The 57,671-nt window shown below is 38.7% G+C and carries 54 protein-coding genes, 1 tRNA gene, 4 pseudogenes and 1 riboswitch (1 of these 60 running past the window's edge); of the genes and pseudogenes, 14 read left to right on the top strand and 45 right to left on the bottom strand.

Annotation, left to right across the window (positions count from 1 at the left end):
- Positions 1-14, bottom strand: a riboswitch (yybP-ykoY riboswitch); it reaches 182 nt to the left of the window's first position.
- Between the two features lie 61 nt (positions 15-75).
- Positions 76-1,269: an MFS transporter gene (locus HMPREF0014_RS09310; protein WP_004887936.1), complete on the bottom strand. Its 1,194-nt coding sequence runs from the start codon at positions 1,267-1,269 to the stop codon at positions 76-78.
- 102 nt (positions 1,270-1,371) lie between these two features.
- Here HMPREF0014_RS09310 and HMPREF0014_RS09305 point away from each other — a divergent pair, with 102 nt between their 5' ends.
- On the top strand, positions 1,372-2,283 hold the full coding sequence (locus tag HMPREF0014_RS09305; protein ID WP_004887938.1) for a LysR family transcriptional regulator: 912 nt from the start codon (positions 1,372-1,374) through the stop codon (positions 2,281-2,283).
- A 156-nt stretch (positions 2,284-2,439) separates the two neighbouring features.
- Here HMPREF0014_RS09305 and HMPREF0014_RS09300 read toward each other — a convergent pair.
- The 5 genes and pseudogenes from HMPREF0014_RS09300 to HMPREF0014_RS09280 form a co-directional block, all read right to left on the bottom strand.
- A pseudogene (locus HMPREF0014_RS09300) lies at positions 2,440-4,262 on the bottom strand (acyl-CoA dehydrogenase).
- A 13-nt stretch (positions 4,263-4,275) separates the two neighbouring features.
- Positions 4,276-4,731, bottom strand: a complete 456-nt coding sequence (locus HMPREF0014_RS09295) for a MaoC family dehydratase (RefSeq protein WP_004709686.1) — start codon at positions 4,729-4,731, stop codon at positions 4,276-4,278.
- A gap of 1 nt (position 4,732) precedes the next feature.
- Positions 4,733-5,641, bottom strand: a complete 909-nt coding sequence (locus HMPREF0014_RS09290) for an SDR family NAD(P)-dependent oxidoreductase (RefSeq protein WP_004887943.1) — start codon at positions 5,639-5,641, stop codon at positions 4,733-4,735.
- Between the two features lie 47 nt (positions 5,642-5,688).
- Positions 5,689-6,444: a glucose 1-dehydrogenase gene (locus HMPREF0014_RS09285; protein WP_004887945.1), complete on the bottom strand. Its 756-nt coding sequence runs from the start codon at positions 6,442-6,444 to the stop codon at positions 5,689-5,691.
- 12 nt (positions 6,445-6,456) lie between these two features.
- Positions 6,457-7,221 carry an SDR family oxidoreductase gene (locus HMPREF0014_RS09280; protein WP_006580611.1) on the bottom strand — a complete coding sequence of 255 codons (765 nt, stop codon included), beginning with the start codon at positions 7,219-7,221 and terminating at the stop codon, positions 6,457-6,459.
- Between the two features lie 500 nt (positions 7,222-7,721).
- Between HMPREF0014_RS09280 and mutS the strand changes: the two genes are divergently transcribed.
- From mutS to HMPREF0014_RS09255, 5 genes are all read left to right on the top strand, one after another.
- Positions 7,722-10,367: a DNA mismatch repair protein MutS gene (gene mutS / locus HMPREF0014_RS09275; protein WP_004887948.1), complete on the top strand. Its 2,646-nt coding sequence runs from the start codon at positions 7,722-7,724 to the stop codon at positions 10,365-10,367.
- Between the two features lie 64 nt (positions 10,368-10,431).
- Positions 10,432-10,962 (top strand): GNAT family N-acetyltransferase, encoded by a 531-nt coding sequence (locus HMPREF0014_RS09270; protein ID WP_079377141.1) that lies wholly within the window; start codon positions 10,432-10,434, stop codon positions 10,960-10,962.
- A 345-nt stretch (positions 10,963-11,307) separates the two neighbouring features.
- On the top strand, positions 11,308-11,631 hold the full coding sequence (gene fdxA, locus HMPREF0014_RS09265; protein ID WP_002051033.1) for a ferredoxin FdxA: 324 nt from the start codon (positions 11,308-11,310) through the stop codon (positions 11,629-11,631).
- Positions 11,632-11,763: 132 nt separating this feature from the next.
- Complete coding sequence (locus HMPREF0014_RS09260; protein ID WP_006580609.1) at positions 11,764-12,483, top strand: D-Ala-D-Ala carboxypeptidase family metallohydrolase; 720 nt, start codon at positions 11,764-11,766, stop codon at positions 12,481-12,483.
- A 139-nt stretch (positions 12,484-12,622) separates the two neighbouring features.
- A complete protein-coding gene (locus HMPREF0014_RS09255; protein WP_006580608.1) occupies positions 12,623-13,291 on the top strand; it encodes an O-methyltransferase in 669 nt (222 codons plus the stop codon).
- Between the two features lie 116 nt (positions 13,292-13,407).
- On the opposite strand, the gene HMPREF0014_RS09250 is transcribed toward HMPREF0014_RS09255, so the two are convergent.
- From HMPREF0014_RS09250 to HMPREF0014_RS09200, 11 genes and pseudogenes are all read right to left on the bottom strand, one after another.
- Entirely contained in the window at positions 13,408-14,250 is an 843-nt protein-coding gene (locus tag HMPREF0014_RS09250) for a universal stress protein (RefSeq protein WP_004887954.1), read from the bottom strand.
- A gap of 155 nt (positions 14,251-14,405) precedes the next feature.
- Positions 14,406-15,017 (bottom strand): chloramphenicol acetyltransferase CAT, encoded by a 612-nt coding sequence (locus HMPREF0014_RS09245; protein ID WP_004887956.1) that lies wholly within the window; start codon positions 15,015-15,017, stop codon positions 14,406-14,408.
- Positions 15,010-15,609: a YigZ family protein gene (locus HMPREF0014_RS09240; protein ID WP_004887958.1), complete on the bottom strand. Its 600-nt coding sequence runs from the start codon at positions 15,607-15,609 to the stop codon at positions 15,010-15,012. Before HMPREF0014_RS09240 ends, HMPREF0014_RS09245 begins: the two co-directional genes overlap by 8 nt.
- 93 nt (positions 15,610-15,702) lie before the next feature.
- A pseudogene (locus HMPREF0014_RS09235) lies at positions 15,703-16,894 on the bottom strand (HlyD family type I secretion periplasmic adaptor subunit).
- A gap of 3 nt (positions 16,895-16,897) precedes the next feature.
- Positions 16,898-19,033 (bottom strand): type I secretion system permease/ATPase, encoded by a 2,136-nt coding sequence (locus tag HMPREF0014_RS09230; protein ID WP_006580606.1) that lies wholly within the window; start codon positions 19,031-19,033, stop codon positions 16,898-16,900.
- Positions 19,030-20,496, bottom strand: coding sequence for a TolC family protein (locus HMPREF0014_RS09225; RefSeq protein ID WP_009498825.1), 1,467 nt, complete (start codon positions 20,494-20,496; stop codon positions 19,030-19,032). The genes HMPREF0014_RS09230 and HMPREF0014_RS09225 overlap by 4 nt, the downstream gene beginning before the upstream one ends.
- A 336-nt stretch (positions 20,497-20,832) precedes the next feature.
- Positions 20,833-21,579, bottom strand: a complete 747-nt coding sequence (gene lptB, locus HMPREF0014_RS09220) for an LPS export ABC transporter ATP-binding protein (protein ID WP_002051056.1) — start codon at positions 21,577-21,579, stop codon at positions 20,833-20,835.
- Positions 21,579-22,127, bottom strand: coding sequence for a lipopolysaccharide transport periplasmic protein LptA (gene lptA / locus HMPREF0014_RS09215; protein WP_002051027.1), 549 nt, complete (start codon positions 22,125-22,127; stop codon positions 21,579-21,581). Before lptA ends, lptB begins: the two co-directional genes overlap by 1 nt.
- Positions 22,111-22,659 (bottom strand): LPS export ABC transporter periplasmic protein LptC, encoded by a 549-nt coding sequence (gene lptC / locus HMPREF0014_RS09210; RefSeq protein WP_002051045.1) that lies wholly within the window; start codon positions 22,657-22,659, stop codon positions 22,111-22,113. Before lptC ends, lptA begins: the two co-directional genes overlap by 17 nt.
- 37 nt (positions 22,660-22,696) lie before the next feature.
- The gene (locus HMPREF0014_RS09205; RefSeq protein WP_004709751.1) at positions 22,697-23,236 is read right to left on the bottom strand and encodes an HAD-IIIA family hydrolase; all 540 of its coding nucleotides are present in this window, start codon (positions 23,234-23,236) and stop codon (positions 22,697-22,699) included.
- 3 nt (positions 23,237-23,239) lie between these two features.
- Positions 23,240-24,217, bottom strand: a complete 978-nt coding sequence (locus tag HMPREF0014_RS09200) for a KpsF/GutQ family sugar-phosphate isomerase (protein WP_002051059.1) — start codon at positions 24,215-24,217, stop codon at positions 23,240-23,242.
- Positions 24,218-24,431: 214 nt separating this feature from the next.
- On the opposite strand from HMPREF0014_RS09200, the gene cysS reads away from it, so the two are divergent.
- The 3 genes from cysS (at position 24,432) to HMPREF0014_RS09185 (ending at position 27,220) form a co-directional block, all read left to right on the top strand.
- The gene (gene cysS / locus HMPREF0014_RS09195) at positions 24,432-25,853 is read left to right on the top strand and encodes a cysteine--tRNA ligase (RefSeq protein WP_004887966.1); all 1,422 of its coding nucleotides are present in this window, start codon (positions 24,432-24,434) and stop codon (positions 25,851-25,853) included.
- 63 nt (positions 25,854-25,916) lie between these two features.
- A tRNA-Gly gene (locus HMPREF0014_RS09190) sits at positions 25,917-25,992 on the top strand.
- Between the two features lie 214 nt (positions 25,993-26,206).
- Positions 26,207-27,220, top strand: coding sequence for a site-specific integrase (locus HMPREF0014_RS09185; RefSeq protein ID WP_001171608.1), 1,014 nt, complete (start codon positions 26,207-26,209; stop codon positions 27,218-27,220).
- Positions 27,221-27,248: 28 nt separating this feature from the next.
- On the opposite strand, the gene HMPREF0014_RS09180 is transcribed toward HMPREF0014_RS09185, so the two are convergent.
- The 17 genes from HMPREF0014_RS09180 to HMPREF0014_RS09100 form a co-directional block, all read right to left on the bottom strand.
- Entirely contained in the window at positions 27,249-27,446 is a 198-nt protein-coding gene (locus HMPREF0014_RS09180; RefSeq protein ID WP_000079897.1) for a hypothetical protein, read from the bottom strand.
- Between the two features lie 137 nt (positions 27,447-27,583).
- Entirely contained in the window at positions 27,584-28,201 is a 618-nt protein-coding gene (locus HMPREF0014_RS09175) for a lysozyme (protein ID WP_000109885.1), read from the bottom strand.
- Between the two features lie 10 nt (positions 28,202-28,211).
- Positions 28,212-28,583, bottom strand: coding sequence for a hypothetical protein (locus tag HMPREF0014_RS09170; RefSeq protein WP_000999570.1), 372 nt, complete (start codon positions 28,581-28,583; stop codon positions 28,212-28,214).
- Between the two features lie 105 nt (positions 28,584-28,688).
- Entirely contained in the window at positions 28,689-28,913 is a 225-nt protein-coding gene (locus HMPREF0014_RS09165) for a hypothetical protein (protein ID WP_001104859.1), read from the bottom strand.
- A gap of 1 nt (position 28,914) precedes the next feature.
- Entirely contained in the window at positions 28,915-31,239 is a 2,325-nt protein-coding gene (locus HMPREF0014_RS09160) for a hypothetical protein (RefSeq protein WP_006580604.1), read from the bottom strand.
- A 54-nt stretch (positions 31,240-31,293) separates the two neighbouring features.
- Complete coding sequence (locus HMPREF0014_RS09155) at positions 31,294-38,112, bottom strand: N-acetyltransferase (RefSeq protein WP_006580603.1); 6,819 nt, start codon at positions 38,110-38,112, stop codon at positions 31,294-31,296.
- Positions 38,113-38,194: 82 nt separating this feature from the next.
- Complete coding sequence (locus HMPREF0014_RS09150) at positions 38,195-38,647, bottom strand: hypothetical protein (protein ID WP_020992199.1); 453 nt, start codon at positions 38,645-38,647, stop codon at positions 38,195-38,197.
- A gap of 32 nt (positions 38,648-38,679) precedes the next feature.
- Entirely contained in the window at positions 38,680-39,369 is a 690-nt protein-coding gene (locus tag HMPREF0014_RS09145; protein WP_006580601.1) for a hypothetical protein, read from the bottom strand.
- A complete protein-coding gene (locus HMPREF0014_RS09140; protein ID WP_006580600.1) occupies positions 39,369-41,621 on the bottom strand; it encodes a transglycosylase SLT domain-containing protein in 2,253 nt (750 codons plus the stop codon). Before HMPREF0014_RS09140 ends, HMPREF0014_RS09145 begins: the two co-directional genes overlap by 1 nt.
- Complete coding sequence (locus HMPREF0014_RS09135) at positions 41,621-42,244, bottom strand: hypothetical protein (protein ID WP_006580599.1); 624 nt, start codon at positions 42,242-42,244, stop codon at positions 41,621-41,623. Before HMPREF0014_RS09135 ends, HMPREF0014_RS09140 begins: the two co-directional genes overlap by 1 nt.
- Entirely contained in the window at positions 42,241-42,711 is a 471-nt protein-coding gene (locus HMPREF0014_RS09130) for a phage protein Gp13 family protein (protein ID WP_006580598.1), read from the bottom strand. Before HMPREF0014_RS09130 ends, HMPREF0014_RS09135 begins: the two co-directional genes overlap by 4 nt.
- Complete coding sequence (locus HMPREF0014_RS09125; RefSeq protein ID WP_006580597.1) at positions 42,708-44,744, bottom strand: hypothetical protein; 2,037 nt, start codon at positions 44,742-44,744, stop codon at positions 42,708-42,710. Before HMPREF0014_RS09125 ends, HMPREF0014_RS09130 begins: the two co-directional genes overlap by 4 nt.
- Positions 44,744-45,298, bottom strand: coding sequence for a hypothetical protein (locus HMPREF0014_RS09120; protein ID WP_006580596.1), 555 nt, complete (start codon positions 45,296-45,298; stop codon positions 44,744-44,746). The genes HMPREF0014_RS09125 and HMPREF0014_RS09120 overlap by 1 nt, the downstream gene beginning before the upstream one ends.
- Positions 45,299-45,313: 15 nt before the next feature.
- Complete coding sequence (locus HMPREF0014_RS09115) at positions 45,314-45,679, bottom strand: Gp49 family protein (protein ID WP_020992198.1); 366 nt, start codon at positions 45,677-45,679, stop codon at positions 45,314-45,316.
- A 68-nt stretch (positions 45,680-45,747) separates the two neighbouring features.
- Positions 45,748-46,008, bottom strand: a complete 261-nt coding sequence (locus tag HMPREF0014_RS09110; protein ID WP_006580594.1) for a hypothetical protein — start codon at positions 46,006-46,008, stop codon at positions 45,748-45,750.
- Positions 46,008-46,412 carry a Bbp16 family capsid cement protein gene (locus HMPREF0014_RS09105; RefSeq protein ID WP_006580593.1) on the bottom strand — a complete coding sequence of 135 codons (405 nt, stop codon included), beginning with the start codon at positions 46,410-46,412 and terminating at the stop codon, positions 46,008-46,010. Before HMPREF0014_RS09105 ends, HMPREF0014_RS09110 begins: the two co-directional genes overlap by 1 nt.
- Before the next feature lie 14 nt (positions 46,413-46,426).
- Positions 46,427-46,672: a phage major capsid protein gene (locus tag HMPREF0014_RS09100; protein ID WP_006580592.1), complete on the bottom strand. Its 246-nt coding sequence runs from the start codon at positions 46,670-46,672 to the stop codon at positions 46,427-46,429.
- On the opposite strand from HMPREF0014_RS09100, the pseudogene HMPREF0014_RS09095 reads away from it, so the two are divergent.
- Both HMPREF0014_RS09095 and HMPREF0014_RS09090 read left to right on the top strand, forming a co-directional pair.
- Positions 46,664-46,924: pseudogene (locus tag HMPREF0014_RS09095) on the top strand (ATP-dependent helicase); the annotation flags it as partial. The gene HMPREF0014_RS09100 and the pseudogene HMPREF0014_RS09095 overlap by 9 nt on opposite strands.
- Positions 46,925-46,985: 61 nt before the next feature.
- Complete coding sequence (locus tag HMPREF0014_RS09090) at positions 46,986-47,282, top strand: hypothetical protein (protein ID WP_000521590.1); 297 nt, start codon at positions 46,986-46,988, stop codon at positions 47,280-47,282.
- A 25-nt stretch (positions 47,283-47,307) separates the two neighbouring features.
- Here HMPREF0014_RS09090 and HMPREF0014_RS09085 read toward each other — a convergent pair whose 3' ends face one another.
- The gene (locus HMPREF0014_RS09085; RefSeq protein ID WP_002036151.1) at positions 47,308-47,619 is read right to left on the bottom strand and encodes a hypothetical protein; all 312 of its coding nucleotides are present in this window, start codon (positions 47,617-47,619) and stop codon (positions 47,308-47,310) included.
- Between the two features lie 328 nt (positions 47,620-47,947).
- On the opposite strand from HMPREF0014_RS09085, the pseudogene HMPREF0014_RS25875 reads away from it, so the two are divergent.
- A pseudogene (locus HMPREF0014_RS25875) lies at positions 47,948-48,215 on the top strand (site-specific integrase); the annotation flags it as partial.
- Positions 48,216-48,259: 44 nt separating this feature from the next.
- Here HMPREF0014_RS25875 and HMPREF0014_RS25275 read toward each other — a convergent pair.
- The 6 genes from HMPREF0014_RS25275 to HMPREF0014_RS09045 form a co-directional block, all read right to left on the bottom strand.
- A protein-coding gene (locus HMPREF0014_RS25275; RefSeq protein ID WP_076611894.1) for an IS5-like element ISAba27 family transposase occupies positions 48,260-49,082 on the bottom strand; the annotation gives its coding sequence in 2 pieces (ribosomal slippage) (positions 48,260-48,700 and positions 48,702-49,082; 822 coding nt in all).
- A 249-nt stretch (positions 49,083-49,331) separates the two neighbouring features.
- Positions 49,332-50,093: a membrane protein gene (locus HMPREF0014_RS09065; RefSeq protein WP_004709759.1), complete on the bottom strand. Its 762-nt coding sequence runs from the start codon at positions 50,091-50,093 to the stop codon at positions 49,332-49,334.
- Between the two features lie 345 nt (positions 50,094-50,438).
- The gene (locus tag HMPREF0014_RS09060) at positions 50,439-50,762 is read right to left on the bottom strand and encodes a hypothetical protein (RefSeq protein ID WP_004887969.1); all 324 of its coding nucleotides are present in this window, start codon (positions 50,760-50,762) and stop codon (positions 50,439-50,441) included.
- A gap of 48 nt (positions 50,763-50,810) precedes the next feature.
- Positions 50,811-51,917, bottom strand: coding sequence for a minor capsid protein (locus tag HMPREF0014_RS09055; protein WP_004887970.1), 1,107 nt, complete (start codon positions 51,915-51,917; stop codon positions 50,811-50,813).
- An 85-nt stretch (positions 51,918-52,002) separates the two neighbouring features.
- Positions 52,003-52,347 carry a hypothetical protein gene (locus HMPREF0014_RS09050; RefSeq protein ID WP_002048765.1) on the bottom strand — a complete coding sequence of 115 codons (345 nt, stop codon included), beginning with the start codon at positions 52,345-52,347 and terminating at the stop codon, positions 52,003-52,005.
- Positions 52,348-52,638: 291 nt separating this feature from the next.
- Positions 52,639-53,097 carry a hypothetical protein gene (locus HMPREF0014_RS09045; RefSeq protein ID WP_004887971.1) on the bottom strand — a complete coding sequence of 153 codons (459 nt, stop codon included), beginning with the start codon at positions 53,095-53,097 and terminating at the stop codon, positions 52,639-52,641.
- Between the two features lie 487 nt (positions 53,098-53,584).
- On the opposite strand from HMPREF0014_RS09045, the gene HMPREF0014_RS25270 reads away from it, so the two are divergent.
- Entirely contained in the window at positions 53,585-53,704 is a 120-nt protein-coding gene (locus HMPREF0014_RS25270; RefSeq protein ID WP_002048755.1) for a hypothetical protein, read from the top strand.
- A gap of 65 nt (positions 53,705-53,769) precedes the next feature.
- Here the strand turns inward: HMPREF0014_RS25270 and HMPREF0014_RS09040 are convergent, their stop codons facing one another.
- The 3 genes from HMPREF0014_RS09040 to HMPREF0014_RS09030 all read right to left on the bottom strand — a co-directional run bounded on the left by HMPREF0014_RS09040 (position 53,770) and on the right by HMPREF0014_RS09030 (position 55,518).
- Positions 53,770-54,594, bottom strand: a complete 825-nt coding sequence (locus tag HMPREF0014_RS09040) for a pyrroline-5-carboxylate reductase dimerization domain-containing protein (RefSeq protein WP_004887972.1) — start codon at positions 54,592-54,594, stop codon at positions 53,770-53,772.
- A 271-nt stretch (positions 54,595-54,865) separates the two neighbouring features.
- Positions 54,866-55,099: a hypothetical protein gene (locus HMPREF0014_RS09035; protein ID WP_002048783.1), complete on the bottom strand. Its 234-nt coding sequence runs from the start codon at positions 55,097-55,099 to the stop codon at positions 54,866-54,868.
- A gap of 203 nt (positions 55,100-55,302) precedes the next feature.
- Positions 55,303-55,518 carry a cold-shock protein gene (locus HMPREF0014_RS09030; RefSeq protein WP_002048761.1) on the bottom strand — a complete coding sequence of 72 codons (216 nt, stop codon included), beginning with the start codon at positions 55,516-55,518 and terminating at the stop codon, positions 55,303-55,305.
- A gap of 514 nt (positions 55,519-56,032) precedes the next feature.
- On the opposite strand from HMPREF0014_RS09030, the gene HMPREF0014_RS09025 reads away from it, so the two are divergent.
- Positions 56,033-56,659, top strand: coding sequence for a LysE family translocator (locus tag HMPREF0014_RS09025; RefSeq protein WP_020992197.1), 627 nt, complete (start codon positions 56,033-56,035; stop codon positions 56,657-56,659).
- A 37-nt stretch (positions 56,660-56,696) separates the two neighbouring features.
- On the opposite strand, the gene HMPREF0014_RS09020 is transcribed toward HMPREF0014_RS09025, so the two are convergent.
- Complete coding sequence (locus HMPREF0014_RS09020; RefSeq protein WP_004812228.1) at positions 56,697-57,629, bottom strand: IS5-like element ISAha3 family transposase; 933 nt, start codon at positions 57,627-57,629, stop codon at positions 56,697-56,699.
- Between the last annotated feature and the right edge of the window lie 42 nt (positions 57,630-57,671).

Raw genomic sequence — 57,671 nt, 5'->3', positions numbered from 1 at the left:
CCAATGACAATGGGTGAAGTTTACCAGTGATTTAAACGTAACTCTACAGAGATAGTCAGACAAAACCAGAAGAGCTTATAAAAAGACATGAAAACGTTTAGCCAGTTTCTTTTGCAGAACAATCACAAGAACTGGGAACCCTGCTGCTGAAATTGCACATATCGCTAGTAACGTATTTACACTTTGTGGCGTCATACCCTGATCAGGCAATAAAAAAGCAGATAAGAAAAATGCAACGGTTGTCATTAAATACATGATGGATGTCTGTAATGAAGAAAATCCAGCTCGTTGTTGGTTGTTAGGAAACTGAATCGTAAGCACTGAACATGACACCAAACGGCTGTAAGATGCACCGAGAAATAAACCAATAAATAACGCTGCATGCTGATAGCCTAGTATTGGTATTAGCAAACTCAGTATAAAAACAATGGTTGAACCTGTACCCAGCACTAAAACAGAAAAACGAGAGGTTAACGCCCCTGTAATTTTTGTAGATAGGTAACCTATAACACCTCCACTGAAGAAGAGCCAAGGCAATAGATTTTGTGAAGCACCCAACTGCTGAATCATTAAGGGTGCCAAAATAGGAATGACGAGCATAGGACTAAACTGTACGAGTGCATTAGCAGAGGCGAACAATAATGTGTTCATATCCAGAGGCAGCGCACGAAGCATATCTAAATAGACTTGGTCTTTGGGTATAATGGATACAATTAATGGCAATGCCAACACACACAATGCACTTATGAGCCACAAAGCCACATGCCAACCATAGTGAGTGCATAGAAATAATATGGTAGGCATTCCGACAATATTTACTATTGAAAATGATGCAATCACCGTCGCTAACATTTTTCCTCGTAAATTAGGCGGAGCGTTGTTTATTAATATACTTATACCCACACCCATTGTAGTGCCGCCGACCAACCCTGCACAAAATCGAAGTGCAAGTAGCAGACTAAAACTGGATGTGCAGGTAGTCCAAAGTGTGAGTAGACCTAGTAGCGCCATATTGATAGTTAAAAACCGCTTTTTATTGAAATGATCAATCCAGTAAAAAGCAATAATTCCCGAAAGAACGGCGCCAAGCGTATACATCCCTGAAACATAACCTGAGAATGATACTGGCACTGCGAAATCTGTCGCCATAAAAACAAAAATAGGATTGAACACCATATATTTCAGTGCATTCGTGAACTGAACGAAAGCAATTACAGTGGCTATCCGCATGAGGACTTTATAATTAAACGTCTGTGTGGCTAGGGACATCGCAGTAACCTATAGATAAAAGATGTCCGAGTTTAACTGCTATCAATAGTATTGATTATATGGTAGAAATGGCTTTTATTATTATCAAATATGGGACAATTGATGCGTCCGGCTCTGGATTTTAATACCCTGAAAGTATTCATTGCTGTGGTTGAAAAAGAAAGTTTTGTGGGTGCATCGAAACTGCTTGAAATGCCAACATCAAACGTGAGTCGCTGCATTTCTCAGTTAGAAGAAAAACTCGATCTTCAGCTCATTGAGCGTAGTACTCGACATATGAAACTCACTCAGGCAGGGCAACTACTCTATACCAGAGCAAAGCCATTACTCGAAGCGCTTGAGCAAACGGAGACAGAATTAACGTTGCGTCAAATGCAGCTTAAAGGTCCATTACGAATTTGTATTCCAAATGAAATAGGCCCTGCACTGCTAGGTTCTGTGATTGCAGAATTCGCCTGTCAGTATCCAGACTTAGAAATCAGCTGTGTCACAAATTTGTCGGGTTTTGAATCTCTACGAGATGATCTGGATTTAGCGATTATCATTAGCCGCGGTCAGATGGATAACAGTGACTACATCGCTCGTCATCTGGTGACTATCCCATGCACGATTGTTGCAGCCCCTTCTCTCATTCAGCGTTATGGCACCCCTACTCGTATCGAGCAATTTGAAGAGTTACCCTGTATTACAACAGTCAGTGCACTCAAAGGTGCTCCTTGGCAATTTGTCAATAAAAAGGGGGAATTCGAGGCCATTAAGGTTAAAGGACATTATCGAGTAAACAGCGGAGAGATGGCAGGACAAGCTGCTGTAGCAGGTATCGGTTTTGCAATTCTATCAAAACAAACTTGCCAACCCTACATTAGCGACGGACGGCTAGTCGAGATTGAATTTGAACAAAAGGCAGCCCCTTTGCAGTTATTCGCACTGTATTCAAATCGTCGTTACTTACCCGCTAAAACAAGAGCGCTCATTGACTTCATACATCAAAAATTGAGTCATATTTCTTTATAAAATTGGGCTTTCCACAAACAAGTCCAAACCAATATATTTCACTATATGGCTTTGAGTTTGTTTATCTAATACTGTTATACCAAAGTTATTAAAAATCATAACTTCATTACGCTTATGGTCAGCGTAATGAAGTATAAATGAGATTAATTTTGGTGATTAAAACCAAGCTTCCTGCATATTTAATGGCGTAGTTTCAATTGGATCAAGAACAGCGAGCCAACTGTAAATTTTAGGCATTTCCCAACCAAAAAAATAATCACAGGCAGCTAACTTGCCATTTAAAAAATCTGTTGCTGATGAAGTGGCTAGATTTTCATGAAGGGTTATTGCCTGATCTAGCCATAACCAACCAACCACTAAATGTCCAAATGCTTCTAAATAATTGGCAGCGTTTGCCAATTGCATATCCATATCCTTAATAGCATGTAATGCTGCCGTTACCTCCTGAACCCGTTGCCATGTCTGAGCAAGAGTATTGGCATGGCGCTGTAATGCTGCTATTGACTGAGCTTGAGCAATTGTTCCTGTGATTTTTTCATTCAAAACGTGCATCGCCAGACCATCATTGATCCGTGTTTTGCGTCCGAGTAAATCCATCGCCTGAATGCCAAATGTACCTTCATGAATTGGATTGAGTCGGTTGTCCCGATAGAACTGCTCTACATTGTATTCACGGGTATAGCCATATCCCCCATGTACTTGAATGGCTAAATCATTGGCCACGAGTCCCCATTCTGATGACCAGCTTTTTACCACAGGGGTAAGTAAATCGAGGAGTAGTTGTGCCTTTTTCTGTTGCTCGCTATCTTCAAGAGAGTGAATATCATCTGTTAATTTTGCAGCATACAAACAAAGTGCAAGTGCTCCAGAGGCATATGATTTTTGTGCCAAAAGCATACGGCGCACATCTGCATGTTGGATAATTGGAATTTGTGGAGAACTCGGATCACGTTCACTACGAGAGCGGCCTTGTAAACGGTTTTTTGCATAGTCCAGTGCATGCAAATAACCTGTATATCCCAAGGCGGCTGCGCCCAGACCAACTGAAATTCGGGCCTCATTCATCATATGGAACATATAAGAAAGCCCTTTGCCAGCTTCGCCCACCAGCTCACCAATAGCGCCTGGTTCTCCTTCTGGTGTATAACGACCTTCACCAAAATTTAATACACAGTTGACGGTGCCACGGTAGCCCATTTTATGGTTGATTCCGGCCAAAGCGACATCATTGCGCTCACCTATATTTCCCTGCTCATCAACTAATTTTCGAGGTACGGTAAATAGCGAAATGCCTTGAACGCCAGCAGGTAACTTCCCTTGTTCATCTGGAATTTTGGCTAGAACCAAATGCACAATATTGCCTGAAATATCGTGCTCACCACCTGAAATCCACATTTTATTGCCAAATAAACGATAACGTCCGTCGGCTGTTGGCACTGCACGTGTCCGAATATCTCCCAAACTAGATCCGGCCTGTGGTTCAGATAAGCACATCGTACCAAAGCAGTCACCTGCAATCATGGCATCAATATATGGCTTTACTTTTTTAGGGTCTCCATGGGCCATCAATAAATTTGCATTACCAATCGTTAAAAAAGCGTAGCCTGTCGTACCCGGATTTGCACCCATCAGGTAAGCCATACCTGCTCGTTCAATGGTATTGGGTAAACTCATTCCGTTCCATTCAGTAGAAAAAGCTGTGCTCATCAAACCTGCATCTGCAAAGGCTTTTAAGGCGACACTTACCTCTGGATTAACAGTTACACGCTCACCATCAAAGCTAGGTTCATGGCTATCATTTTTTTATTGTGGGGCGCAAAAAGATCAGTTGCCAAGTCTTCATATACATTCAATACTGCCGCATAATCACTACGCTCTTGCCCTGCAAAACGAGGACGCTGATTGAGTACTTCAATGTTAAGCCAATCAAACAGTAAGAAATCGACATCCTGTCGAGAAAGAATCATTTCATTATTCACACGGTTCTCCCAATTAAAAATTCATCAGCGTTAACCATTCGGCAACGAGCGCTGGTTTGGGGTGGTTTTCAATTTCAACTGTCACACCTAAGGTCAGCTGATAGCTTCCCGCTCTTTTTTCTATGATTTGTTTTAAGGTAAATCTTCCCCGTACACGATGTCCGCTCGGCACAGGACTTAGAAAGCGTAAATTATTCATGCCATAGTTTACCGATGAGGTTTGTCCCTCTACAGAGGGCAATACTTCGGCCGCCATAGCCGATAGTAAAGATAAAGTCAAAAAACCATGAGCAATCGTGCCACCAAATGGAGTTTGTTTAGCTTTTTCGGTATCAATATGGATGAATTGCCAATCTCGCGTAACATCCGCAAAAGCATTAATCATGGCTTGGTCAATGGTCAACCAATCAGAGACACCTAGTTCTTTATCTTGCAAGTCAAACAGTTGCTCAATCGTCACTATACTCATGTTAGTCCCCGCTTAAACCCGCTTTTTGCAACTCTAAATTGCCTTGCGCTGCGCCCATCGTAGGAACGATTTCATTGGTACGATCAGTAAGCTCACTTAAATGCTGTACCAAGTTATGCACTACCTCATCGCCAGTTCCTAAATGAATGCCTTGGGTCAAGGTAATATGTGCAGCTTCAAAACTTCCGGCCCCTGCACAAATAATCATTTTATTAGGGGCTTCTTCGCTGACTAATACAGCAATCGCTGGACTAACTGCACTTGGTGCAAGTGCTTTGAGTGAGGTTTCTGGTAACAAGCCTTCCAACATTCGGGTTGCTGCTGTTGGGGCAATACAATTGACTCGAATGTTATATTTTTCGCCTTCTAAGCCTAATGTTTGCATTAAACCTACTAAAGCCATTTTTGCAGCACTATAGTTAGACTGACCAAAGTTTCCGTATAAACCCGAGGATGACGTGGTCATGACAATACGACCATATTTCTGCTCGCGCATGATTTCCCAAACTGCTTTAGTGCAGTTCACGGCACCCATCAAATGCACATCGATCACTAGCCGAAAATCTTCTAATGTCATTTTGCTAAAGGTTTTATCACGCAAAATGCCCGCATTATTGACTAAAATATCAATGCGTCCCCAACGAGCCATAGTGTCATCGACCATACGCTGGACTTGCTCCGCATCGGTGACGGAAGCACCATTGGCGATCGCCTCACCACCGGCTGCAATGATTTCATCAACCACTTTCTGTGCAGCTGAAGTTGATCCGCCATTGCCATGTACATCACTGCCTAAATCATTGACTACAACTTTTGCGCCTAAACGAGCCAGTAATAGCGCATGCTCACGTCCTAAGCCTGCACCGGCACCTGTAACAATTGCAACACGGTTGGTTAAATTGATTGTCATAGTTTTTTCCTAAATAGATTTATTAATATTTTGTTCTTAATAAGTATTTAATAAGCCGTAACACCACCATCAATTGCAATGGCCTGACCTGTGAGATATGAATTTTCTCTAGCACACATCATCAGCATCATTGCAACAACTTCACTCGGATGGGCAAGACGCTTCATCGGAGAAGCCTGTGCCAGAAAGTCTTGTTTCGCGTTCAGTTCACTGTCGAGCACCATCGGTGTAGTGGTATAAAATGGACAAATTGCATTAACCCGAATCCCTTTATTTGCATATTCCACTGCTGCTGTTTTGGTTAAACCCACCACTGCATGTTTTGCTGCCGAATAAGCTGCCAGTTTTGGAGCTGCTCCTAAACCTGCAATAGAAGCAACATTTAGAATAACGCCACCACCTTGTTGTAGCATTTGTCGAATTTGATGCTTCATTCCAAAAAATACGCCTTTGGCATTTACAGCAAAACTCAAGTCCAGATCTGCCTCATTGGTATCAATAAAGCTTTTCATTGGCGGACTCATACCCGCATTATTTATACTGACATCAATTCTACCGAAATGATCCACCGCACTTTGTACCAATGCCTGTACTTCTGCTTCAAGACTAACATCACAAGCCTGCGCAACTACTTGTATACCCGCTTGTTGTAATGGTTCAACCACTGCATTCAGCCCTGCGATATTGCGGTCTCCCAAGACTAATTTTGCTCCATGTTCTGCCAATTGCTGGGCCAGCAGTGCACCAAATCCACTCGCCGCACCTGTGATTGAGACCACTTGATCTGAATACTGATCGTACATTGCTACCCGTCCTTAAATGGTTAAACCACCATCAACCACAATACATTCACCATTGGTATAACTTGCTGCATCAGAGACAAGATATAAAACCGTTCCAGCCATTTCACGTTGCTCCGCATGACGGCGTAATGGGATTTCTTGCAACCAACGGTTATATACCTCTTCATTGCTAAATAGGGCGCCAGCAAATTTGGTTTTTGTTAGACCTGGGAGTATGGCATTAACACGAATCCCTAAAGGGCCGCATTCTTTGGCAAACGCTTTCGTCATATTCACCACGGCTGCTTTGGTAATTGAATAAATAGCTTGGCGGTCGCCTGGTTGTAATGCATTCACAGAAGCGGTGTTGACAATCGCACCGCTGCCTTGAGCTCGCATCAGTTTTCCAGCTTCAATCGACATAAAGAAATAACCACGAATATTGACCTCAACCGTTTTGTTATATGCCGCAAGGTCTGTATCGAGAATATGGCCATAATAAGGGTTTGCTGCAGCATTATTGACTAGAATATCCAAACGCCCATGCTTAGAACGGATATGATCAAAAATAGCCGTAATATCCTCCATTGAACCCACATGACATGCAAACGCTTCTGCCTTGCCACCTGCCTGAATAATTTGATCGGCAACCGCTTGGCAATCATCAATTTTTCTACTCGAAACAATGACATGTGCGCCATACTCAGCTAAAAGTTTTGCAATTTCTTCACCAATCCCACGACTTGCACCAGTTATTAATGCGACTTTCCCTGTTAAATCAAACAAATTGGTTGGCATATTTTTACTCCTGAGCTTGGTCTATTTTACTGTTGGGCTTTTAAATTCTTGTGTTTGCCTATCAGTTTTGGAAACGAGTTTTTATTTGCTATCGAACATATAACATCGCTGGTACGATGCTTATAAACATACCCAACCTATAACAATGAATAAAATGAATTATTTGAATATTCAACTATGCATAAAATTAATATGTATGTTTCTTTTCTCTTATACAGTTAAGCTTCTACTCAAGAAAATCGTTTTTAAGCTTAAGTTCTTTTTCAATACATCTTTACACTGTTCAAGTACTTCAATAATTCACTACTCTTTTTTTCAATAACTCAAATTTGTTACCATTGCACCGCTGGAATGGTCTGAAAACACTTTATACTAGGGATGCTGGTTCTAAGGTTCATCCAGTTATTGTACTTTTCTTGAATTACATTCATTTTTTAAAAACTTGAAATTGGTTCATTAACCAAAAGTAAATTTTTCGTTTTTTTAAGGGTTTTTTACGCATGAATAGCGCTGAAATCATGGCTGATCTCTCCAACCACACTCCAATGATGCAGCAATATCTCAAAGTCAAAAAAGACTATCAACATGCGTTGCTGTTTTATCGTATGGGCGACTTTTACGAACTGTTCTTTGAAGACGCGCATTTAGCAGCCAAACTTTTAGGCATTACTTTAACCCATCGTGGTAAAGCAAATGGCAACCCGATTCCAATGGCAGGCGTTCCCTACCATTCAGCCGAAGGTTATTTGGCGCGTTTAGTAAAAGCAGGCCGCACTGTAGCCATTTGTGAACAAGTGGGTGAAGTCACCGGCAAAGGTCCTGTTGAGCGTAAAGTTGTTCGTATTCTTACCCCTGGTACATTAACCGACGATGCATTACTCACAAGTTATCAGTCCTCTAATCTTGTTGCGTTATGTATCCATCAAAACCAGATCGGTTTTGCTTTACTCGACTTAAGTGCAGGTATTTTTAAAGTTCAACAACAAGACTACAAACCGGAACAACTTCCAATTGAACTGGCACGCCTCATGCCAAGTGAAATTTTAATTGATGAAGATCTTGTCGATCAAAATATTATCGAACAAATCAAAAAGCATTTAGATTGCCCTGTAACCAAGCGCCCAAATGTAGACTTCAATTTAAACAATGCACAAAAAACCTTATGTGACCAGTTCTCTGTATCAACGCTTTCTGGTTTTGGTTTAGATCCGCTACCTTTGGCTAAAGCTGCTGCTGCTGCTCTAATTCACTATGCCAAAGAAACCCAGAAAACGGCGTTACCACATATTCGTTCAATTCTTTTAGAACAAAGCACTGACTTTATTGCGCTCGACCCAATCACGCGCCGTAACTTAGAAATTATTGAACCTTTGTTTGAACACGGCACATCATTATTCCAACTGGTGAACGACTGCCAAACTGCAATGGGTGGACGTTTACTTAGCCGAACACTCATGCAACCTGTCCGTGATACCGCATTACTTGATGCACGTTTAGATGCAATTGAACAGTTAATTCAGGGCTACCATGAAAGTCCGGTTCGTTTAGTGCTTAAAGAAATTGGGGATATTGAACGTGTACTTAGTCGTGTGGCGCTGGGTAGTGCGCGACCACGCGATTTAGTTCAGCTTCGTCATGCTTGCGCGCAAATTCCATTTTTACGAAATGCATTAGCACCTGTTGTACAAGCAAAGAAATCCAAGTTATTAGGACAGCTCGATCAAGAATTGGGTGACTTTAAATCGCTTCATCAACATTTAATGGCTGCGATTGTTGAAAACCCACCGGTATTACTTCGTGATGGCAATGTAATTGCAGAAGGCTATGATGCTGAACTCGACGAATTACGCCAAATTCGTGATCATGCAGGCCAATTCCTCATTGATTTAGAAATAAAAGAGCGTGAACGTACTGGCATTAGCACCTTAAAAATCGGTTATAACCGTGTAAGTGGTTACTATATTGAACTGACTCGCTCTCAAGCCGAACAAGCCCCTGCCGACTATATTCGTCGTCAGACCTTAAAAAATGCCGAGCGCTACATTACGCCTGAGCTAAAAAGTTTTGAGGATAAAGTTTTATCAAGTGAGTCTCGTGCATTAGCACGTGAAAAAGCGTTATTTGAAGCTTTACTTGAAAACCTTCGTGAAAATATTGCTCATCTACAAATGATGAGTTCAGCAATCGCACAAATTGATGTAATTGCAAACTTTGCTCATCAAGCGCGTTTAAACAACTGGGCACGCCCTGAATTTACACCAGAAACAGGTATTAAGATTCAAGGTGGCCGTCATCCTGTAGTTGAAGCGTTAAGTAAAGCGCCATTTACACCAAATGATACTTTCCTTGATGCCCAGCACCGTATGGCAATTATTACCGGTCCAAACATGGGCGGTAAGTCTACTTTTATGCGCCAAACAGCATTAATTAGTTTGCTTGCTTACTGCGGTAGTTACGTTCCGGCACGAGCTGCCAAACTTGGCCCAATCGACCGTATTTTTACCCGTATTGGCTCAGCCGATGACTTATCGACAGGCAAATCGACCTTTATGGTTGAGATGACTGAAACTTCACAAATCTTGCACCATGCGACGAATCAATCGCTTGTGTTAATGGACGAAGTTGGTCGCGGAACCAGTACCTATGATGGACTTTCTTTAGCGTGGGCTTGTGTGGTTGATTTAACCAAACGCATTAAATGTCTTTGCTTGTTTGCGACTCACTATTTTGAATTAACAGAGTTGGGCAGCGAACCTGGTATTGATAACTATCATGTCACTGCTCAAGAGTTAAACGGTAATCTGATCTTATTGCATAAAGTCCAACAAGGGCCAGCAAGCCAAAGCCATGGTTTACAGGTTGCAAAATTAGCTGGTATTCCAGCTAACGTGATTAAAGAAGCTCAGAAGCGTTTACGTATTTTAGAGAAGCAACAACAGCAGCACTTACAAACTAGTGTTCAAAGTGATTTGTTTGCAACTTTAGATTCAGAAGTTACACCAAGTACTCAAGTCATAGAGAAAGTGATTGAAGTTGAAGTCTCTTCACCTGCCCTCGATTTACTTAAGCAAATCGAAGTAGACAACCTGACCCCTCGTCAGGCACTTGAACAGCTTTATGAGCTAAAAGCAGCGCTTAATTCATAATCACTCATTGAGCAAACATGTGTATAGGCATGTTTGCTCTTACTTTAAGGAGAATAAAATTTCTATTTTCTTAAGGCCACTACAATACAAAGAGATCGATTTAATTTGGCAACACATTAGTCGACGTGAACTGATTACCCAACTCTACATACAAAAACAAGATCAACTCGAATTAATAGATTGTTTTTATGATGTTAAAAATTGGGATGCCTATCATTTAGAAAATGACCCACCAAAATTAAAAGAACTCTATCAACAAGGTGCTTCATTTGTAGGTGCTTTTAATACGGCTGAACAGCTAGTGGGCATTAGTGTCGTATCTAACCAACACATTGGTGATTATCCTGCTGCTAAATTACTGCAATATTTTTATGTCGATGCCAATCAACAAGGCCAAGGTATTGGCGCAAAGCTGATGCAAGCAGCCAAAGAGTCGACCAAGCAATTGGGCGTTCATCAACTTTATATTTCAGCTACGCCAAGTAAACGTACAGTCGACTTTTATATGAAGTATGGTGCGGCAGTATTGAAACATCCAGATCGGGAATTATGGGAGTTAGAACCAGAAGACATTCATTTGCTCTGTATGCTTTAAGACCCATAATTTAAGGATTTTTTAGCTATAAATGCAGCATAAAAGCAGCATTTAAGCGCAAGAGTCGGATTTAAGGTATCTAATCAAATAGATACCTTGACCCAAATGACATTTAAACCCATCAGAAAAAATTTATTTAACCTTTTGTTTTTAAAAATATATTTTTATCTCAATTTTACAATCTGACCAATCTTAAGGCCAGAACATTCCTTTGAATATCAAAGTTTTAACTTATCTTCATATGTATAAATAAACAATATCAATAAAAGCAATTGTTTGTTTACCCCTTTTTTGCCTAAAATAAGCTATTCGAAATGAAACCATATTTTTTAGGTAGCTGTCGCCATGACCTTTGTTGTCACTGAAAATTGTATTAAATGTAAATACCAAGATTGCGTAGAAGTTTGTCCTGTAGACTGTTTTTACGAAGGTCCGAATTTCCTAGTGATTAATCCGGATGAATGTATTGACTGCGCATTATGTGAACCAGAATGCCCTGCAAATGCAATTTTCTCTGAAGATGAGTTACCAGAAGGTCAGGAAGTATTTATTGAGTTAAATGCTGAACTTTCTCAAAAATGGCCTAACATTACTCAAATTGGCGATCAACCTGCTGACCGTGAAGAATGGAACGGCAAACCAGATAAGTTACAGTATCTAGAAAAATAATTTCAAAAAAAGATCAGCAACCGCTGATCTTTTTTATACCCTATTCAAACATTTCATTGCAAATTCCTCGTAATTTGTGCACTGTTTTGCATTAAAATAGGCGCAATATTTATTAAGCTTTTGATTTTTCTTATGCGGAAGTTTTTGCAGAGTCTGCTGCCCCTATGCATAATCCCTGCGGTTATGGTAGGTTGCGCCAGCTCTCCCCAACACACAACAACAGGCAAAACCTCTCCAAGTAAACGCATCTTTATTCCTCAAGAACGCGTTATTATCGAACGTCCAATTCCACCTAAAGTTGAGCCTGCTTCTTATCGTGCTTGGTTAAATACTGGCGATCATTATGAACGTGTACGCGAATACGAAAAATTTCTAGCGCGTCATGATGTTGCTGGCATCGTACCAAGTTTTGAATTATTAAGATCAGCTCGCGATTGGCAAAAATGTGGCAGTTCAGAATATGCTGTTCCAAACCGTGAACTTTGGAATAACTCTTTATCGACCTTACGCGTCTTTAAATATTTAATTGCTGCAAAAGTTTTAACCGACTTTGAAGTGACTTCGGTTTATCGTGACTTACCTTTAAACCAATGTGCTGGTGGTGCAAGTTCTTCTAAACATTTGTTTAACTCTGCCATCGATTTCCGTATTGGACCAGAAGTTCCACAACCGCAAGACTATGCGTTTATTGAAAATACCAAGTTTAAATTGTGTCAGTTCTGGGCCCAACATGGTCAAAGTTTAAACTTAGGTATTGGTTTATATAGTTCAGGACAAATCCATATTGATACTCAAGGCTATCGTACTTGGGGACCTGACCTAACCCGTAATACTTCCATGTGTAATTTCTAAAATATAAATCCCCTTGTGCGCTTCAGTTTAAGGGGATTTGCTCATTCTATAATCAACCAAAATTTCTTAATCCGAAGATTTTTGCACTCTAGTCATAAACGTTTAAAATACGCCTATCAATATACAGGTAAATTTGACTATGCAGCAGTTGTGGACAGACATTGACGAATATATCGACTCACATTTAATTCCCGAAGATCCCCGACTCGACTTTGCATTAAAAAATACCGACGAACACGGCTCTTCAAATCATCTTGCAGTTGCTCCAAACCAAGGCATGTTTTTACAAATGCTTATTCAGATGAATAAGTGTAAGCGAGTTTTAGAAATTGGAACTTTTGCTGCCTACAGTACAATTTGGCTAGGACGTGCCCTGCCTGAAGATGGCTATTTGCTTACCATTGAAGGTCGCGATACACATGCAGAAATGGCCAAAAAAAATATCGACCATGCGAATCTTCCTGTAAAAGTTGAACTAAAAGCTGGCCGTGCTGCCGATATACTTTCAGCGATAGATCCACAGTCGATTGAGCCTTTCGATTTTATTTTCATTGATGCAGATAAACAGGGTTATCCGGAATATTTAGAACTCAGCCTTAAGTTCTCAAAATCAGGTACGATTATCGTGCTAGACAACGTCATCCGTGCGGGCGATATTTTGAATCCTGAAAACAAAAAACCGAGTATTGAAGGTATTCGTGAAACCTTTAAAGCTTTAGAAAACCATCCGCAAATTCTGTCTTGTACAGCTTTACAAACGGTTGGCTCAAAAGGTCATGACGGCTTCGCGATTGCAATTGTTAAATAGTGATCAAAAAATCATCTTTTCTATTTTATTATTTATAATCAAATAATTACTTTTATTACCCTTGCTTTTCCATATAGTTATCCACAAGATTTGCGGATAACTATATGCTGATCTCATCATTTAGCCACAAGTAATGGCACAGTCGCGTTTCGGAATATGGTCGTTGCAATACTTCCCAAGAAGAACTGATGAATTTTGCTATGGCTAAAAGCACCGAGCACAATAATCTGAATACCGTGTTCTTGTTGGTACTCAAGAATATTCTGGGCAACATCACCATATCGGTAAACAGTGACGACATCTAGGCCGGCTTCTTTAAGGAAATGTTCTGGTTCATTCAATATTTCAGGATGATCGCCCACATACACTAAATGGCACTGTAAAGTCCGTAATAAATCACTTTGTGCAATACGGCGCATCATTTTTTGACACGTAGGAGAGTATTCATAAGCAAATATAAAACGTGTCGGTACTTTGAAGTTTTCACCAATAGTCAGAACCGTGCAATTTGCGCCTCGAATGAAGTTTTCGACATTGCTACCAATTGGTTTATGCTTTTCGGCAGCCCTTTCGCCCACTCGCCCTAAAATAACAATATCATTTTCATGCAAGAGATTGAAACTTTGCTCTAGAAAATCCCCTTTTTCCTGAATTTTGGAGCATGTAATTCCGTGTTTTTCTTTAATTAGATCAGAGATATGTTTGAGTAAGTTATTGCTGTAATCTAAAGCGAGTTCACTTTGTTTTTGCTCTAATTCAGCCAACTCTTTAAGCAACATTGCATTGCTTTCAAAGCCGATTACACCACTTATTTCACCTAAGTGATAACTTGCTGGGTAGTAATCTAAAATTTGTAATAACACAAGCTCTCGTCCAGTTGCTTTCGCAACCCAAGCCGCTGCATCTGCAATAGCATTAATACAAGGTGATGAATCAATACACGCAATAACACGGTTCATTTTTGCCTCTCTTCTTCAGGTCTATTTGCCTTGGAGATTTTTCTATAACTTAGCTTTAACTTAACATAGATAAAAATCCGTATGTTAAGGTTTATGTATTAAAATCCACTTTTTTGTTTAAAGATCAAACATTTTATTACATTCTTAAGACTGTATTATTCTCTTAAACGGATAAATTTTGCTGGGTTTCCACCCACTATATGGTACGGCTCCACATCTTTTGTCACCATACTATTCATACCAACTACAGCGTGTTTACCAATTTTAATTCCGTCTTTAACTCCAACATGCGCGCCTAACCAAACATCTTTTTCAATTTCGATTCCCTGCGAACGAACAGGCTGTTGATAAAGCGGACGGTCTAGTTGCATACCATGATCAAAGGCATATAGATGACAATAAGCAGCAATACGAACTTGATCGTGTAGTTTTATAGCAGCTCGACCACCATCTAAAATACAGTGGTGGTTAATAGCGACTTCGTTACCAATCTCAAGCGGTCCATGTAAACTACAATCTGCCGCAATAAAACAATTGTCACCAATCTTAATTTTCCTACCCGGCTCGGCAAAAATATGGGCTAACGGTGAAATAAAACAGTTCTCCCCGATCTCGACTGTTTCCATATCCATTAAATAAGCCTGATATTCTTTTTGCCATTCTTCTGCCCAGGCACGGTGTTTGGGCTTTAAAGTCCAATATAGCCATGGCATATAATTTAAACGGTGCTTATGTTGATCACGGTATTTGAGTAAGGAATCAGTCATCTGCTAACTCCTCCTCAACTTTTAATTCTTCTCGGCCACGAGTGACATCACGGAGCTTTAAAGCAAGTGGCTCAATCTGGTGGATTTGTAATCTAGCTTCAATATCTACCCCTATTGCAGTATAGGTTTCCTGAAAATCAATTTGCTGCTGCGTAAGCTCATATTGAAAAATAGCCCATTCATTAAAATGACAAGAAAAGTGAATGGTCTTCTTTTCAATAAGTTCAATTCGCTCAGCTAACAATAAGGATTGCCCAGCACAACCGCCATAGGCCCGTACTAAACCACCAGTTCCCAGTTTTATACCCCCATACCAGCGGTTCACCATGACGATAATATTAGTTAAGTCGTTGCCTTCAATAGTTGCCAGAATTGGACGCCCTGCTGTACCAGATGGCTCACCATCATCATTAAAGCGAACGTTATGCCCAATTTTCCACGCCCAACATTGATGGGTAGTCGATATATCTTTATTTAATTCTAAAAATTCTTTCACTTGCTGTTCATTTTCTACTGGCGCAGCAATAGCCTGAAATCTACTTTTTTTAATTTCTTCTTCAAATGTAACCGGTGCTGCAATCGTAAAAGCCATAAATTAAATAAAGCATAATAAAAATCAAATTATAACGTGAATTTAATAGAAGCGAACCTATAAAAAAAGCCCCGAATTTCGGGGCTTCTTCTGTTATCTTTCTCGTAATGCTTCTTTCGCTTTATTAAATGGTTTAAGCAAGTAATCGAGTACAGTTTTCTCACCAGTACGAATATCTACCGTTGCCACCATACCCGGTGTAATACCAAAAGCCTTACCTTGTTTATTGTAGAGCTTGTCTGTATCAGTTCGGATATAAACGCGATAATAGAATTGATCCTGTTTAACTTCATCACGAATCGTGTCTGGAGAAATAACGGTAACTTTACCTTTTAAACCACCATAAATTGAATAATCATAAGCTGTAATTTTTACTAAAGCTTCCTGACCAGGGCGAATGAATGCAATGTCACGTGGCAAAATGCGAGCTTCAATCAGTAACTGTTCATCAATTGGAACAATCGTCATTAACTTACCATTTTGCGGAACGACACCACCATGAGTTGTTACTGTAATTTCTTTTACAACACCGCGTACAGGTGCTCTAAATACGGCACGCTCTAAACTGTCATTACGGCCCATCACGACCTGTTGTTGAGTTTGAGTGTCAGTATTTGCTTTAGATAACTCTTCACGTGCTTTAACGTAATATTGGTTACGTGCATCGTTCATTTTATTTTGCAAATCATTTGCTTCACGGCGTAAACGTAAAACCTCAACCTCACTGGCAGCGCCTTTGGCAACTAAGGGTTCAGTCATCGCTAATTCTTGTTGAACCAACTGTAATGCTTGCTTCAAGCCAGAAAGCGTTTGCTGTAAATCAGCTTTGCGAGACTCATATAAAGCAGTCTCTTCGCGTACAAGCTTCGGATCTTTCGCTACAATTTCAGGAAAAAACCAACGGTGTACCATTCACTTCTGCACGCAAAAGTGCCGCTGTTGCCTGAGCGGCAATTAATAAAGATCTTGATTCACCTACATTCGAAGCAAAACGAGTCGGATCCAACTGAGCAAGGATTTGACCTTTTTGAACAATGTCACCTTCTTGTACATTTAATTTAGTTAAAATACCGCCTTCTAAAGACTGAATAACCTGTTCTTTAGATGATGGAATGACTTTACCTGTACCTGTAGACACTTCTTCTAATTGGAAAAACCATGCCCAAATAAAGAAAATAACGAGTCCAATTCCCACAATCCAAATGACCAAACTGGCACGTGGTAATGGTGGTTCACTATAAGATACATTCATTGAACGGGTGAGTTCTTGTTGTTGTTCGCTCATGAATTATCCCCCTTGGCTTACTTGTTTTTGTTGGGCTGTTGATTGATTAAGTACTTGATCTCTTGGTCCATCCATCACGATCTTGCCCTCATTCACGACAATAATACGATCGACCAGTTCTAAAACAGCGCGGCGGTGTGTTGCCACAATCAATGTGCGATGCGCCAACCATCCTTTAAGATGATCAATGAGTTGCTTCTCGGCAACATCATCAATGGCTGCTGTTGGTTCATCGAGTAATAGAATATTCGGTTGACGTATTAATAAACGTGCAAATAATAAAGCTTGTTTTTGACCACCAGAGAAACCGACACCACCTTCTAAAATGAGGTGATCCAGCCCTTCTTTTTTCTCTTGAATGAAAGGTAATGCGCCTGTCACGACCAAAGCACGAAGAATATCTTCATCGGTCGCAAGTGGTGCACCTAAGGTCAGGTTTTCACGGATTGTTCCGTAAAATAAATGAGCATTCTGGTTGAGTAATCCCATATCACGACGTACATCGGATGGGTCAATTAAAGACAGATCTAAACCGTCCAGATGCACAGCACCTTGAGTCGGAGATTGCATGCCAGATAAGAGTTGAAGTAATGTCGATTTACCTGCTCCATTACGACCTAAAATTGCAATCTTTTCACCCGCACGAATTTGCAAATGGCGAATTGCCAGACTTGGTTTTGGGTCATCATCCCCGTATTGGAACATGACATTTTTTAATTCGTAATTACCGTTTAAAACAGCTTTATGAACCAAATGTGCACGATCAGCCTGATCAATTGGGCGCTGCATGAGTTCATCAAGACTTTGTTTAGCAACTTTTGCTTGCTGTAAACGACCTAATACCCCTGTAATTTGGGCAATCGGTGCCAACATACGTGAAGAAAGAATTGAACACGCAACGAGCGCACCCGTGGTCATTTCCCCATCCATTACCGCAAAACAGCCCACTAACACCACAATAGCGTAAGTTAAGCCCTGAACCATTTGGGTCCAAGCCATTAAAGTACCAACAATTTTACGCTGTCTCATACCAATGTCGGCTGAAACTTCATTCATGTGGTTCCATTGGTTTTGGAAACGTGATTCAGCACGTAATAGCTTGATGTCTTCAATACCCTGTACTGCTTCTACAAGTATTGCGTTACGAATTGAAGACTCTCTCATACCTTCTTGTGCAAGTTGAGCCAATTTCTTCTGTACTAGAACACCTGGCAAAATCATAAGCGGCACAACAAGCAACATAACCCAGAATAATTTTCCTCCAATAATCGCAAAGATAATCAGGAACAAGAAAAAGAATGGGAAATCGGCAATTGCACTAATAGTAGTTGAGGTTACTAACTCACGAACACCTTCGAGTTCACGAATCTGGGAAATAAAACTACCGGTAGATTTAGAGCGATCTTTATTTTTGATACGTAAAGCATGGCCAAATACACGGTCTGAGACACGTAAGTCGGCACGCTTACCAATAATATCGGATAAATACACTCTCGAAACGCGTAAGGTAAACTCGAAAAGAGCCGCAATGAGTACACCACCTGCCAGCACCCATAAGGTCGGGATTGACTGAGATGGCACAACACGGTCATAGACTTGCATCGAGAAAATAATGGTTGCCAATGCCAAAATATTGGCAATTAAAGAGGCAAACATAATATCGATATAACGTTTCCAGTCTCTTAAAACAATCGACCAGAACCAGTTAGCTTCGTATGGCTTGATATATTCATCAATACGGGCGTCTGGAATAGACGTTTCAGGGCGTAAAATATAGACATTTTTGAGTGTCGTTTTTAGAACGTCTAAAGATAAGTTTTGTGAAAGACCTTGATCTCCACTGAACTGAATACTCACATTACCTTGCGTATCTGCTTTATCGATTACACCGACTTGTCCATCATTAAACTCCACCATAACCGGTAAACGCCATGGGTTTAATAAGTCTAAAGAAAATGGCGCCTTACGAAGATTAAGACCGACCTGACGCGTCATTAATTGCAAGACATCATCTAGATTCTGGTTTTGGTTCCAGTCGAGTTGTAAACGAATTCTTTCTTCTGACGGTTCGATTCGGTAGTGTTTGGCAATAGTTAAGACCGCCTGTAACCAAGGCTGGTAATTTATTTTTGTCATCATGGTTGTACTTCGAACCCCTGAATTGAAATATTATTTAAGCCATAGGCTTGGCGGGAACGTCCTGTTGCTGCAATGTATTGAACAATGCTGTTATAAATGTCATAACGTGCTGATTCGAGTTCTGAGTTGGCACTATGAATGGCTTGTTCAGCATTTAATAAATCGACCAGTGAACGGGTACCGAGCTTATATTGCTCTTGGTAGAGTTCACGTGTACGAACCGTCGTTGCTTGGCGACTTGCCAAAACCTGCATTTGACGTTGTTTATTTTCAATTTGTTCACGACTTGTTCTAATTTGATCCAGCACATCCAGATAAACGGAATTGACTTTAGATTTAGCCGCTTCTTCAGCATAACTTGCCATTTTTACTTGTGAAGCGGTTGCACCACCTTGATAAAACTGACTTGTTGCTTCCAACATGACTGAACTATATAAGCCATCATCCTTATCATTATTTGGATTTTTACCGTTAATCGCCTGACTGACCGAGCCTTTAACAGCTAAGGTCGGATAACGTGTTAAACGGGTTTGTTCTTTTTGTGCTTTAGCAACCTCTACACTTGCCTGTGCGGCAATCATTTTAGGAATAGTATTAAACTCAGGTTCACCATAAAGGTCAGATTGCTTTACGAGGTCTTCGGAAATAATCCATCCAGTACGAGTAACATCTGCGCCGAGTAACGTTCTTAAATGCTGTTGATATTGACGTAACAATGATTGCTGCGCAATTAAGGTCGACTGCGCTGCTTGTAAGTATGACTGCGCCTGAATTGGATCTGCCTGACTCGCGACACCGGCGTTTGCTCGTAGATTAGCAATGTCTTGAATGCGTTGAATACCGGCAATTTGCTGCTCAGCAATTTTATTAAGTTGAAGATAACGCTGAATATTCACAATAGTTTGTGCAACATCCAAAGCTAGAGTATCAACACTGACTAAAACATTCGCTTGTTCAACCTGAACTTTAGCCTGTTCAACATTCACACCTGATTTGACCTTACCAAAGTCATAGAGCATTTGAGTAGCACTTAAAGTGAGTAGCTGCCTACCACGCTCGCCAGTGCTTAAATCACCAGTTGAAATTCCTCCAGCCAGCTGGGGATAGTAACCGGCTTTAGCAACGTCAACTCCTGAATTTTGACCTGCTAAAGTTGCAATAGATTGTGAAATATCTGGACTACGCTGAATGGCAATTTTTACCGCATCTTGCAATGTCATCGTTCGAGATGGCAAGTTGGAAAAAGATGAAGCCGACTTATCATTAAGTTGAACAGTTGGAAATTCCTGCACAATAGAACGATCTAGCTTGAAATTACTAAGCTCGTGCATCTTGGCAACTTTAAAATCATCACTACTTTTAGGGACAAAAAGTTGTGACAAGTTTTCTTTCAGGGTGTGGTATTGCTCACTTGGTTTAGCAGCGTATATCACAACAGGAACATGTAGTGTACTTAAAAGCATCAGCCCTTTCAGGAAAGCCTGCTTTCTACATTTCCCTTTCACTCTTTTCTGGTTATATCCAATCATGCTTATCTTGTTGATCTTGTTGATCTTGTTGATCTTGTTGATCTTGTTGATCTTGTTGATCTTGTTGATCTTGTTGATCTTGTTTGTTATCGTTTAAAAGCATCTCCATTCTACATAGTTTTTCAATGAAAACAGCATAATTGGTCGAATAAATCACACATTATTTTTTTATTAAATGAGTGGTATATGTAATTGTTTTTATTTATAAAACATCAAAAAACAAAAAAGAGGCCTTGACCTCTTTTTAACCAATTAGATTAATGACTTTAATTAAACTGTAAAATCATCACCCAAATAGACTTTACGTACCTGTTCATTGTCTAAAATTTCTTGTGGTGTGCCTTCAGCAATTACCGAGCCTTCACTTACAATATAAGCACGTTCACAGATTGCCAAAGTTTCACGAACGTTGTGATCGGTAATGAGTACACCAATACCACGATCTTTTAATGTTTGGATAATATCTTTAATATCGCCCACTGAAATTGGATCGACACCCGCAAATGGCTCATCCAATAGCATAAACTTAGGGTCTGCTGCCAAAGCACGCGCAATTTCCGCACGGCGGCGTTCACCACCCGATACACTCATTCCTAATGAATCTTTGATATGACTAATTTTAAAGTCGTTTAACAACTCATGAAGACGTTGTTGGCGTTGTTGCTTATTCAAATCTTTACGCGTCTCTAAGATCGACATAATATTTTCAGCAATCGTCAACTTTCTAAAGATAGAAGCTTCTTGAGGCAAATAACCAATACCTTTACGCGCACGCTCATGCATCGCTAGATCTGACATATCGAGGTCATCAAGATGAATCTCGCCCTTATCCATACGCACAAGCCCAACGACCATATAGAAACTGGTCGTTTTTCCGGCACCGTTAGGACCAAGCAAACCAACAATCTGTCCACTTTGCATACTAAAAGAGACGTCTTTGACAACCCAACGCTTACTATAGTTTTTGGCTAAGTGCTTAATACACAAAGTTTGCGGTTGTTGAAGAGCTTGCTGCATTAGTCACGCGCTCCTGGGAAACTTTTAGAACTTGAAGGTGGAATAATAATTTGTACACGGTTTGAAGAAGAACCTTGAGCTTCAACATCACCTTTGTTCATACTATATTTCAGAGAATTACCACGAATACTTGAACCATCTTGGTATAAGTATGCGCCGCCAGACAGAGTAATAATGCCTGTATCTGCATTATAGACAATCGTTTGCCCTTCACCACGTGCAACACCTTTATTGGCATTGATTTGCTGTTGGAACTTAGCTGGTCGGCCTTTGGCAGTAATCACTTGAATTTCACGTTTCGAGTTTAGATTGGCAACAATTGAGTCAGCTTGAAGCTTCATCGTACCTTGCTCAATCACAACATTACCCGTGTAAGTGGTCAAACCAGTTTTGTCATTATAAGTTGCACGGTCTGCGACCAATGAAATTTGTTGATTACGGTCAGACGGCAAAGCAAAAGTCGAAGCAGATGATAAAGCAACGAATGTAATTACCGCAGCTTGTTTTAGGAAAGCTGAAGAACGTTTTAAATTAAGACTTTGGTGCATACTTTCCTCGAATATTAAAAAATTCGTACTGACCGTTATTCAAATTGCCTTTTAATCCTTTACTCACAAACTCGCCTTGTGGAGACTGAACAACCACTTGATGGTTTGTTTCAATGTCTCTGGTTTTTGGATAACCTGTTAGTTCATCGGTTTGGAACTCAATGGTTCCTTGAGGTGCAATCTTGGTTGCGACCACATCGCCCGATAACACAACCTTTTGATTATCATCATATCCATAAGCTTGTTTAGCAAAGAATGTTGCATCAACTTTACCTAATTTATACATAGAGGCGTTAAGTTGATCCAACTTTGACGTTTTTTGTTGCATATCCTGCTCAAGCTGACGAACTTCAGCACGAATATACAAATTGCCTTTGTCATCAGTTTGAGTCAAATGGACGCCCTGCGCCGAATACGTCATATTCTTCGCCGAACCAATGTCCAGTTTTTTTGCCTTGCCACTATAGTAGTAATAACCACCACTCACAGCAGCAACTACTACAGCAACAATATATAAAACTCTGGTATCCATGAGCAGGAATAGCCTACCTTTTTAAGTAATCTTGTTATTAATGCGGTACTGCAAGATATTTTTCAAGAAGTTCCTGGTAAATGCCTTTTGCGATCAGCAACATATCACAGACTTCACGAACAGCTCCACGACCACCCATTGCTTGGGTCACTAAGTGCGCACGGCGGCGCACTTCTTCATGTCCGTTTGGAACGGTAACACTCATTCCTGCAATCGCAAATGCTGAAAGATCTGGCCAATCATCGCCCATATATAAACAATCTGAAGGCAAAATATTAAACTGTGCACAAGCTTCGCGAAGTGCCGAGCCTTTGTCTTCACGACCCTGAAAAACGAGGTCTACACCCAAATCAGACATACGTTTATCAACAATATTACTTTTTCGACCAGTAATAATGATGACTTTCATGCCCGCTTGTTGCGCAAGTTTCATACCCAAACCATCACGGATATCGAATGATTTAATTTCATCGCCCGTGTTAGTTAACGTCACAAAGCCATCACTTAAAATACCATCAACATCCAGAACCAATGCCTGCAAATGACGTGCTTGTTCTAACAATGCATACGATGCCATGGATTAATTCACCCCTGCCTGAATAAGATCATGCATACTAATTACCCCAATCACTTTATTTTGGTCGTCGACCACCACAAACTGACTGATTTTTTTCTGGTTAAGTTGTTGTAACGCTTCTACAGCACGTGCTTCTTGAGAAATAGTTGACGGTTTTTTGGTCATGACCTCAGACACAGGTAAATTCACATCAAACCCTTGCTGTTTATCAATGAGACGACGTAAGTCTCCATCTGTAAAAATACCAAGCAAGTGGTCTTGTTCATCAACAATTGTCGTTAAACCTAAACGCTTATTTGAAATCTCGTAAAGCACTTGATTCATTGGAGTCTCAGGTGAAACTTTTGGTAACTCGTCACCTGTATGCATTAAATGTTTTACATGTAAAAGTAAACGCTTACCTAATGCCCCTGCTGGATGCGAACGTGCAAAATCATCAGCAGTAAAACCGCGTGCTTCAAGCAAAGCAACCGCTAAAGCATCGCCTAAAACCAAAGTCGCTGTCGTACTTGAAGTAGGAGCCAAGCCTAAAGGGCAAGCTTCATCCGACTCACCTAGAGTTAAAGCGATATCAGCATTTTGCGGCATTGGACCTTTATCATCACGACTAATCGTAATCATCGGTACGCCGAGATGTTTAATAAGCGGCATAAGCATCATGATTTCATCGCTTTTTCCTGAGTTGGAAATTGCAATAAGTACATCACCGCGAACCAGCATACCTAAATCGCCATGGCCCGCTTCACCAGGATGCATAAAGAAAGACGGCGTACCTGTAGAGGCAAATGTTGCCGCCATTTTTCGACCAATATGCCCAGATTTACCCATACCTGTAATCACAACACGACCTTTACACTGCAACAGTACTTCGCAAGCACGGTTAAAACGGTCATCAATTTGTGTTGCTAATACATCTATGGCTTGTTGCTCAATACGCAATGTAGCTAATGCACTGCTTTGGAAATCTGTAGGATTAGGCATACGAGTTTGACTCAAAATAATTGATCTGATCTCTTAATTGAGATCGGTGATTTTAATCAAAAGATTTGGGGGCATTCTAGCATAACTCAATCAGTTACACGTTTTTAAATGTATAAGATTTCACAAGCTTATAAAATTCATGCATAAAACTTTGTTAAAAATGATGCATCAGTTATGATGTAACACTATTTTTGTTGAGTGTTTGAAAACCCTTATGCAACCGTTTGTTTTATATAACTCTGAGCAACGAAAAAAAGTTGAATTTGTACCTCGCAAAGAAGGTCACATCGATATGTACGTCTGCGGTATGACCGTTTACGACTACTGTCATATCGGGCATGCTCGAGTTATGGTTGCATTTGACTACATTATCCGTTTCTTGCGTAGTCAAGGCTGGAAAGTTCGCTACATTCGCAACATTACCGACATTGACGACAAAATCATCAAACGTGCGAATGAAAATGGTGAAACGATTCAACAGCTCACCACTCGTTTCATCGACGCTATGAATGAAGATGCAGCGAACTTAGGCTGTTTAGCGCCAGATGAAGCACCGAAAGCGACTGAATATATCGACCAGATGCAAAACATGATTGGCAATCTGGTCAATAAAGGCGCTGCTTACCCTGCTTCAAACGGCGATGTTTATTTTGAAGTCACCAAATTTGAAAAGTATGGTCGCCTCTCTGGTCGTAAGCTTGATGACATGCAAGCTGGCGCGAGTGAGCGTGTCGATGTAGAAGTTGAAAAGAAACATCCTTTTGACTTTGTGCTTTGGAAACGTGCCAAAGAAAATGAACCGTCTTGGGCATCCCCTTGGGGTAATGGCCGTCCGGGTTGGCACATCGAATGTTCTGCAATGTCAACTTGCTGCCTAGGTAACCACTTTGACATTCATGGTGGTGGTTCAGATTTAATGTTCCCACACCATGAAAATGAAATTGCACAAAGTGAAGCCTCAACTGGTGAGCAGTATGTGAATTACTGGATGCATGTTGGCTTTATTAACGTTGATGGCGAAAAGATGTCTAAGTCTTTAGGCAACTTCTTTACGATTCGTGACGTGATGGAGAAGTTCCACCCTGAAGTGATCCGCTATTTTATTGTGTCTTCACACTACCGTAGCCCAGTGAACTTCTCTGATGTAGCGCTTAAAGAAGCAAAAACTTCTTTAACTCGTTTCTACCATTCATTTAAAGCTTATCAACAAGTATATGGTCAAACGACAACTGAAACGCTTGATCAAGGCTTTATTGAACGTTTTAACAACGCCATGTGTGACGATTTCAACACTGCCGAAGCAATGGCTGTATTGTTTGAACTCAACAAAGAGTTAAACCGTGCTGTAAAAGAAGAGCAAGCTGACCAAGCGACTGTGCTTTATTCGACATTACGTTACCTCACCAACATTTTAGGTTTGGTACAACACAATGTAGATGATTTCTTAAAATCAGATATTGGACAAGAAGCGCTTGCATTGTCTGATGCTGAAATTGAAGATTTTATTCAACAACGTGTTGATGCTAAAAAAGCTAAAGACTTTGCGAAGGCAGATGCTATTCGTCAGTCTTTACTTGAGCAAGGTGTAGTTCTCGAAGACACCCGTCAAGGTACAGTTTGGCGTCGTGCTGATTAAACGTTCAATTAGATCACAAGAGTGTTGACAGTTTAATGAAACACTCTATAATGTGCTCACATTGCGGGAATAGCTCAGTTGGTAGAGCATAACCTTGCCAAGGTTGGGGTCGCGAGTTCGAGTCTCGTTTCCCGCTCCAAAATTTGTTGTTAAAAATCAATAAGCTGAAAGATTCTAGTAATCTTTTGGCTTGTTTTTTATTGTCGATAGGTCAGCTATGACTATTCAAAATAGTCATATTTCACATTAAAAAACGCTTTATATTTCCGTGCCGCCGCCAGAAAAGTGGGTGTCATTTGTACATCTTCAATTTTTGTCGGCAGTGCGCCACCATGAAATTTGGAGTGTTAAAAATGCAGAAACCGACCCGTCGCGGCAACGCTTGGCGTATTGAAGTTCGATTCAAAGGTAAACGTTACGCAGCCACACGTGACACAGCTAGTGAATGTGAACAGTGGGCCGCAACCAAACTATTAGAATTACAATCTGAACAACCAGTTTCAGAACCTGAAAAAATCCACATCTCTTTTCAAGCCCTCTTTGATATGTATTATCAGGATGAAGGGCGCAAAATGAAAAGTGCTCGTTTAATTGTTCAAATGCTCAAATGCTTAAAGAAAAATTGGGGCGAACTAGCAGATGAGTCTATACACAATTTAACCCCTGCTCTAGTTAAACAATGGCGTGATAAAAGATTGAAGCAGGTTAAGGGCGCAACTGTCATTAGAGAAATGGCGATGTACAGTTCAGTTTTTGACTTTGCACGAAAAGAATTATTTTTAACTAAAGAAAATCCATTCAAAGAAATTACAAAACCTTCAGCACCGCCGCCAAGACACCAACGTATTAGTGATGACCATATTAATAAAGTAATTAAAGGCTTGGATTATGAATGGGGTAAAACACCCACGCAGCCTAGACACCGTGTTGCGTGGTCATTTCTCTTTGCCCTTGAGACTGCAATGCGTAAAGGTGAAATCCTTAGCGTGCAAAAGTCTTTAATATTTACTGACTTTATCCGGCTATTAGATACCAAAAACGGCTCATCTCGTGACGTGCCTTTAACTGCCAAGGCAAAAGAAATGCTTTCTTGGTTGCCAGATGATCCAAACGATAATCGCATGGTACCGCTTACATCGAATGCTTTCCGCTTAATTTGGCAACGTAATTTACGCCGTGTTGGTTTAGATGGTGTTATTACTTTCCACGATTCAAGGCATGAAGCAATCACGCGCTTTGTTCATGACTATCGTTTGCCTGTTGAAATCCTTGCTAAAATTACAGGTCACAAAACTATTAGTGTACTGGTTAATACCTATTACAATCCGACTGCATCCGAAATAGCCAAAATGCTAAACGCCGCATAATAAGAAGCCCCTATCTAGGGGCTTTATTTTACATGTCTTGTTTCTTGGTAAACTGCCACCAAGTTTTGTTGTAATAAACTTGGTTCTGCAAAAAGTTAATTTTTAATTCATTGCCGTTATAATCATAAAACTTGGTTACTTCACCGTTTTTATTTATATCAGCAAGCAGGTTGCATGTATGCTCAGCCTTACCCGCCTCCATAACCATAATCATCACTTGCGCCATTTTAAAAACTCAAATTGCCTTTACGCATAATGATACTTGAATATTGTTATTGATTGAATGCGCTGTGCATCCTGAAAACAGAATGCACAGTAGGCAAATTAATAGCGCAAGCTTTGATCTTTTGCAGTGAAAGACTTTCATGACAGAAACAACTTTTTCTCAGCTGCACGACGGTTTACTAATCCTTTGATCAATTTACCGTTGTCATAAACCCACTTGTCAAATTGATTGGCCGCGCCTGCAAAATTACCCGCATTAAGGGATTTCAACATTGTGCTTTTAGAAAACGCTGTTTCCCCTACGTTGTAAACAAATGAAGCCAATGCATCAAACTGGTTTTGCGTAGGTTGAAATTTTAAGTACTTATCTAAACAAGCATCAACCCAAGCACAATCGTTTTTCAACCATTCTTCAGCTTCAGCCATTGTACACATATCACCTTTCTTAACACGTGTACCATTTGGATATTTAATGGTGCCGTATCCGATCGTCCAGACACCGCCAGTATCCTGGTATGCCTTTGGCTCAAACCCTTCAAAAGATTTAATAAGTTTGTATCCGTTTTCAGATATATCGCGAAAGCCTGTTACAGCATCACTCATCTTATACCCAATGACTTGAGCAAATGTTTTTAGGCCATTCATCGCGATAATTGAATCGCCTGCTGTAACTTGTTCTTGAGTTAGCTTGCCGCCAGACATGGCACGAAGCCATGAATATGCTTGCGCAATTTGCTCTGCATTATCTACTGACATTTGCCCTCTCCTACTTGAATATAGCTTTGAATGCTTCTTTAATTTCAAAAATTAAAGCGCTCATTGTTTTACCTTTCCATAGTTGAATCGCTTGGTACCAAATACCAATAAGCAACATCCCAAAGACGGCAAAAATCAGCATCACAAAGCCTTGGGCCATGTGTGAATAATGGCTTAATTCAAAATATTCAATAAATGCAGAGCCACCATACAAACTAATAGTGATGCTAATAAATAGCTTTAAAATGACGCTACGATTTATTTTTATCATCCCATCTGTATTGATATCACCGCTCAACATGAGGGCAAGAATCCCGCCCATCACCGCTGCCCAGATTTTTAAAACCCATGGTAGGGATTTAGCTGTTAAAGGGTCGTTCATTTTTGCCACCAATCTAATGTTTTCATCATTTTATTGATTGGTTTATTTTTAGTATCGTTTTCTGTTGACAGTAAAAAGCCCCAAATTAATTGGGGCTTTTTATGACTATACTTTGGTAATTATTATTTTCAATCTCGTACCAATAAAATCAGGATCATCTTCAATTAAAACTTCAGTGCTGAACCCTTTCTCAAAAAGTAGATTAGAAATGGCCGTTGTTGTTTCTTCACTTAAAGTCATCTTTGAATAAAGAGTACATACTCCGTTTTGTGCAATATCTGATTCTATTTTAGGCAGTGCACCTTCTACATACATTTCTGCGTAGTTCATATTAAATTCCTGATTCTAATGTGAATGAAACTGAGAAGCGCATCGGGTCAACTAACGCACCTGACAAATTTTTAAAAAATAACTTAACTCCAGCCGCGACTCTATAAGCTGACCAACTACCCTCGTATGCTTCAATTGCTTGAAGCGTTGGTGGCAAAATAACATCCCCACTACCCAGACCTGTGCCAGCAAAAATGCCAGAAACTTCAATGTGAGGATTCGCTAATTCAGTAGTTACCCCTGAATCTCGTTGCAATCTATAGACCCCCGTTGATTCTTTTGAAATCGACCAACCTGCATTGTTTTGTTGGGTAGTAAAAGTGACATCATAAGTCAGCATCATCGGTGCGATAAAACGACCCACTTTTGAAACTTCGTGATTGTATGTATTCCACTTACGAATTTTTTTAGTCCATGAATCAGATGCAACATACGGTGCATTTGCAGCAGTAGCGCCAATTACTCGCTTAAATACAACACTTGAAACTGATGTTTCATCCTGATTTGCGAAATACAATTCACCATTCGGTGCATTAATATAAATCGGTGTTTTATAGTTTGAGTCTGTTGCAGTTGGTTGAGTAGTAATTAATAATCTTCGATTAATACCACCATACCAATTAGCAAAAAGTGTTGCTAAACCAGAAGGAGAAAGTTGTATTTTCGCACCTGTCGCGCCACCTAGGGTAATGCGACTCTTATCGATAACAACACCACCAATATTATCAGATGCACCAAGAGCTGTGGGGTCCGCGCGGTTCAACCAAGGCGTTCTAATGTATAGGTTATTAACCGTACAATTGAACGTTTGTTGATACGAAGTATTTACGAGCCAATCGCGGGCAACACCGTCGCGTGTTTGCTCTGCCCAAATAGCATTGAAGGAGCAATTCGACCAGATACCAGCCGTTAAACCGTACTGCATATATTCAAGAATAATATTATTAAAGACGCACTGATATGCTTCTTTAGCAAACAGCACTGGGTATTTACCCCATTGCCAAGAACAGTTATCAAAATATGCAGTGGTGCTTTGTCTTGAGTCAACATCTGCAATGAAGAAACCGGCATTTGCAGCGCTAATCGACATCAAATTTTGAACGCGGAATGACACCGTTGCATTTGATAAATATACTTGATTGTAAAACCCAGAAATATTTGCATTTGAAAGTGTGAAGTTGTAACCGTCGACTTTTAAACCCGAGATATTCTCTGAAACACCCTCACTTACTAATTGTAAGTCTCTTACTTCGGCGCCAACGTTAATAAATGCCACATTATTAAGAAGAGTGTTTGAATTTGAATAATCACCCGGTCTTACCTTTAGAGAGTTCATTGCATACGCAGTAGCATTTTGTCTGCTAAATCCACCACCAACAATACCTTTACCCTTGCAATCAACTTGTTTATTGATACGGTATTCAACTTGTCTGTTAGCAAGATAAATATTCGAACCTGTGTACGGGCTTAAAGCACACCGAATGAATGCGTCCGCATCGTCATAATTTGGGTCGTCCCCCAGACCGCCAAAATCGTCGACAGTAGGAAACGCAACTGTGATTTTTTCCCAATTGCCCCCAACATCAGCAACAACAATATAGCCATCTGGTGTACGGGTACTGTTTTTATTAAATACAAAAGTACCCCCACCAAGATGTTTATTTCTAATAACCGAACGCACATTCACTGTTCGGCCTTGCCATTTTCTAACTGTAACTAAATCATCAAGACATTCAACAACAGTTACTGCAAGTGCACTCACAGCACCATTTGCAATCGCTTCTTCAAGCATTGCATTTGTATTTTCTTGAAGAAAGTCGATGTTATTTTGCAATTCATTTTTTAGTAAGTCTTCACGGTTTTTTGCATCTTCGTCATATTTAATACCTGAAAGAATCCGCGCCTGTTTTTCAAAACCTAATAAATGGCTCCATTCTTGTAAGATACCTGTTAATTTATCTAGTGATCTTTCAAGTGAATCTGGGTAAAAATTATCATAATTGGTTATATCAAGTTGTTGATCGACTGGTGTTTCGCCCCCAATATAAAATGAGGTTTCGGAATCTGGTGCATTATTAAAAACTACATAGCCGCCCAACTTATCCGCATTGATAAAGACTTGGTAAAGGAGTTCGTCCATCTTTTCAAAGTCTACACCATCGAAAAGGTGTACCGCGACTCCCGTAGCATCTTCTTGATCGAAAACCCTAAATGTAAAATCAAACCGTGTATTCACTCCATTACCAACATATAGTTGACTGAGCCGGTCGGTAACCTGAACTGTCATAAGCTCACCAATAAAAAAGGCTGTAATCTCTACAGCCATTTTATTGAATGTTCAGCCATATAAAGCTATATGCAGTCGTGTCCTGTCAACAGGCTAATCTTTAGGTGCATGTTTCCCTGTTATCGTACCGCGTGTTGCATCGTAAATACTGTCTGGTGCATCTTTCTTGCCTTGAGCTACATCAAGCCAATAACCAGAAGGTTTACCAAGTACAGCAAACGGAATGCCTGTAACAAGGGTTGCAGTGTTCAACATGTCTTTTGCTGCTTTACCTTGGTTTACTTCTTTATCTTCATCCAAAGCACGTCTTGCATGTTGAATCAGTGAAAGCCCACTCTCGCCCATACTGAATACAGGTGACGCCGTGTAGCGGTCATTTACAATGGTATCGTCCGTATTGCTGATTGCGGCATTTACCACATTACCTGCATACGGTACAAAAGCCGCCAACATTTTTAATTGTGAAAGCGCAAGTTTTGCAGATAAGTCATCCCATTTATTATCGTCATCGTCCTCATCTTTTAGACCGCCTGCGAAGATAATCCCAAGCAATTCAGACAGCATCGAAGGAATGGAGATCATCATTAACGCCACATACGCCAAGCGTGGCGATGCTTGCACCCATGAGCCGTTGCTTGCCTCTAACGCTAACTTAGCTTCTGACATTGATGTGTTCCAAACCATATTGAACCAGTTGTAAAACATCAAAAACATTCGTTTAGCAGGTGTTCCACGTTCAAGATTTGAAATACCTTCCGGGGACATATCTGTCATGTATTGTCGAATAACCGCATCAGCAGCATGAACAGCATCGTATTGTGTCATCCCTTGTTCTGTATAGTGATTGAAAGCCGCTTGCCAAGAAATCGTTTCCATCGGGCGCTGTATGGTTGTTTGCAGTATATAAGCATGCTTCATAGTGAAATCTTTCACTGTTTGAATTGCGCCCCTTTGAAAAACAATCTCATCAACAGCATAACGGTATTCATCCGCTGCACGGTCGAATCGGGTTTTCATGAAGTCAGACATTTCCATGATGTTATTTGCCATGTCTTCACGGGTAGCAACTGAAGCAAAATAATGGGCCTGAGCTTTTAGCAATTGTTTCGGCGGTACTGCAACAGCAACTTGTGTAAAACCTGTGAACTGCTCAACAGCATTTTTTAAGTTACCCGCCATAATCGCAATCCCAGTATTGCGGCGAAGTGTGCGGAAAATATTATCAAGCAAACTAACGCCTGAGCTTTCATCAACGGTCTGATTTGCGATTGCTTTCAACCATGGGTTAAAGACTTGTTTAACCCCGAATGGCAATACGCGCTCAATCTCATTTCTAAAATCTTTGTTCAGCAATAAACGTCCGATTTGTCGAATCTGTAATTCGAGATGTATATAGCGCAACTCTTTATCTAAATGGCTCGGCAAGCGCGACATATCTAATTCAAGCTGATCGTGATATCGATCCGCACGTGACTTAGTGAAATTCGCACCAGTCGTTGCGATATCTAAAGCCTGTAGGTTGTTTTCAGCTAAGTTTTTATCTTGAATACGGTCTTGCTCATTTGAGCGCATACGGTCATAAGCAGCCGGAACATAGCCGCCTTCATACTCACCAAATGGGGTACTAATCGGAGTACGTGGCAACTCATCAAAATAGCGACCGTTAATTTTCTTATGAGTAATTTGCGCTTGTTCTTTGAACTTATCGAATAGATTCCAAAGTTTTTGAATAGTATCCATATCGTTTTTGGTAATCACATTCTCGTTAATCATACGATTAAAAAATTTATCCCAAGCGCTGAAATCAACAGAACCGTCTTCTAAACGTGCGCCCCATCCATAACCCAAAACTAAACGCTCTTTGTTGCTCATATTGCCCGTATGCAAAATCGCATGTAGCAACGATTGTTTACCCACAAAGGTAAAGTTATTCAATTCAGGCGCAGCAATTTTTGAATTATCGAGTTTGCCAAAACCCTCAAAGATATCGACTACCTCTTTAAGCATTTTGGCCTTTTCAGTTCTGTATTTTGCTAAGGCGTCTTGCATAGGGTTAATTAAATAATTACGGAATTTTCCATTTGGGCCACCATCTAACCAAGTCACTACCTGGTCAACACGTTTTGCAGATGCGCCTAATTCCATGAATTTTGATTTGAGCTCGGCAGTCTTGTTTTTGCCAAGTAGATTTTGCTGAATTTTCTCAATACTTTTCTTGCTGCTTGATTGTTGTATAAGTTCTTCACGAACCTGTTCTCGTTCAAAAGCTTCATTGGTTGTATGCCAAATCTTATTTTCTTTAGATCGATGCCAAAGTGTTTCGACCGCAGACATTACCGCATTGAACTGTTCAAGCGTTAATTCACGATAATTTTGGTTTTCAGGTAATGCACCGATGTTCTGGATTTCAGCATAAGTTGTAGGGTCGTATTTACGAATTAACTCTAATTGATGTTCGTAATTTGTAGATTCACGGCCAAGATCATATTTACCCAAAATGCCACGGGCAGCGGTCACAAAATCAAAGTCACGATTTTTTGCTAACTTCTCATTCTTCCCAAAAACCTTCTTGACCATATCAAGGTGTTTCTGAATTTGGTCTTTTGCATCGTAGCTGTATTTAGTCGCATAGAACTGGACTAATTGATTGCGCTTGTGGCGTGCAGCTTCTACGGTTTCACCCTTACGGAATGCATCATTAGCCATTCGCCCTAAACGTGCATCGTCTTGTGCACGTACATGTGGTCGAATATCTTTAATTTTTTGGCGCTGTACAATGTCTTGCGCAACTGCTTTTGCTGCTTCATTCAATGCAGACTTACGACCAAGTAAACCGTTTAATGCGGCCATTTCAGCAGCTAACATGCGCGCACGAACATCGTTGTGTAACGCAGCTTCAACTGATTCAACAATGCTTTGCTGATCAAAAAATTCAGAATATTGCACCGCCATACGTGCATCGGTAAGCTCATCAATCTTTTGCTTCGGGCTTGGTGAATTAAGTAAGTCGCGAATCAATGCATCCCCGCTTTCATAACCGAACATCTCAGCAACAACATCGGGGTTTTCCCCACCACGCTGCGCAAAGCCATACGCTCCTTTAGAAATGCTTTGGTAAATATCGCTGTCTTTGCCGTACTTGGCTTCAATCCAATCAAGAGATAACTTGCCCTTAGTTGTGCGTCCTTCTGCATAACGTTGTAGCAAATCCATATCTTGTGAGTAGTCAAATAACTCAGGATCAACTTTGTTTGAATACTGGTTTACGCCGCGTAACTGGTCAGTAAATTTATCTTCAAGTTCACGAGTATCAAATTTGTCATGTTCATCTAAAGTTAAATACCCTTCTTCGCTTAGCTTCTCAGCCATCGATTCAATTGACAGGCCTTTTACTTTTGACTTTGAAGAACGTACGACAGGCTTATTGCCAATACCTGATTTCGTTTTGGCAGCTTCATCAATGCCCCAAGTGCTTTCCACTTCATTTGCATCAAGCCCGCCGAATTTTGCAATGGCTTCAAATAGATTATCGCGCTCAGGTTCAACCTTCGTAGAATCGCGTTTAACTGCAGGGTCAAGCGGCTGACGTAGAAATGCCATAGCTTGATATACAGGTTCTTGCGCAATTTCCTTTGCCATTTCTTCACGAACGGCAGTACGCTTTTTATCTGCTTCTTTTTGCAATGTTTTCATATACTTAGATTTCTGCTTTTGGTACCAAACCATATTGCGCAGAGATTTTTGCTCTAAAGTATTTATAGATAATTCTGTTGCAATTTCATGGTCTTGGCGCATTTCGTCATAATCTTTAGGCGAAATACCGAGACGCATTGCATCGTCTTGATGAATTAACATTTCAAGATTTGAAGCAGCTTGAGCTTCAGCAATGGCACTTGATGATGCAAGCATACGGTCCATTACACCTGTGATATCCGCATTCAATTCTGCACGGTCATTGATGCCCATAAACTTTTCAATGTTCCGGTACACGGCAATCATGAATTGTCTGAATCGGTTGAAAACTTGCTTTAATGCCGCGCTCGGTGCTTTACCCGTAAAAACATACTGTTCAAAAGTTTCTGCAAATTTTTCGTGTACTTCTGTTTTTTCTGCATCGGTGAAAAAATCCCATTCGCCCAGATCAGTTGTTTCTGGTGAAGCCCACTTCATTACCGTTTCCATATCCGCGCGGACTTGTGCGGGCGCATCAGGACTTAGGGCGAGTTGCATATTCATTTCTAAGAAATGATGCCCAAGCTCATGCACAAAGGTTGAGAAATCAGCATTTTTGCTTAATACAATTGTTGAGCCATCTTGACCAATGCTGAAAGTAATAGAGCCGCGTGTACCACCATTTGCTTGATTATATTTGCGACCGTTTGGTGAACGGTACATACTTTCAGAAATTTCATAATCTTTATTGCGGCCTTTATTCTCAACAAAGCCGAGTTTTTTATAAAAGCCTGTAAGTCTGTTTTTGTTCCCACCAAAATCCGAACTTGGAGTAAGTGCAATTGTTTTATTTTGCGAGTCAGCATAGTTAATAATATCCTGCATCGCTTTAGTGCCAGTGCCTTGATTACGCATATCTTCAGGCACAACAATTTTATGCAATGAAAGAACATTACTTGATGTACTACCTTTTAGACCTAATTCAATTCCATATTGTTTTTTAAGGCCCTTAACAAAATCATCTACTGAGATTGTTTGTTCAGGTTTAGCACTTTGATTAAACGATGTGCCCGTACCTGTTGTCGGCTCATCAGCAATACGGATTGGGTAGCGATCAAAAGCATCTTTTGCACTAATGCCGAGTTTATCGCCCAAGGTTGAGTAGAAAGCTGAAGTTAATTCGCCTGCTGCACGATTGTATTTAGCCGTAAATGTTCCGACTTTAGCCAATTGGTTTTGTACTTCTGTTGCTACCAACTCTTTTGCATCTTCAGCACTTTCAAAACGGGCTTGCTCAGCCATATATGTATCGGCTTCTTGCTGCATTTGTTCCGTTGTTTTTGCAAGGTTCTCTTGAGCTTCGCGATAAGTTGGCATGTCTGGGCTTGAACGAACGTTCTCGACAAAATCTGTTGGACGCTCAATAACCGACATTGCAGAAACAAATTCATTTACTGGTATCTGTACAGTGCCGTTAAATATTTCCGCGGTACCCAACTGATCTTGAAGACTTGGAGCACGCTCAAATAAATCGGTTGGCTCAATATTACGGTCACGTAATAACTGGTTGAAGGTCTGACCATCTATATAAACTTCTTCAACCGCGCCGTGTTCTTCAACTGCCTGTTTGATAAATGCTTGGCTTGCAGAGTCATCACGTTGTGCTGTCTTACTTTCTTTGTTGCGGTCAATAAGGTTGTTAAGTACAGCTGCAAACGTACTTGAACGAACAGCATCTTGCTGTTGATCTTGTCGCAATTGGTCTAATGCAAATTGTGCTGTACGTTGGTTTTTAACTTTGGCAGCAGATGTAATTGCTACTTCAGGCGCAGCTGTTGCAACTTCTAACAAACCTTCTAAAGCCATTTCGACTGGATCGGCTTTTTCACCAACAGCATCAGCCGCACCTTTAACGGAATACATGCCTGCCGCTGATTGAATGACAGCTTGACCACCAACAGTGCGCAAAGGGCCGCCAAAAGTTACAGGCATTAATGCACCGCCTAAGGCTGAATATTTTGCTGAGCCCCAAGTTTTTGCAGCTGCATAATCGATCTGTTCTTGTTTGGTTAAAAACTTCTCACGGGCTTCTGCCATGTTCTGCCCATATGACACCAGAGCATCGGCCGTGCCTGCACCTAATGCGCCTTGTGCCGCATTACCTGCGGTTGTTACTCCGCGTACTAACTTAGCCGCTTTTTCTAAGTTCATCACCATAGGTGCATATTTAGCGGTATTTCGGATAAGTGAATTTGTTAAAACACCGCCTGCCCCTGCGCCTGCATAATACCCAACTAATGCGGGGGGCGCTTGTTCAATTAAAAATTCGCCAACTAACCCCGCATTTGCATTGCTAACCAACTCTAGTGCCGCACCCAACACACCTGCATCATTTGTTTGTGCTGCAAGCTGCGCTTGATAAAGTGCTTGTGACATTTCTTGTGATGGCGCTGCTCTGTTTTTAACACGTGTTGCTAAGTTAAGTAGGCTATCGTTTCCAGTGGTTGCATTGATTACCGCACCTTCTGTTTGACCAATTGCAGCTACAGCACGAATCGCGGCATTAACATATCGATTGCCTTGATCTTGTGGATTTGTAGGCTGTGCAGTTGCCGTATGTTCCATCCAGTAGACTTGGTTTTCATAATATTTTTTGAATCGTTCGGCAGACATAACACCCGCATTTTTCTTAATGCGGTCGTAGTTTTCTTTAAATACTTGCTCAGAAGTTTGAGGGACTATGGTTGTACTTAAGGTATCCAATAAATTAGGGTTAACATTTGGCTTGATCTGTTTCTGTGGTTCTTCATAAACACCAAGTTCTTTTAATCGCTTTTTTTGTTCTGGTGAAGTGCCTTTATTTAAGACCTGTTGGATGTCTTGATAAGTAATATTTTCATGCGGTTTATTAAGGCTTGAACCGAGTAACGAAACTTTATCACTAATGCCTTTTAGATTTTCAAAGTCATCAAGTGAAACCGCCGCTTGACTTGGGTTAAGAGCATATTTACCCAAGACAGGATCACTAGCAATAACTTCATTCACTCGTTTTTGTGTGTTGATTTCGTCAGCAACAGATACGACTTGCTCAGGACTTTCTGTTATTTTGCTGTAATCTAGCCCCAATGAGCGCGCAGCTTTTTGTGCACGAGCTTCAGTGTCCGCAATTTGAGTTGGATTTTTGCCTTGGTTTAATTCAAATAATTGACCAATTGTAAGATTTGCATTTTGATCAGACATAATAAAAGCACTTAAGACTACGGTTATTTGTAATCTTAAATGCTGTTATTGCTTAGACGGCCTTTTGCTGTTGACAGCTTAACTATTCACATAGCGACTTGATTTGCTGTCGAGATGTATACAACAAAACCGCACCAACAAAAAGTGAACAAGTCATTGCTAAGTACGCTAGATTCAAACTTTCTTCTCCTTTGTCAAAAAACTCTACAAAAGAAAATAGCGGATTGAAAAGTATGATATTAAAACAGCTTAAAAACAAAAGCCCCAATATATTCCCATTCTGCAAACCTAGAGTTTTAGAATTATCTAAATAGTCTACTTTCTCAACTGACAATATATGACTAAATTTTAAAGTTAAAAAAGCAATAATCATATTAATAAAAAACAAAAATATACTGTAAATATTAATAAGATTCACGTATCTATAATAGCTTTCATAACTAACATAAGAGTAAAAGAAAAAACCAATAACAAATGCGCTGCTAGAAAATGAAAATAAGCTATTTATTAATTTTCTTTTTTCTATAGTACTCATTAATTTATTCATCCTTTTATGACAGTTAAAACTTAAAGGCCGTTCATCAAGCTATCGCAAACATGTTTTTGATTTTCAGAATAGTCAATTCTAAATAGATTACTTGTACCACCAGAACCACTACTTGACTGCCACACTCCATATACAGCTTTTTTATTAGGCGCAGTTAAAAGGTATGCTTCCTCAAAATTCAAAGCACCAAAATTCTTATCACACACTTTTTTAAATTTAATGTTTGCTTTAGTTAAAGACTTAAACGGGGAGAATTCACAATTATCAAAATTTTCACCAAAACAGATACTTTCATTTTCACGTGAGGCTGTAGCAGGATATAGCGAAATTGTGTTTGGACCAAATTTACCAACGGTGCCTTCCATCATTACTGACCAAGGAAGTTCATAAGTCCGATGGTCTACAATAGTGCTTTTACTGCCAAGAACATTTACACGTGCAACCCCTTTTCTGCTTGAATGAAAAGTTCCATCCTCTAATTTATTCTCTACATAAAAACTATCTAACCAGATGATAGATTTATCATTAGAACGAAAATCCCAATATAGCTTTTCTTCATTTTTGTTGGGCATTAGTTTATAAACTAATTGCCCAAATTCCTGTTGTGGTAATTTTTTCAAGGCTACTGGGTATGGTTGTAAAACAGCTTCAGCTGAAAAAACTTGTAAAGGTAGAGCTAAAGTGCACATCATAAAAAAACTTCGTTTCATTAATAACCCCTTCTCATAAACGTATAATAAGCATTAATGTATTCTGAATTAGTTACATTGTTAGGGTTTCTTCCCTGCTTTTTAAATATATTATCAATTTTTGTTCTCATTGAGTCGGTAATATCGCTCTTACTTTTAACCTGATTATAAACCCGATTCAGTTCAACCTTATCATCAAAGAACGGTCTTGAAGTGGTAATTTGAACTTGACGATTAACGTTCTTCAATACAACACGATTCACTTGATCCCAAGTTAAATGACTCCCGTTTTTCGCTTCTGCTTCTAATAACGTTTGCATCAAATCTGTTTTAACAGCGTTATAGTGTTCTAACTGTTTTTTATCGGTAGTGCTAGTAATACCAATCATACCCAAATAAGGTTTTAGAGCACTCGATATTGTAGAGTCATTTACCAAAAATGTTTTTTCTTCTTTTTTCTTAGCGTCCTTTAAACCGTTTACTTCAGCATAAACCTTGGTGACTTCTTTGTAATCAGTAGGCGATAATTTGTCAGCATACTGGTGTAATACTGATTGCGGTTTACCTTTCAGTAATTCATCTTTATTCAGCATTATCATACTTAAAGTAATTGGGTCTGTTTTAACTTCTTTTGAGTAAACAGACTTACTAACAGCCCTTAAGCTATTAATTTGATTTGGTTCTAGGGCTGTGATACTTGCAGCGGGTATTTGTTCAAATGTGTATTGTCCAGAAACAATACCGTTATATAAGCTGCTATAACTTTGATCTTGTTTGTCCTTCTTGGATTTATCAAGTCCACTATAATAACGATCAGTTGCCACTAAAGCTTTTTGCTTTACTTCAACGGGGGCATTGCTATTCCATATTTCGTTGTATGCAGCTTCACGGGTTTTAGCGGGTTGATTTGCATATTTGCCAAAATCATTCGTTAACCATTTATCAATTCGTTGAATATAGTTTCGAGTTTCTGAAGCAGGCGGTTGCCCACCTTTAAGAACTGCGGAAGCTGCATTACCCCCACCGTTGTAATAAGCAGCAATAACAATTGGGTCTTTAGTTTTATATTTTTTACTAATCCAGTCTATAAAATCTAAAGAAGCGTCGATCGTATCAGCAGGATTATTAATATCTCGTTTACCACCATTACTGTATTCTTTCCAAGTATCAGGCATAAATTGCATTACTGATTTGGCACCCTTTGGTGAAACTGCATCATTATTTGATTTTTCACCAGATAACCGAATAGCAAGTAAAAGCGGTGCTGCCCATTCCATTCCTTTTTCTTTTGCAGCATGAACGGTGTAAACATCTAAACGCTGATCATTATATTTAATGTTTTTCATTTGATCAGGTGTAAGACTTTTAAGCTCTTGAGCAATTTTTGCAGATGCTTGAGGCGGAGCATTTAAAGCAGGGTTACTGCCCTCCTGTGTACCGGTTGTTGCGATATTAACTAATGCTTCAACTTGTTGGTCTTCTAACTTCTGATGAATGCGCTGATCTACTCTAAAGCTATCCGCTAATGATATTTCATCTTTATATTTATTTTTATACGCGAGAGCCGCTTTTAAATCTCCGTTTTCTACAAAAGCACTGATATTGGTAATGTGAGCACCAGAAACGTTTTTAAGATAAATATTATCTGCCTCTGTTGCTGCCTTGCCTTCCAAATTCATAAGCTTACCTAAAGAAGCTTTTAGGTTAGCTCGACTCTCATCAATTTTATTGAAGTCACCAGGGTTATCATTTATCTCACGAATAAATCGATCCGCTGAAGAAGAATAAACGCTTTGTTGGTAAGTATCGTTTTCACGTACAAAATAGTTTTGTAATGAGCCTTTAAATTGCACTGCATCTTGAGCGGCCATCTCTTTAAACAATGACCGTTGGCGGTTGTTTCCAAGAGTGCTTGCGATTTCTCCCACGCCATCTTGGTATGCTTTAGCATAGTAATCTACGAAGCCGCCGCCGTTACCATCATCAAAGCTAACAACATCCACGCCTTTTTTATTTATGTAACCATCGACTTCGTTGTTCTGTAGGTGTTGTTTTAGTTCTGCGAGTTTATTTTGCGCATCAATAACACGCACACGATCCGCTTCATCTTGATATTCTTGGTAAGCTTTTAATCCTGAGTTTAGCGCACCTACTAAACCATCTGTTCTGTTACCGACTAAACTTGCAGCTTCACTTGGAGATACACCGCCAGAAACTTGAACACTAGGCACACTGTTATCTGAAACTTGACGATTAAATTGTGGTATACGCATTAACTAGCTCCGAACCAATTCCAATTATAATTTTGCCAAGATGCGCCTTGGGTACCATTGCCTGCGTTATAGAGACTTGATGCAAAGTCAGAACCGCTGCCCAACGAAGAACTTTCCGCTTGCCCACCCAAACTACCTTTACCCATGCTTGACCCGTATGCAGATGCAGCACCCCCTGCTAGGCTTAAAAGCGTGCTTGTTAATGGTCTAATTGATTTTGCGGCTACACGATATTTTTCGGCTCGATTTCGAAAGTTAGTTTCTTGAACCTTATGCCCCCATGACTGCAAAGAGGCATTGTACTTAATCGAATCGATATCACCTTGCGCAAGCATTTCAGTAGATGCAAGCAGATCAACAGCCGAACCTTGAGTTACATCAATCCCATTTTCAGCGAGCGCGTTTATTTGGCTTGATTTAAATGCCGAAACATTACGTTGGTAATCGGTTACGGCATTAGTCCCATCTTCAATAGCTTGCCGTGCTTGATTATCTGAAAGCGTTGCATTAGATAAAGCAAGTTGTTCTTGCTGTTGAAGCGCCTTTTTTTGAGCTTTTAATTTGCCATAAGTAGATAGCGCCTCTACACCCTTTACAGCAGCAAATGCATATGGATTTATCATGCTGCCCCCATTACGAATGGATGGAATAATTCATTGTTATTGCCGTAGGCTTCAGGAGCTTTTAGATCAAATCCTAATTTTTTAAGAAAGCGAATAGCATTTTCATTTTTCACATATACGTGATTAATGAGCACATCGTATTCGGATTTAATCTCATTCAAAATATTTTTAGATTGTTTATAAAACTCGATCGGATAATGCTTAATAAAATTGGTACCAAGCAGCCAAGGACAACCAACATTACCAAGCAAGCTCGACATTCCGACACCACAAATGAAAAGCAACTTGCCATTCACAACTACAGTCCAAGCATCACTTGAATGCTTGATAGACATTTTAATCATCCAATGATAGTTATCATTGAAATATGCTTTCATCTCGTCTTTATCGGCATCGCGCAGGTTTTCAACAAGAATACGAATATCGCGCTCAGTCGGCTTACGAATTTCAATATTGTTTTTTCTCATTTGTATTCAACCTCTAATGCCAATAACTTCATAGGTAAAGGTTTATCATGTTTCACAGTAATTTGAATGTCTCTTTCGTAAGTGCTGTCAACTGGTATTTCTACAAAGCCCGATATTAAATTTAGTGGTGCTCCATATGGTTCAAGGTTACGGGGTTTGTATTCATCAATATCTGTAGGATTTGCAATCTCTTGATTCGCACCGACAAGAATATTTTGTGTTTCACGAACTCTTAAAAACACTTTATTCACGACTTTCGGCTTAGTCGGACTGCTTTGTTCTCTATAAATCGGCAAGGTCTGCATTTCTGCTACATATGGCAAGCCAACTAAAACATTTGATAGTTTACGAGTAAGTTTAATTTTTCCATCTGTAACGACCGCTTCAGGCTTTACACCGCCATCAGCAAATATAGAAACCGTTTGCCCCTCTAACCAATCCAGACCGCTTAAAACATCTGTTGGTTCGCCTTTATATTGAATGCTGCTGTCCAGATAACATTTATCTTTCATATCTAGTGGTTGGCGTGTGAGCATCCGCTCAATAGTATAAAAACCATTACGCTCAATAAAAGCGTATAGAACTGATTGATTCTCTTCAGGTATTTCAGCAACTGATAGAAATTTGCCGTCCGTATGGTGTTCTGCCCATGCCCATACTTGTTGTTGTGGTTCGTAGGTTAATGAAAGCAAAACCCCATCATCACGAACAAAATATATAATATTCAAAGGGTTGCGTATAGCAGCGCAATCTATAATTTTATGCCCATCAAAAAGTTGTGGACACATAATTGATAAATCTAGTGTTTGATAATAAGAAGCATTGTAACCACTTGCTAAAGATGCCTCATGTACATGGCCTGTTTGATCAGAAGCAAATACTGCTGCGCCGTCCACCTCTACGGGTGTAACATCATTTGCACCAGTACTGTATTGTTTATTCATATTTACGCTTGCTGCGGTCATAGCACCATCAGACGAAAGTTTCCACATTGCACCGCTTGTTAAAACAAGCAAATCATTCAGAGTGATTAAGTGTTTAACGCCATTGCCGTCACGTGCAGCAAAACGTATTTGGATTGAGTCAGTATCTTGTGTAGGAATGTGATAACCAAAATTATCATCTGTAGCCGTGCGCGACATTCGTATCCATTGTGGCGATTGGTACCCACCGCCATAAACTTTTCGCTGCCCATGATACGCAACCGCAGTAGGGTTAAATTCAAACGGATTACGGATTAATGGCGGGGTGATTGAACCGTTTGTTTCAATGTTGTCATCGGTAAAACTTGTTTCAGTAGTTTCACCAATATAGCTTGCTAAACCAGAACGTAATTTAAAGATGTTATATCTAGTTGCACCTGTTACAACATCCCACGTAATCGTGTTGTAGTTGCCTGCAAGAGTAATATCGTTTTTAACAGTGACTTTTGTAGATGCAGCAGATTCATTTTGTTCATCAACTGCGGTAACTTGGTATGAGTAATCACGCTCAATATATGAGTCGTGCATATTACCGCCTTCTTTATATTTATCTTCAATATGTGCTGTTGCTGCAACGTTTTGGGGTGGAGTTAATCCATAACCGACACTTACAACTTCAGTGCTCCATTCGGTTGCGCCTTTACGAATAATTTTTCTTGGTGGGTAATCTGGATGCGTAATCGTTACAACATCGGCAGATTGCGCATAGCGAAGCTGCATTAAATGCTCTTCTGCATATGGCAATTCAACTTCTAAAGGTTCACCAACATTGTTTAAAAGCATGCCGCCTCTTGCAAAGAAGTTTACAGCTCCGGCACGAAATGCTAAAACAACCGCTTGTTCTTCACTAAAAACAAATCGTATAAGGCGCATCTTTCCTAGAGTTTTCGGATAATGGTGTACATACCGAAAGCCTGCCCGATAAACAAGCCCCCCAAATAGTTCGACATACATGTTCTTGCACTTGGCAACGCCTGTTTGATACTTGGCTTGATCAATACGACCAAACATATCTGGCGAAATCACGCCACCATTAAACGAATATTGCATTATCGCGCCTCATGCATTGAGCCTACATGCTCAGGCCGTTTTTCAATACGATGTTGTTGAAGGTCAATAAAAATCGCTTTACCCAAGTTCATTGCATAACCCGCCATCATTTGCCTTTGCTTTTCTTCACTTTGAGTTAATGGCCCTGCAATTCGAGCAGCTAATAGGTACGACAAAGCCACTTGAAAAGTTTCAGGCAATAAGGCTAAATCTTTCACATCGTGTACGTATCGCAGTACAGGCGCAGGGTCATCTGTAAATAAGAGATTGCCCTCAACATAATAAGAAGCGCCTGACTCGAGTTGAAATAAACGTATTTTGTCGCTTGGCAAAACGTATGCTCTACCAAACTCATAACCCGCATCTACATTCAAGCGAACACGTTTAACTGCAAAGGTCCATTGATGTTCGTTATCCAGTAACTCGCGTCTGCAAACTGGATAAAATGTATTGCAAAGATTTGCATGTTTTGTCGGTTCGTTTAGCTCTTTAACAACATAGCCCTGTGCGAGATGCGACAGGGCTAAATTGCAAAGATCAACAATTGATCTCATAGGAGTTACCCTGCTTTAGAACTTTTTGTCTAATTCAGCTTGATAAAGTTTTTCTTTAAGAAGATATCCCTCAAGCTGCCATATTTTTTCGCGTGCATTCTTGAATGCAATTTCCTGACCGATAAAAGGGTCAAAATTTTCAGGACTAGCACAAGCGCTTTCACCAGTAACCGTAAAGCCGTTTTCCATAACGATTGTGCAAAAAGTTAAACAACGTAATGTTTGATACGTCTTTTCATCCATTGCCTGTTCAGGGTCAATGGCTGCTAAAGGAGAATGGTAATAAATATGCTTAACTTTTGAATCAATATGAGAAGGAGTTATGCGAGGAGCTGTAAGACCTTTCTCTTGAATTTGCTGTTCAATTTGTTCTTCAGACATTTGATGCACCTTTTAGCTACGTTTGCTTTATGAGGTAAAAGCCCGTACTGATACGGGCCCTTTTTTAATTATTCAGCCTTTAGAAGCTTAATAATTTGTGCTTTAGTTTCTGAACCAGATAATGAAATACCCTTTTCAACCGCAACAATTGCGAGTTCTTCAGGTGTCATACTTGAGTAAGATTTAGCGGGATCAGTTTGTTTTGGTTCAACATCATCAAACCAAAGTGCGGTTTCTTCTTCAGGTACAGAAAAAACCTCACCTTCTTGAACTAAGCGATCGTTATAGAATCCCTTTTGATTTGCTCGAACTTGCTTGTATTCCATCATTAAGCCCCCGCATAAACTGGATATGCTGCGTTAACATCGCGGCTATCAGAAATGTATGAGAACACAGACCCTGCTGTAAAAGGCCCGCTACCGACAGAATAGTTCAAACGAACATAACGCTTAGGTTTCACTGGAAGCATGACCTCAGCAATTACACCTGAATTAAGTTCAACGGCAGTATAAGCACGCGAAGTCTCAATGGTTTCCCAATTGCTGTTATCGCTTGATTGTTGAAGCTGCACAGTAATGGTTGCAGTTGTTGGAGCTAAATTTTTACCGCGTACTAAAACAGGCAAACGATTTACACTTGTTGATGCCTTTTGCAAATCAAGTGTGTCCGTAGATGTCGCAGTAACTGTAATTGCTTGGTCTTGCGACATTACTAATAATTTATCAATAAGCATAGCTAGGCTACTCCTTAAACCACACGAGATTCAGTGTTTAAAATCGCATCGACACGACGGATTGGAATACCGTCGAACTTAGTAACGCTACGACCGCCTTGCTCTTCTACAGTGATACGCACGTTTTTATTGTTAACACTTTGGCGACGAAGGAAAGACGAAATAGTACGGTTGGCATAAATAGCAACACGACCACTTGTTTTACGAGGTAACAACTCAGCAGCTTGGGCCAATAAATCAAACAAGTCCGCGCCGGTCACGGGCTTAATCTACAAGACGGTGGAAATATCCTTGTGTTCTTTTCTCACTGGTGGGATTTGGAACAGTACCAACAAATTATCGAACGTATTGGACCAACACGCCAAGCGCAAGCGGGCTATGACCGCCCTGTTTATATCTATCACATCATTGCAAAAGACACGATGGATGAAATCGTTATGGAGCGCCGTGAGTCTAAACGAGAAGTACAAGATCTATTAATGGAGGCTATGAAAAAGCGATGCGAAGTTTGATTGAAAAAGACACCGACGATTTACCAGAAGAAATTTTAATTAGCATTGGAGAAGTTGCGTAATGGGGAAATATATTGTTGTAGTTGAATCAGAGAAACCGCCACAAATTTTTATACATGACGATGTACCAAACATCGGCAAGGTTTTAGAAATTAAAGCGGAAGAAATACCAAATCGAGTTACAGCAGCATGGTTAATGGAGCGATATAGTTTATCAAGAAAAACCATTGTTGATGAATTACGGGCTCATAATCTTGGTACTAATGGTAAACATCTTTATAACCCTGCCACTGTCATGCCGATTTTAGATAATCTAAATAAGGCTAAAGCCCAAAGGCAAGCAAGACGTAAAAATTAAAAAAAGGCGCTATATGCGCCTTTAATTATTTTAATCCTTTGAATAATTGCTTACGCATATACTCAGTTGCTGCATGTTGCTGCATATCTGTGAAACTATCAAACTTAGTGTTTTCTCGAACAAAAGTATCAATGTCTTCCTGCGGGATAGCCGCAAAATCTTCTTCTGTTTCTACTTTAAACCCCGCCTTCTCAAATAGTTCATCAATATTTTCGAAATCAGTATTAGTTTGAAGAAACCCATCATTAAATAAAGTACCTAAAGAAACTTGTTGTTCACCATTAAGTTTTTTAGCATTTTCCGATAACTTTCTTAATTTGTTAAAACCGTCTTTCATAAATTTTTTGCTTCTTTTAAAATGAATGAACATTATTAATATCTATTTTGCTCATAAAATGATATAAAATAAATATTTTATTACAATAAAATCACCCTGCCCCCATTGCGCCACCACTCAATTTTAAGCAATTGATTTATTTCAAATATTATAACCTTGCCAAGGTTGGGGTCGCGAGTTCGAGTCTCGTTTCCCGCTCCAAAATTTAAAAACCACTTAATTCGAAAGAATTAGGTGGTTTTTTTATTGTCTATTGGTCAATTCAAAATTCGCATTAAAAAAACGCTTTATATTTCCATTGCAGTACCATGAAATTTGGAGTGTTATTATGCAAAAGCCAGTTAAACGCGGGGACGGCGTGGCGCATCACTGTTCGTTATCTAGGCAAACGTTATACGCCTACTCGAGATACAGCGAGTGAGTGTGAACAATGCGCCGCTAAAAAATTATTAGAATTACAATCTGAATATGCTAATCCTGAGCCTGAAAAAATCCATATCTCCTTCTATGCCCTTTTTGAACAGTACTATCAAGAAGAAGGCAGAAAAATGAAGAGTGCCCGCTTAATTGTTCAAATACTTAAATGCCTAAAGAAAAAAGAATAATGAAAATATAATTAATAGACCTCTTGCGAAAGTCGTTATTGCAAGTTCATCCGATTTACCAGTGCAGCGATTAAGTTAATGCGTAAACCGAATCTTTTCCGTCTATTTCGATAGCGTTCACTTAATATTCTAAATGTTTTCAATTGACTATTAATATGTTCGATCACAACTCGTATTTTTCCAATCATTTTATTGTACTTTTTCTCAACATCAAATAAGGGTAAATTCTTCTTTTTCTTTATTGGCATCAATAATTTAAAGCCATCTTGCTCTAATCCGTAGTACCCTAAATCGGTCATAACATATTTACAATGTTTGAATTTTTTAACCGTTCTTCTTGCCAATTTAATGTCATGCTGACTGCCATTCGATATATCTAGCCCTATGATTTGTTTGCTGTTCGGATGATAGATCACTTGTGCTTTTAGCGTATGTTTCTTCTTTTTACCACTGTAGAACTTACTCTGATTTTTTTTTCGGACGTTCTATTGAACATTCTGTCGCATCAATAATGACCCAGTTAAACTGTTCGTCTGCTGTGGTAATGCTTCGTTTTGGCAGAGTAAACCGTCTTGATTTCATCAATGCATCTTCAACCTTTTTAATGGTTCGATTCACATTACTTTCAGCGATATGGTAATTTGCAGCCAACTCCAATTGAGTGCTGTAATTCCGTAAGTAATTGAGTGTTAATAATAATTGATCCTCTATAGCTAAAGTATGAGGACGCCCAGATTTCTTTTTAAGTGATTCTACTTCTTTTAAAACTTCGATCATTTCACTAAAAACTGGTCGAGGTACACCAACCAAGCGCTGGAATTCAGAATCTGAAAAACGATTTAATTTCTGATATCTCATGAAATTTAGATTGAGGTGGTTTTTACTTTCGCAAGAGGTCTAATATTTTATGATTAAACCCATCATTAAGTTTTTATTGATATTGAAATTAAAAATTAGCTTAAAAGTATATTATCGCAAAGTCTCCCGAGCAAGGGCTTTTTTACGTCCAAAATAAAATGTTAACAAGATTTCATTTAACCTTTTGCGCTCAAATAAAAAAAGACCACATCCTCCAACAGAATAATGCAGCCTTTTTTAACAGTTAAGTTAATGTGCTGTCTCTGCTGCTTTAGGTTTAAAGACCATTAAACAGACCACAATAAAAGCCAACAAAACGAAAGATGCGCTAAATCTGCTTAGCTCTAATCCACCATGTGCGATAGGTTTATCGAGGAAATCACCTAAAACCGCTCCGAGCGGTCGAGTAAGAACAAAGGCCAGCCAGAATAATAATGTTCTTGAGATTTTGGTATAGAAATAGCAGATTGCTAAAACCAATAACAAAGTACCAAAAATTAAAGCAGCGCTGGTATACCCTAACCCTTGAGTATCCGCAGTCCAATCACCTAATGCTGTTCCCAATGTTTGAGAGAACATAATGGTTAGCCAATAGAAGGCTTCACTTTTAGCAGATTGAATACTTTTTACCGAAATTGTGCCGCAGCTTAAATACCAGACAAACAAAGAGAGACCTAATAAAATAAGCAATATTAAACTTCCGCCTGCATAACCCACACCTAAAGTTCGGTCAACAAAGTCGGCAATTGTCGTTCCTAATGTGGTCGTGGCAATAATGGTCGCCCAATAAAAAAATGAATTGTATTTTTTGGCTTTAATTTGCAAGCCAACAAAAACTGCAAATATCACTGCGAAAATAGCTGTACTAATTCCATATCCCAAATTAAGGGACATAGATAGCGCATCTCCAGCAGTTTCACCTAAAGTGGTAGCAGCAATTTTAATGATCCAGAACAGTAACGTAACTTCTGGAACTTTACTTAAACTTTTAGATAAACTTTCATGACTCATCACTGCATGTTCTCCAAACATATTCACCGATTAGCCAATATCTAAAAGATCAAGCCTTAAGCTGAAATTAAGAGTAAAAATAAACTACAAAGTTCCCCAATAATGAATACTTTGATCTGTTAATTGAAAGGATGAGTTCTTAATTTGTTGCAAACACTTTGTTATACAAACTTTTTCATCTTAATGTCATAAATATTAGGTTGTTCTTTATTACTCTCAAGTTTTGTAGTTATTTTTATAACTTTCACTTTATCTATAGTTTTTATTTTCTAATAATTTTATTGTTATTTGCTTGAATTAAATAAAAAACCTACTCCATGAGCAGGTCTTAATTATGTATATAGCTCAGCTTATAGAACTCTTCGCTAAACATTTTTCATGCCATATCATTTGAAAGTCTTCAACAGCTTTTGTCTTGGTTAAAGGATCTTCAAATAACTTAGAAGAATATGCTGTATCTATAATTTGTTGATAAAGCTCTTTTGCCTCTGCTTCTTCAAGATGATTAGCAATCTCTTGTAGTTCAATCACTGGTACATCATGTTGTCTCGCATCCATAACGCCTTTTGCAGCATTTTTCACAAGATAACAATAATGCGTTTCCATAGTTTCAGATGCAGCATAGCATGGAAGAGTGATCGCGCTCATAAAGAGGAATATAAATTTCATAATCTCACCTTAATTTCACGCGCAAGGGTAACAAGTTATCCTTTAAAATTACAGCCCAAGTATTTTAAAGGTTCGCTCATCGAGCTCCCTTAGCTCATCCAAAGTATAAAGTCGGCCTTTAGGATCAAAGAATTTGTCAAAATCAAATTGCCCTTCTTTATATAATTTATAGCGTTTAGGGCCTAACCATTCTTTTTGGAAAAAATTATCGGTCAGTTTAAAAAACTCTTTAAAGGAAATATCTGCATCTATTTGACCCATTAATTGAGCCCGTTCATCTTTAGGAATGTCTCGCATCCTTCTTTCATCCATAATAAAAGATCGATTACCAATAAGCCTTCCGTCCTTACTAACAGGAACCAGAATACTCCGGCAATTGGGATGCAAAGGTGGCACCCTTTTCGCTGGATCATTCAATTTCCAAATTGAACCGTCAATGGCTGCACAAACTTTAGAAGTCCTCCCATCAAGTACACTCACAAACCTGACATATTCAAAATTAAATTTTTTGAAGTTATATAAATAGACCTGATTTGAGATATGGCTCCGCAGGGTTCTGACAATACGCTCAATATCAATTCTGGTACTGTTGAGCAATCCATCTTCATACTTAAGGCGTTTCGTACCAGTAATACGCCTAATAATTTGCTGAGGTGTCATGCCTGTATTCATTCCATCGCGAATAGCATATTCAATTCTTTGCAGGGCATTCTCACTAATTTGAGCTAAGGATTCACCAACTAAGGCACCACCCGCTAAAGGCACTCGTTTTATTGACTGATAAAGCTGTTCTCCCTTTAATTCTTTAATAACCTTACCAAATAGTTTGGCCATATAGTTTGACTCATATATAGCCAAAGCAATTGCCGAGTGAGTAAAGATTTCCGGCAAAACAGTGTTAATTGAATTAAACCAATCTGAAATTACTAGTTGAATATTTTTAAGGTGACGAGTTGTGTATTCTCCACCTGCTAAAGCCGCCCTTTCAGTATCATTAAGCTCTTTTATTAAATGCCCCAAACGATCAAGCATAGTTATTGTTTCAGTATTAAAAAATCTAAAAAGCTCATTTACCGATCTGGAAGATGCTCGATAAAGATAGGCTTGATGTTGTGTGAAGACATCAAAAAGCGATTTTTCAGTAATATTCTTCATGAAAGTTACCTCTAAAAAGCGCACTTTATTATTTTTTTTATATCGCTGATCTGTAGAAATTTTAAGGAACTAAAAATTTGAAAAGCTAATTAAACTGGTAATTTTGTTTTATAAATTTTTTCTGAACGCTAATGTTTCCAATAAAATTGGCCAACCATAAAATAAATTCATCACGATACTCAAAGCGCGGAAGTAAGCTCAAGTCAACTTTTATCTCTCTTTCAGAAAGAGGCTTACTTAAACATTCTTCAAAATCAATTTTGCTATATTTTAGTTTTAAATTGATTTGCTCAGCTTCTTTTCTAATTTCAGCCATGACTCTATTAAGATTAGTCACCGGATTATCAGTAATCTGGTACTTTTCATAAATATTGGCGTATACATTTTCAGCAATATCTAAATATTTAATGAGTTCAGCATTCTCATTCATCTCGTTATCTTCCTATTTTTTTGGAAATTATGTACGAGTAAATGTTTCTATACGTAATTTAAGCGTATTTTTATGTGAAAAATATTTTAATAAAAATAACAATTCATTGCTTAACCTACTATTTTTTATATCATTAATATTTTCTCATAAAACATTTCCATATTTTCTGACATTTTTAATTGGCATAAATATGTACCATTAACGGTTTTAACAGAAAAAACCGCCCCAGAAAGCGGTAGCTGAATTCTATCAGCGAGATATAGAAGTATGGTGGATGAATACTTCTATATTTTATGAAGACAGTTTACTATTTTTAATATAGTCCTCAGATTTAAAGTAATTAATAATCATCTCTGCATTTTCTTCTCTACTTGGATCAGCAGCAGCTGGAATCTCGATCTTATCCATTTTAAAGTCTTTCGGAATATAGTTTGAAATTGGAGGCAGCTTTTCCTTTCCGCCTACCGTCATTCGTTCAATAAAACCAGCCAACCATAAAATAAACTCGCCTTCATTTTTAAACTTAGGCATCAAACTTAAATCTATATGGACTGATTTTTCTTTATTAAATTGATTTAGGCATTCTTCAAAATTTATAAAATTATACTTAAGTTTGAACTCAGTACCTTTAATTGCTTTACGAATCAGGCTAATTAAACAATTCAAATTTTGAATCATATCATCCGTAAATAAATTGTCTTTTTTAATTTCCTTATATACTTTATCCGCTATAGCTAAATACTTTGGCATTTCTTCCTCCTCAATTTTTTATAAATAATTGAAAATAAAAAAATTCATATTTTGATTATGAAGAATTAATTGTAATTGAGTGAAATCAAATTAGCTTTCAATGTAAAAATTACCAATATTATGTAAAATTGCACCAGAATGAACCACAAAAAAATTCATATTACGTTAACTGGTCCACAATTTTATTTAATAATTTTAACTAATTAGAAATGTTTTCTTTCAATTGTAAATGATTATTTTTTAGACATACTCTTCTAAGATAATAGTTTTATAAATCAATGAGAAACTTATTTTTTAAATTGCTTTTTCTATGATAAAACTCAATATCGAGATTGTCTTTCTTTAAGTTGATAATTTAAAAAAACTTAATTAAAGATAAATTTATAACACTGATCTATCTGTTATATTTTTTTGAAAAAATTCTGTATCTATGATTACACATTGTATTTCTTCATGATAGTAACTATCTAGACACGAGGTAGCTAACATGAATTTTTTAAGAAAGAAAAATAAAGCTAGTTTTGTATTATTTATTATCACTCTCTATTCAATGTTAGGGTTTGGCTTAGGCTATGTTATTTGGGAATATTTCCTACAAATTCCATGAATTATTAAGCATGAAAAGTACCTTTCAAAATTTAAGTTATCTCAAGATTGAAAGGTACTTAGCCATCAGTTAACGCTATGTCTGGCAATTTCAGCATTAATCTCTAGACTTATTTCTTTACTGCGATGATAAGCTGCTTTTAAAGCCAGTCGAATATCATCGGAAAGATTGCCTAGCTCAAACATTCGTAATGCAGATTCAGTAATGCCATTAGCTAATGTGACCTTGCCACATAACTCACTTGGCTGAACATTACTTTTACGCACCATGTCTACAGCACCTGACGCTGCTTGAAGTGCCAGATCTAAAGCAAACTGCTTATCTAGCCCCATAGAAACACCAGTTTTTACCATACTGTCGAGGATATAAAAGAAGTACGCTGGGCCTGAACCCGATAACGCGATAATGGCATCACTTTCTGATTCTGAATTTGCCCAATAGGTCTGCCCTGTGGCTGAATAAATTGTCTCAACTAACTCTTTATCTAAAGGTTCTAGATATTCTGAACCAATCAACACATGAGTACCTGTATAAGTTAATACTGGTGGGTTAGATATGATTCTTATAACCTTTTTTGAACCCGTAATATTCATGAGTTGTTTGATATTAATTCCAGCCATCATCGATAGAATAGTTTTATCAGCTAACCATTTTTTTAATGGTGCTAAGATGACTTTTAGATTTTTTGGGTCTACTAATAGAACAACGATATCAGCCTTTTTTACCTCATGCTGCTTTTGCTTTAGAATGATTTCATTATCAAACTTTCCTTCCTCTATAAGATTAATTTTTTCTTTTTGAAATCCTTTTAAAACCAAACCTCCAATTAAAGCTAAAGACAAATTACTACTACCGATGAAGCAAATATTTGGTTGTACTATATTCAACATTTAGAATTATTTCCTTCCTTTAGATATACTACAAAAAGAAATATTATTTATGACTTAAGTCATGGACCGTTAATACAATAAAAATTTAATAAATTTTTATGAATGTTAAGTTTAATTTTACAACTAAACTCTATTTTGAGCTAAGATTACTCTATTACTTATGACGTTATGAATAACAAATTAAACTAAATTGTTAAAAATATGTAATTAAAAATTAATTATAGCTTATCTGATTTAAGCAATATACTTGCCAGACTTAAAGTGGTTTTATTTAACATCCACTTAAAGATCTTTGTTCTTTTTTTAAGAAACTTTCCGCTATTCGTGATGCTTCCTGATAATTTATTTCGCTGTATACCCAAAATGACAAAAGCTTTCCACCTAAATGAAAGTATTGCTTATAGTACTCATTTATATCATCTGAATGAGGGTTTCCAACACAGAAACTATCTTCATTAATTTTTCTTACTTTACCGTTTAAAATACCGCCAATACAAATATCCATTTTTATACCAGTTATAATGTTAACTTATACAACACAAATTTAATTTTTATATTATATAAAACAAATAATCAACTTATTTAATATTTTATATAAAAAACCCACAAAGGAAGAAGTGGGTTTTTTAACTACGTAGATGATTTCATGTTATTTAATTGAGCAAATGGCCAAAAAATAAATCAAATAAAATCATCAAATTATGTTATTTAAGCATTCGTCACAATTGTGATATTCGAAGCTTGAGGGCCTTTTTTACCCTGTGTCACAGTAAACTGAACACGCTGGCCTTCTAGAAGAACTTTAAAGCCTTGTGTTTGAATCTCAGAAAAATGTGCAAAAACATCTTTACCTTCATCAGTTTGAATAAAACCAAAACCTTTAGTTTCATTAAACCATTTTACTGTACCAGTAGCATTAGACATAAATTAATCCTAATTTTAAAAACATTATCATTTGTTATTGGGTATTCCAATTGAACTAAAAAATATACACTCTACTTAAATATCTAATAATATACGGAGGATTATAAATAAAACTACGAAAAGAGAGATTTAGGGTAACATGAATATTTTTGTAGTTAATGTCGACTATACACGCTTCTTAACGAATTGCAATCTCTATCTTGATTAATTGATTTTCCACACAATTTGTGCGTCTCTAACGATCACTTATCTATTGATTTTAAATGCTATTTTTTAATTTAGTTAATTGTTTTAACTTCAATATATTAATTAAATATATCTTATTTTTATACTATAAAATTTTATCTTTTGAAAATTATTAAGCCTCTCTTTACGCTCTAAAACTACTTTAATATCTTACTAAAATATTTTACTTTTTTATAAAATATACAGACCTGTATATATACACTTTATGTATTCTGATTTAAAGTACGTGTGCAGCTTAACATATTGATGATAAACAGGAAGTAGCCACGTGAACGGTCTCTTAGTTTTTATAACCATTGCTTTTCTTACCTTATCTAGCCCTGGACCAGGCGTTTTATTTACAGTAACAAATTCAATAAATTACGGTGTTCGTACCGCTTTATTCGGTATTAGCGGTTTAATCATTGGTATGTTCATTATCGCTGTGATTTCTGCAAGTGGTGTTGGTCTCATTATTACCAGTAACCCCACCATCTTTACTGTTTTAAAGTTTATTGGGGCCTTTTATCTTATGTATTTAGGTTATAAAAACTTTATAAACAAATCTCCTACTCAAGATTTACTAGAAACTGAACACAACGATAAAATCGTGAAGAAATCAAAACTTTTTTATCAGGGGCTATTTGCTTCATTACTTAATCCGAAAACGATTGTCTTTTTTATTGCACTTTTTCCTCAGTTTATTGATATTAAAAAAGAAATATTAAATCAATTTCTCATTTTATCTTTAACCTTTTGCTTTATCGGATTTTTAATTCATTTAGTTTATGCTAATTTTTCTTCAATTTTTAAAGAGAAAATGCTTGCCGGAAATAATTTTGCAAAACTGAATAAAGTGAGTGGTTGTATTTTCTTTCTTCTCGCCATTTTACTTATTACTGGCTTTGTTGCATAAACATTCAAAAGCTGAGTTCTCCCCAATCCATTCAAATTTAAGACACAACTTGGGTGCGAGGTCTACCTAATTCCGTAAATCTATTCAGAACTGCCACACGCGCATGAATTTCATTGACCTGACTTTGAAAATGTCTTGCCGTCAGCCTATCACCTAATAATTTGATGCAATGCATCTTGGTTTCCACCAAACTACGACGGTGATAACCCGACCATTTTTTCCATAGGGTTCTGCCTAAATGTTTAACCGTTTGAAGTAACTCATTTCGTTCTATTGAACTTATTTTAGAATCTTTCCAGGGCTTGGCATTCTTTCTGGGTGGAATTACTGCATGTGCTTGACGATCTGAAATCACTTTTCTGCAGCACTTCGTGTCGTACGCGCCATCGGTATAGACAGAATCTATTCGCTCATCTAGTGGAATTTGATCCAGTAAATCACCTAGTACTTGTGAATCACTGACATTATTTGTAGTAAGCTGAACGGCACGTATTTGCAGTGTTTCAGCATCTATACCAATATGCAGTTTACGCCATTGCCGACGGTATTCAGGCTGATGTTTTTTACGCTTCCATTCGCCTTCACCTAAAAACTTTAAACCCGTAGAGTCGACAAGTAGGTGTAACCCATCATGACTTTTCTGATAGCTTATCGCAATATCAATATGCTTTTGTCGTCTACAAAGGGTGGAGTAATCTGGTGCTGTCCAATTCAAGCCACAGAGTTTAATCAGGCTTTGAACAAAGCCAGTAACCATACGTAAAGAAAGACGGAATAGAGATTTGATCATTAAACAGCATTGAATCGCTGTATCGGAATAAGTTTGATTTCGTCCTTGCTTGCCTTGTGGTTGTGCATACCATTGCGTCTTAGGATCAAACCAGATTGAAATATTTCCTCGCTTGATTAAAGCTTGGTTATACGAGGACCAATTGGTTGTACGATAGATTTTAGGTGTAGGCTTCTTCATCTGGAAATTATATTACTGAAGAAGCCTTCAAGAATAGCTTTG

It is taken from the genome of Acinetobacter sp. RUH 2624, assembly GCF_000162375.2.
In the GTDB taxonomy this organism is placed as follows: Bacteria; Pseudomonadota; Gammaproteobacteria; order Pseudomonadales; family Moraxellaceae; genus Acinetobacter; species Acinetobacter nosocomialis.
Note: the sequence above shows the minus strand (reverse complement) of the source record. Positions and strands in the feature narration are given on the sequence as shown.

What these genes read in the sequence shown, in the direction of transcription:
- HMPREF0014_RS09310 (WP_004887936.1), bottom strand. Translation starts at nt 1,269, where the DNA reads ATGTCCCTAGCCACACAGACGTTTAATTATAAAGTCCTCATGCGGATA.
- HMPREF0014_RS09305 (WP_004887938.1), top strand. Translation starts at nt 1,372, where the DNA reads ATGCGTCCGGCTCTGGATTTTAATACCCTGAAAGTATTCATTGCTGTG.
- HMPREF0014_RS09295 (WP_004709686.1), bottom strand. Translation starts at nt 4,731, where the DNA reads ATGAGTATAGTGACGATTGAGCAACTGTTTGACTTGCAAGATAAAGAA.
- HMPREF0014_RS09290 (WP_004887943.1), bottom strand. Translation starts at nt 5,641, where the DNA reads ATGACAATCAATTTAACCAACCGTGTTGCAATTGTTACAGGTGCCGGT.
- HMPREF0014_RS09285 (WP_004887945.1), bottom strand. Translation starts at nt 6,444, where the DNA reads ATGTACGATCAGTATTCAGATCAAGTGGTCTCAATCACAGGTGCGGCG.
- HMPREF0014_RS09280 (WP_006580611.1), bottom strand. Translation starts at nt 7,221, where the DNA reads ATGCCAACCAATTTGTTTGATTTAACAGGGAAAGTCGCATTAATAACT.
- mutS (WP_004887948.1), top strand. Translation starts at nt 7,722, where the DNA reads ATGAATAGCGCTGAAATCATGGCTGATCTCTCCAACCACACTCCAATG.
- fdxA (WP_002051033.1), top strand. Translation starts at nt 11,308, where the DNA reads ATGACCTTTGTTGTCACTGAAAATTGTATTAAATGTAAATACCAAGAT.
- HMPREF0014_RS09260 (WP_006580609.1), top strand. Translation starts at nt 11,764, where the DNA reads ATGCGGAAGTTTTTGCAGAGTCTGCTGCCCCTATGCATAATCCCTGCG.
- HMPREF0014_RS09255 (WP_006580608.1), top strand. Translation starts at nt 12,623, where the DNA reads ATGCAGCAGTTGTGGACAGACATTGACGAATATATCGACTCACATTTA.
- HMPREF0014_RS09250 (WP_004887954.1), bottom strand. Translation starts at nt 14,250, where the DNA reads ATGAACCGTGTTATTGCGTGTATTGATTCATCACCTTGTATTAATGCT.
- HMPREF0014_RS09245 (WP_004887956.1), bottom strand. Translation starts at nt 15,017, where the DNA reads ATGACTGATTCCTTACTCAAATACCGTGATCAACATAAGCACCGTTTA.
- HMPREF0014_RS09240 (WP_004887958.1), bottom strand. Translation starts at nt 15,609, where the DNA reads ATGGCTTTTACGATTGCAGCACCGGTTACATTTGAAGAAGAAATTAAA.
- HMPREF0014_RS09230 (WP_006580606.1), bottom strand. Translation starts at nt 19,033, where the DNA reads ATGATGACAAAAATAAATTACCAGCCTTGGTTACAGGCGGTCTTAACT.
- HMPREF0014_RS09225 (WP_009498825.1), bottom strand. Translation starts at nt 20,496, where the DNA reads ATGCTTTTAAGTACACTACATGTTCCTGTTGTGATATACGCTGCTAAA.
- lptB (WP_002051056.1), bottom strand. Translation starts at nt 21,579, where the DNA reads ATGCAGCAAGCTCTTCAACAACCGCAAACTTTGTGTATTAAGCACTTA.
- lptA (WP_002051027.1), bottom strand. Translation starts at nt 22,127, where the DNA reads ATGCACCAAAGTCTTAATTTAAAACGTTCTTCAGCTTTCCTAAAACAA.
- lptC (WP_002051045.1), bottom strand. Translation starts at nt 22,659, where the DNA reads ATGGATACCAGAGTTTTATATATTGTTGCTGTAGTAGTTGCTGCTGTG.
- HMPREF0014_RS09205 (WP_004709751.1), bottom strand. Translation starts at nt 23,236, where the DNA reads ATGGCATCGTATGCATTGTTAGAACAAGCACGTCATTTGCAGGCATTG.
- HMPREF0014_RS09200 (WP_002051059.1), bottom strand. Translation starts at nt 24,217, where the DNA reads ATGCCTAATCCTACAGATTTCCAAAGCAGTGCATTAGCTACATTGCGT.
- cysS (WP_004887966.1), top strand. Translation starts at nt 24,432, where the DNA reads ATGCAACCGTTTGTTTTATATAACTCTGAGCAACGAAAAAAAGTTGAA.
- HMPREF0014_RS09185 (WP_001171608.1), top strand. Translation starts at nt 26,207, where the DNA reads ATGCAGAAACCGACCCGTCGCGGCAACGCTTGGCGTATTGAAGTTCGA.
- HMPREF0014_RS09180 (WP_000079897.1), bottom strand. Translation starts at nt 27,446, where the DNA reads ATGGCGCAAGTGATGATTATGGTTATGGAGGCGGGTAAGGCTGAGCAT.
- HMPREF0014_RS09175 (WP_000109885.1), bottom strand. Translation starts at nt 28,201, where the DNA reads ATGTCAGTAGATAATGCAGAGCAAATTGCGCAAGCATATTCATGGCTT.
- HMPREF0014_RS09170 (WP_000999570.1), bottom strand. Translation starts at nt 28,583, where the DNA reads ATGAACGACCCTTTAACAGCTAAATCCCTACCATGGGTTTTAAAAATC.
- HMPREF0014_RS09165 (WP_001104859.1), bottom strand. Translation starts at nt 28,913, where the DNA reads ATGAACTACGCAGAAATGTATGTAGAAGGTGCACTGCCTAAAATAGAA.
- HMPREF0014_RS09160 (WP_006580604.1), bottom strand. Translation starts at nt 31,239, where the DNA reads ATGGCTGTAGAGATTACAGCCTTTTTTATTGGTGAGCTTATGACAGTT.
- HMPREF0014_RS09155 (WP_006580603.1), bottom strand. Translation starts at nt 38,112, where the DNA reads ATGTCTGATCAAAATGCAAATCTTACAATTGGTCAATTATTTGAATTA.
- HMPREF0014_RS09150 (WP_020992199.1), bottom strand. Translation starts at nt 38,647, where the DNA reads ATGAGTACTATAGAAAAAAGAAAATTAATAAATAGCTTATTTTCATTT.
- HMPREF0014_RS09145 (WP_006580601.1), bottom strand. Translation starts at nt 39,369, where the DNA reads ATGAAACGAAGTTTTTTTATGATGTGCACTTTAGCTCTACCTTTACAA.
- HMPREF0014_RS09140 (WP_006580600.1), bottom strand. Translation starts at nt 41,621, where the DNA reads ATGCGTATACCACAATTTAATCGTCAAGTTTCAGATAACAGTGTGCCT.
- HMPREF0014_RS09135 (WP_006580599.1), bottom strand. Translation starts at nt 42,244, where the DNA reads ATGATAAATCCATATGCATTTGCTGCTGTAAAGGGTGTAGAGGCGCTA.
- HMPREF0014_RS09130 (WP_006580598.1), bottom strand. Translation starts at nt 42,711, where the DNA reads ATGAGAAAAAACAATATTGAAATTCGTAAGCCGACTGAGCGCGATATT.
- HMPREF0014_RS09125 (WP_006580597.1), bottom strand. Translation starts at nt 44,744, where the DNA reads ATGCAATATTCGTTTAATGGTGGCGTGATTTCGCCAGATATGTTTGGT.
- HMPREF0014_RS09120 (WP_006580596.1), bottom strand. Translation starts at nt 45,298, where the DNA reads ATGAGATCAATTGTTGATCTTTGCAATTTAGCCCTGTCGCATCTCGCA.
- HMPREF0014_RS09115 (WP_020992198.1), bottom strand. Translation starts at nt 45,679, where the DNA reads ATGTCTGAAGAACAAATTGAACAGCAAATTCAAGAGAAAGGTCTTACA.
- HMPREF0014_RS09110 (WP_006580594.1), bottom strand. Translation starts at nt 46,008, where the DNA reads ATGATGGAATACAAGCAAGTTCGAGCAAATCAAAAGGGATTCTATAAC.
- HMPREF0014_RS09105 (WP_006580593.1), bottom strand. Translation starts at nt 46,412, where the DNA reads ATGCTTATTGATAAATTATTAGTAATGTCGCAAGACCAAGCAATTACA.
- HMPREF0014_RS09090 (WP_000521590.1), top strand. Translation starts at nt 46,986, where the DNA reads ATGGGGAAATATATTGTTGTAGTTGAATCAGAGAAACCGCCACAAATT.
- HMPREF0014_RS09085 (WP_002036151.1), bottom strand. Translation starts at nt 47,619, where the DNA reads ATGAAAGACGGTTTTAACAAATTAAGAAAGTTATCGGAAAATGCTAAA.
- HMPREF0014_RS09065 (WP_004709759.1), bottom strand. Translation starts at nt 50,093, where the DNA reads ATGAGTCATGAAAGTTTATCTAAAAGTTTAAGTAAAGTTCCAGAAGTT.
- HMPREF0014_RS09060 (WP_004887969.1), bottom strand. Translation starts at nt 50,762, where the DNA reads ATGAAATTTATATTCCTCTTTATGAGCGCGATCACTCTTCCATGCTAT.
- HMPREF0014_RS09055 (WP_004887970.1), bottom strand. Translation starts at nt 51,917, where the DNA reads ATGAAGAATATTACTGAAAAATCGCTTTTTGATGTCTTCACACAACAT.
- HMPREF0014_RS09050 (WP_002048765.1), bottom strand. Translation starts at nt 52,347, where the DNA reads ATGAATGAGAATGCTGAACTCATTAAATATTTAGATATTGCTGAAAAT.
- HMPREF0014_RS09045 (WP_004887971.1), bottom strand. Translation starts at nt 53,097, where the DNA reads ATGCCAAAGTATTTAGCTATAGCGGATAAAGTATATAAGGAAATTAAA.
- HMPREF0014_RS25270 (WP_002048755.1), top strand. Translation starts at nt 53,585, where the DNA reads ATGAATTTTTTAAGAAAGAAAAATAAAGCTAGTTTTGTATTATTTATT.
- HMPREF0014_RS09040 (WP_004887972.1), bottom strand. Translation starts at nt 54,594, where the DNA reads ATGTTGAATATAGTACAACCAAATATTTGCTTCATCGGTAGTAGTAAT.
- HMPREF0014_RS09035 (WP_002048783.1), bottom strand. Translation starts at nt 55,099, where the DNA reads ATGGATATTTGTATTGGCGGTATTTTAAACGGTAAAGTAAGAAAAATT.
- HMPREF0014_RS09030 (WP_002048761.1), bottom strand. Translation starts at nt 55,518, where the DNA reads ATGTCTAATGCTACTGGTACAGTAAAATGGTTTAATGAAACTAAAGGT.
- HMPREF0014_RS09020 (WP_004812228.1), bottom strand. Translation starts at nt 57,629, where the DNA reads ATGAAGAAGCCTACACCTAAAATCTATCGTACAACCAATTGGTCCTCG.